53 protein-coding genes (1 of these 53 only partly in view) are annotated in these 56,552 nt (G+C 52.4%); 19 read left to right on the forward strand and 34 right to left on the reverse strand.

Annotated elements, in window-relative coordinates; all coding sequences use genetic code 11:
• From pepB to trmJ, 10 genes are all read right to left on the reverse strand, one after another.
• Positions 1-1,080: the 5' portion of an aminopeptidase PepB gene (gene pepB, locus ACLD4K_RS03765; RefSeq protein WP_000133536.1), read on the reverse strand. It extends 204 nt beyond the left edge of the window; only the first 1,080 of its 1,284 coding nucleotides appear in the window; the start codon lies at positions 1,078-1,080; the stop codon falls past the left edge of the window.
• Positions 1,081-1,133: 53 nt separating this feature from the next.
• Entirely contained in the window at positions 1,134-1,334 is a 201-nt protein-coding gene (gene iscX, locus ACLD4K_RS03770; RefSeq protein WP_000523621.1) for a Fe-S cluster assembly protein IscX, read from the reverse strand.
• An 11-nt stretch (positions 1,335-1,345) separates the two neighbouring features.
• Entirely contained in the window at positions 1,346-1,681 is a 336-nt protein-coding gene (fdx, locus tag ACLD4K_RS03775; RefSeq protein WP_001124466.1) for an ISC system 2Fe-2S type ferredoxin, read from the reverse strand.
• A gap of 1 nt (position 1,682) precedes the next feature.
• Positions 1,683-3,533 carry a Fe-S protein assembly chaperone HscA gene (gene hscA / locus ACLD4K_RS03780; protein ID WP_411011407.1) on the reverse strand — a complete coding sequence of 617 codons (1,851 nt, stop codon included), beginning with the start codon at positions 3,531-3,533 and terminating at the stop codon, positions 1,683-1,685.
• 12 nt (positions 3,534-3,545) lie between these two features.
• Complete coding sequence (hscB, locus tag ACLD4K_RS03785; RefSeq protein ID WP_000384398.1) at positions 3,546-4,061, reverse strand: co-chaperone HscB; 516 nt, start codon at positions 4,059-4,061, stop codon at positions 3,546-3,548.
• Positions 4,062-4,256: 195 nt separating this feature from the next.
• On the reverse strand, positions 4,257-4,580 hold the full coding sequence (iscA, locus tag ACLD4K_RS03790) for an iron-sulfur cluster assembly protein IscA (RefSeq protein WP_000028952.1): 324 nt from the start codon (positions 4,578-4,580) through the stop codon (positions 4,257-4,259).
• 28 nt (positions 4,581-4,608) lie between these two features.
• A complete protein-coding gene (gene iscU / locus ACLD4K_RS03795) occupies positions 4,609-4,995 on the reverse strand; it encodes a Fe-S cluster assembly scaffold IscU (protein WP_000331704.1) in 387 nt (128 codons plus the stop codon).
• Between the two features lie 27 nt (positions 4,996-5,022).
• On the reverse strand, positions 5,023-6,237 hold the full coding sequence (gene iscS / locus ACLD4K_RS03800; protein ID WP_000775263.1) for a cysteine desulfurase: 1,215 nt from the start codon (positions 6,235-6,237) through the stop codon (positions 5,023-5,025).
• 180 nt (positions 6,238-6,417) lie between these two features.
• A complete protein-coding gene (gene iscR, locus ACLD4K_RS03805; protein ID WP_001241346.1) occupies positions 6,418-6,912 on the reverse strand; it encodes a Fe-S cluster assembly transcriptional regulator IscR in 495 nt (164 codons plus the stop codon).
• Positions 6,913-7,071: 159 nt separating this feature from the next.
• On the reverse strand, positions 7,072-7,803 hold the full coding sequence (gene trmJ / locus ACLD4K_RS03810) for a tRNA (cytosine(32)/uridine(32)-2'-O)-methyltransferase TrmJ (RefSeq protein ID WP_000940032.1): 732 nt from the start codon (positions 7,801-7,803) through the stop codon (positions 7,072-7,074).
• A 118-nt stretch (positions 7,804-7,921) separates the two neighbouring features.
• Between trmJ and suhB the strand changes: the two genes are divergently transcribed.
• From suhB to asrC, 5 genes are all read left to right on the forward strand, one after another.
• Positions 7,922-8,725 (forward strand): inositol-1-monophosphatase, encoded by an 804-nt coding sequence (gene suhB / locus ACLD4K_RS03815; RefSeq protein ID WP_023214306.1) that lies wholly within the window; start codon positions 7,922-7,924, stop codon positions 8,723-8,725.
• Between the two features lie 144 nt (positions 8,726-8,869).
• Positions 8,870-9,748, forward strand: a complete 879-nt coding sequence (locus tag ACLD4K_RS03820; RefSeq protein ID WP_183058979.1) for an alpha/beta hydrolase — start codon at positions 8,870-8,872, stop codon at positions 9,746-9,748.
• Positions 9,749-9,929: 181 nt separating this feature from the next.
• Positions 9,930-10,973: an anaerobic sulfite reductase subunit AsrA gene (gene asrA, locus ACLD4K_RS03825; protein WP_411011408.1), complete on the forward strand. Its 1,044-nt coding sequence runs from the start codon at positions 9,930-9,932 to the stop codon at positions 10,971-10,973.
• A 3-nt stretch (positions 10,974-10,976) separates the two neighbouring features.
• On the forward strand, positions 10,977-11,795 hold the full coding sequence (asrB, locus tag ACLD4K_RS03830; protein WP_000017585.1) for an anaerobic sulfite reductase subunit AsrB: 819 nt from the start codon (positions 10,977-10,979) through the stop codon (positions 11,793-11,795).
• A gap of 10 nt (positions 11,796-11,805) precedes the next feature.
• A complete protein-coding gene (gene asrC / locus ACLD4K_RS03835; RefSeq protein ID WP_000020685.1) occupies positions 11,806-12,819 on the forward strand; it encodes a sulfite reductase subunit C in 1,014 nt (337 codons plus the stop codon).
• Here the strand turns inward: asrC and ACLD4K_RS03840 are convergent, their stop codons facing one another.
• Positions 12,820-13,806: a nickel/cobalt transporter gene (locus ACLD4K_RS03840; RefSeq protein WP_411011409.1), complete on the reverse strand. Its 987-nt coding sequence runs from the start codon at positions 13,804-13,806 to the stop codon at positions 12,820-12,822.
• Positions 13,797-14,435 carry a DUF1007 family protein gene (locus tag ACLD4K_RS03845; protein ID WP_183058982.1) on the reverse strand — a complete coding sequence of 213 codons (639 nt, stop codon included), beginning with the start codon at positions 14,433-14,435 and terminating at the stop codon, positions 13,797-13,799. The genes ACLD4K_RS03840 and ACLD4K_RS03845 overlap by 10 nt, the downstream gene beginning before the upstream one ends.
• 125 nt (positions 14,436-14,560) lie before the next feature.
• Between ACLD4K_RS03845 and csiE the strand changes: the two genes are divergently transcribed.
• Positions 14,561-15,838: a stationary phase inducible protein CsiE gene (csiE, locus tag ACLD4K_RS03850; RefSeq protein WP_000982961.1), complete on the forward strand. Its 1,278-nt coding sequence runs from the start codon at positions 14,561-14,563 to the stop codon at positions 15,836-15,838.
• Here csiE and ACLD4K_RS03855 read toward each other — a convergent pair.
• Both ACLD4K_RS03855 and glyA read right to left on the reverse strand, forming a co-directional pair.
• Positions 15,833-16,972: a 3-phenylpropionate MFS transporter gene (locus ACLD4K_RS03855; RefSeq protein ID WP_001173729.1), complete on the reverse strand. Its 1,140-nt coding sequence runs from the start codon at positions 16,970-16,972 to the stop codon at positions 15,833-15,835. The two genes, csiE and ACLD4K_RS03855, sit on opposite strands and share 6 nt — an antisense overlap.
• 195 nt (positions 16,973-17,167) lie before the next feature.
• The gene (glyA, locus tag ACLD4K_RS03860) at positions 17,168-18,421 is read right to left on the reverse strand and encodes a serine hydroxymethyltransferase (protein WP_000919178.1); all 1,254 of its coding nucleotides are present in this window, start codon (positions 18,419-18,421) and stop codon (positions 17,168-17,170) included.
• 324 nt (positions 18,422-18,745) lie between these two features.
• Here glyA and hmpA point away from each other — a divergent pair, with 324 nt between their 5' ends.
• The 5 genes from hmpA (at position 18,746) to dtpD (ending at position 27,094) form a co-directional block, all read left to right on the forward strand.
• Positions 18,746-19,936, forward strand: a complete 1,191-nt coding sequence (hmpA, locus tag ACLD4K_RS03865; RefSeq protein WP_023209431.1) for an NO-inducible flavohemoprotein — start codon at positions 18,746-18,748, stop codon at positions 19,934-19,936.
• A gap of 181 nt (positions 19,937-20,117) precedes the next feature.
• Positions 20,118-21,659 (forward strand): lysine decarboxylation/transport transcriptional activator CadC, encoded by a 1,542-nt coding sequence (gene cadC / locus ACLD4K_RS03870; protein ID WP_411011410.1) that lies wholly within the window; start codon positions 20,118-20,120, stop codon positions 21,657-21,659.
• A 360-nt stretch (positions 21,660-22,019) separates the two neighbouring features.
• Complete coding sequence (cadB, locus tag ACLD4K_RS03875) at positions 22,020-23,351, forward strand: cadaverine/lysine antiporter (RefSeq protein WP_000100008.1); 1,332 nt, start codon at positions 22,020-22,022, stop codon at positions 23,349-23,351.
• 82 nt (positions 23,352-23,433) lie between these two features.
• Positions 23,434-25,578 (forward strand): lysine decarboxylase CadA, encoded by a 2,145-nt coding sequence (gene cadA / locus ACLD4K_RS03880; protein ID WP_001100652.1) that lies wholly within the window; start codon positions 23,434-23,436, stop codon positions 25,576-25,578.
• Between the two features lie 55 nt (positions 25,579-25,633).
• Positions 25,634-27,094, forward strand: a complete 1,461-nt coding sequence (gene dtpD, locus ACLD4K_RS03885; protein WP_411011411.1) for a dipeptide permease DtpD — start codon at positions 25,634-25,636, stop codon at positions 27,092-27,094.
• 48 nt (positions 27,095-27,142) lie between these two features.
• Here the strand turns inward: dtpD and glnB are convergent, their stop codons facing one another.
• The 5 genes from glnB to purL all read right to left on the reverse strand — a co-directional run bounded on the left by glnB (position 27,143) and on the right by purL (position 35,625).
• Positions 27,143-27,481: a nitrogen regulatory protein P-II gene (gene glnB, locus ACLD4K_RS03890; protein ID WP_000717694.1), complete on the reverse strand. Its 339-nt coding sequence runs from the start codon at positions 27,479-27,481 to the stop codon at positions 27,143-27,145.
• A gap of 76 nt (positions 27,482-27,557) precedes the next feature.
• Complete coding sequence (gene glrR / locus ACLD4K_RS03895) at positions 27,558-28,892, reverse strand: two-component system response regulator QseF/GlrR (protein ID WP_411011421.1); 1,335 nt, start codon at positions 28,890-28,892, stop codon at positions 27,558-27,560.
• Complete coding sequence (qseG, locus tag ACLD4K_RS03900; RefSeq protein WP_077909987.1) at positions 28,892-29,656, reverse strand: two-component system QseEF-associated lipoprotein QseG; 765 nt, start codon at positions 29,654-29,656, stop codon at positions 28,892-28,894. Before qseG ends, glrR begins: the two co-directional genes overlap by 1 nt.
• A gap of 1 nt (position 29,657) precedes the next feature.
• A complete protein-coding gene (gene qseE, locus ACLD4K_RS03905) occupies positions 29,658-31,088 on the reverse strand; it encodes a two component system sensor histidine kinase QseE/GlrK (protein ID WP_411011412.1) in 1,431 nt (476 codons plus the stop codon).
• 649 nt (positions 31,089-31,737) lie between these two features.
• The gene (gene purL / locus ACLD4K_RS03910; protein WP_411011413.1) at positions 31,738-35,625 is read right to left on the reverse strand and encodes a phosphoribosylformylglycinamidine synthase; all 3,888 of its coding nucleotides are present in this window, start codon (positions 35,623-35,625) and stop codon (positions 31,738-31,740) included.
• 24 nt (positions 35,626-35,649) lie between these two features.
• Between purL and ACLD4K_RS03915 the strand changes: the two genes are divergently transcribed.
• Positions 35,650-35,880: a hypothetical protein gene (locus ACLD4K_RS03915; RefSeq protein ID WP_001667771.1), complete on the forward strand. Its 231-nt coding sequence runs from the start codon at positions 35,650-35,652 to the stop codon at positions 35,878-35,880.
• Positions 35,881-37,425: a membrane-bound lytic murein transglycosylase MltF gene (mltF, locus tag ACLD4K_RS03920; protein ID WP_000734250.1), complete on the forward strand. Its 1,545-nt coding sequence runs from the start codon at positions 35,881-35,883 to the stop codon at positions 37,423-37,425. It abuts the gene before it with no gap.
• Between the two features lie 50 nt (positions 37,426-37,475).
• On the opposite strand, the gene tadA is transcribed toward mltF, so the two are convergent.
• Genes tadA through murQ form a run of 4 tightly spaced genes read right to left on the reverse strand, consistent with a single transcriptional unit; the run spans position 37,476 to position 40,956 of the window.
• On the reverse strand, positions 37,476-38,027 hold the full coding sequence (gene tadA, locus ACLD4K_RS03925) for a tRNA adenosine(34) deaminase TadA (protein ID WP_001134564.1): 552 nt from the start codon (positions 38,025-38,027) through the stop codon (positions 37,476-37,478).
• 24 nt (positions 38,028-38,051) lie between these two features.
• Positions 38,052-38,687, reverse strand: coding sequence for a phosphatidylglycerophosphatase C (gene yfhb / locus ACLD4K_RS03930; RefSeq protein ID WP_000253558.1), 636 nt, complete (start codon positions 38,685-38,687; stop codon positions 38,052-38,054).
• A gap of 3 nt (positions 38,688-38,690) precedes the next feature.
• Positions 38,691-40,052: a PTS transporter subunit EIIC gene (locus ACLD4K_RS03935; protein WP_411011414.1), complete on the reverse strand. Its 1,362-nt coding sequence runs from the start codon at positions 40,050-40,052 to the stop codon at positions 38,691-38,693.
• A gap of 10 nt (positions 40,053-40,062) precedes the next feature.
• Positions 40,063-40,956 carry an N-acetylmuramic acid 6-phosphate etherase gene (murQ, locus tag ACLD4K_RS03940; RefSeq protein WP_001048535.1) on the reverse strand — a complete coding sequence of 298 codons (894 nt, stop codon included), beginning with the start codon at positions 40,954-40,956 and terminating at the stop codon, positions 40,063-40,065.
• Between the two features lie 115 nt (positions 40,957-41,071).
• Here murQ and ACLD4K_RS03945 point away from each other — a divergent pair, with 115 nt between their 5' ends.
• A complete protein-coding gene (locus ACLD4K_RS03945) occupies positions 41,072-41,920 on the forward strand; it encodes a MurR/RpiR family transcriptional regulator (protein ID WP_000995694.1) in 849 nt (282 codons plus the stop codon).
• A 38-nt stretch (positions 41,921-41,958) separates the two neighbouring features.
• On the opposite strand, the gene ACLD4K_RS03950 is transcribed toward ACLD4K_RS03945, so the two are convergent.
• Together ACLD4K_RS03950 and ACLD4K_RS03955 are read right to left on the reverse strand one after the other, a co-directional pair.
• Complete coding sequence (locus ACLD4K_RS03950) at positions 41,959-42,876, reverse strand: oxidoreductase (protein WP_172497020.1); 918 nt, start codon at positions 42,874-42,876, stop codon at positions 41,959-41,961.
• Positions 42,877-42,897: 21 nt separating this feature from the next.
• Complete coding sequence (locus tag ACLD4K_RS03955) at positions 42,898-44,094, reverse strand: OFA family MFS transporter (RefSeq protein WP_411011415.1); 1,197 nt, start codon at positions 44,092-44,094, stop codon at positions 42,898-42,900.
• Between the two features lie 116 nt (positions 44,095-44,210).
• Between ACLD4K_RS03955 and ACLD4K_RS03960 the strand changes: the two genes are divergently transcribed.
• Together ACLD4K_RS03960 and ACLD4K_RS03965 are read left to right on the forward strand one after the other, a co-directional pair.
• A complete protein-coding gene (locus tag ACLD4K_RS03960) occupies positions 44,211-45,137 on the forward strand; it encodes a LysR family transcriptional regulator (RefSeq protein ID WP_183058990.1) in 927 nt (308 codons plus the stop codon).
• A gap of 37 nt (positions 45,138-45,174) precedes the next feature.
• Complete coding sequence (locus tag ACLD4K_RS03965; RefSeq protein WP_001196291.1) at positions 45,175-45,435, forward strand: YfhL family 4Fe-4S dicluster ferredoxin; 261 nt, start codon at positions 45,175-45,177, stop codon at positions 45,433-45,435.
• A 111-nt stretch (positions 45,436-45,546) separates the two neighbouring features.
• Here the strand turns inward: ACLD4K_RS03965 and acpS are convergent, their stop codons facing one another.
• From acpS to lepA, 7 genes are all read right to left on the reverse strand, one after another.
• A complete protein-coding gene (acpS, locus tag ACLD4K_RS03970) occupies positions 45,547-45,927 on the reverse strand; it encodes a holo-ACP synthase (protein WP_000986043.1) in 381 nt (126 codons plus the stop codon).
• A complete protein-coding gene (gene pdxJ, locus ACLD4K_RS03975; RefSeq protein ID WP_411011416.1) occupies positions 45,927-46,658 on the reverse strand; it encodes a pyridoxine 5'-phosphate synthase in 732 nt (243 codons plus the stop codon). The genes acpS and pdxJ overlap by 1 nt, the downstream gene beginning before the upstream one ends.
• A gap of 11 nt (positions 46,659-46,669) precedes the next feature.
• Positions 46,670-47,398, reverse strand: a complete 729-nt coding sequence (recO, locus tag ACLD4K_RS03980) for a DNA repair protein RecO (protein ID WP_000399380.1) — start codon at positions 47,396-47,398, stop codon at positions 46,670-46,672.
• A gap of 11 nt (positions 47,399-47,409) precedes the next feature.
• Positions 47,410-48,315 (reverse strand): GTPase Era, encoded by a 906-nt coding sequence (gene era / locus ACLD4K_RS03985; protein ID WP_000102230.1) that lies wholly within the window; start codon positions 48,313-48,315, stop codon positions 47,410-47,412.
• On the reverse strand, positions 48,312-48,992 hold the full coding sequence (gene rnc / locus ACLD4K_RS03990) for a ribonuclease III (protein ID WP_001068341.1): 681 nt from the start codon (positions 48,990-48,992) through the stop codon (positions 48,312-48,314). The genes era and rnc overlap by 4 nt, the downstream gene beginning before the upstream one ends.
• Before the next feature lie 273 nt (positions 48,993-49,265).
• The gene (gene lepB / locus ACLD4K_RS03995) at positions 49,266-50,240 is read right to left on the reverse strand and encodes a signal peptidase I (protein WP_000002559.1); all 975 of its coding nucleotides are present in this window, start codon (positions 50,238-50,240) and stop codon (positions 49,266-49,268) included.
• A 16-nt stretch (positions 50,241-50,256) separates the two neighbouring features.
• Positions 50,257-52,056, reverse strand: a complete 1,800-nt coding sequence (lepA, locus tag ACLD4K_RS04000; RefSeq protein ID WP_000790154.1) for a translation elongation factor 4 — start codon at positions 52,054-52,056, stop codon at positions 50,257-50,259.
• Between the two features lie 586 nt (positions 52,057-52,642).
• On the opposite strand from lepA, the gene ACLD4K_RS04005 reads away from it, so the two are divergent.
• From ACLD4K_RS04005 to ACLD4K_RS04015, 3 genes are read left to right on the forward strand one after another with little or no spacing between them, the layout of a single operon-like run.
• Positions 52,643-53,509: a ThiF family adenylyltransferase gene (locus ACLD4K_RS04005; RefSeq protein ID WP_080160134.1), complete on the forward strand. Its 867-nt coding sequence runs from the start codon at positions 52,643-52,645 to the stop codon at positions 53,507-53,509.
• 35 nt (positions 53,510-53,544) lie between these two features.
• A complete protein-coding gene (locus ACLD4K_RS04010; protein WP_411011417.1) occupies positions 53,545-54,294 on the forward strand; it encodes a PEP-CTERM/exosortase system-associated acyltransferase in 750 nt (249 codons plus the stop codon).
• Between the two features lie 21 nt (positions 54,295-54,315).
• The gene (locus tag ACLD4K_RS04015; RefSeq protein ID WP_080160136.1) at positions 54,316-54,978 is read left to right on the forward strand and encodes a class I SAM-dependent methyltransferase; all 663 of its coding nucleotides are present in this window, start codon (positions 54,316-54,318) and stop codon (positions 54,976-54,978) included.
• A 272-nt stretch (positions 54,979-55,250) separates the two neighbouring features.
• On the opposite strand, the gene ACLD4K_RS04020 is transcribed toward ACLD4K_RS04015, so the two are convergent.
• Both ACLD4K_RS04020 and ACLD4K_RS04025 read right to left on the reverse strand, forming a co-directional pair.
• Positions 55,251-55,826 (reverse strand): tail fiber assembly protein, encoded by a 576-nt coding sequence (locus ACLD4K_RS04020; RefSeq protein ID WP_080160137.1) that lies wholly within the window; start codon positions 55,824-55,826, stop codon positions 55,251-55,253.
• Positions 55,826-56,552, reverse strand: a 727-nt coding sequence (locus tag ACLD4K_RS04025) for a phage tail protein (protein WP_411011418.1), incomplete at its 5' end; no start/stop codon positions are given. The genes ACLD4K_RS04025 and ACLD4K_RS04020, both read right to left, overlap by 1 nt.

Genomic DNA, 56,552 nt, shown 5'->3' on the forward strand with positions numbered 1-56,552 from the left:
CGCAAAGTTAGACGGCAGTTGGTTACGGTGGAACTCCGCCAGCGGCAGACGCCAGAACGGTTCATTCTCTTGCGCCGCGCTGGTCAGCAAGCGCCCCGCCAGCGTATCATCAAAACTGAATAGCGCATGATAGTCGTTACCCAGCGCCGTTTTCGCCGCGCCGGTTAACGTCGCCATATCAATGATTAGCTGTGGGTGTTGCGCGCTGGCGTCAATCAGACCATCTGCCAGCACCAGTCGCCCTTCCGCATCGGTATTCATGACTTCGACATTCTTACCATTACGGTAGCGAATAATATCGCCCAGTTTAAACGCATTGCCGCTGATCAGATTATCGGCGCAGCACAGGAACAGTTTTACGCGTTTATTCAACCCACGGGTAATGGCGAACGCCAGCGCGCCCGTTACTGTCGCCGCGCCGCCCATATCGGATTTCATTGAGTCCATAAAAGCGCTTTGTTTGATACTGTAGCCGCCGGAGTCAAAGGTGATACCTTTACCGACCAGGCAGGCATAAACCGGCGCATCTTTGTCTCCCGTCGGGTTGTAATCCAGCGCCAGCAGCACCGGCGGACGCTCAGAACCACGGCCTACGGTATGCAACCCCATATAGTTCTGCTCGCGCAGATCTTCGCCTTTGGTGATACGATAAGTGACGCTATCGCACGCGACGCTGCACAGCAGATCCACTGCGCGCTGCGCCAGTTGCTCCGGCCCAAGCTCTTCCGCCGGAGCATTAATGGTGTCGCGCACCCAGTCAATAATGGTCAGGCGGTTATCCAGTTCCTGACGTTGGGCATCGTCTAAATCCGGCCACATTACGGTACGGACGCCTTTTGGTCCTTTGTAACCCGCCCAGAATGCCCAACAACGCTCGATATCCCATCCTTCGCCTGTCAGCGCGACCTGTTTTATTCCCAGGCCGTCGATTTTACGCGCCGCACGCTGGATCAACCCCAGATCGTCTTTACCGTTAAGATGCAAGGTAATACCGTCGTTATTAATACTGTAAGTGGCTTTATCGCCCCAGCGCGCATCGGCAGGCTGCGTGGAAAGCGTAATTTTCATGGCTTCTGTCATTGTTATTTTCCTTATTAGCAAACGGGCCGCCGTAGGGCAGCCCGTTATTTGACTTACTCTGCTTCATCCAACCAGACTAGCAGAATCGCCTCCAGAATTTTTTCATTGGATGCGTTAGGGTCGTCGTCAAAATCGTCCAGTTCGCAGATCCACTGATGCAGATCGGTGAAACGAACGGTTTTAGGATCGACATCAGGATATGCGTCGTATAACGCTTCGCCGATCTCGCGGCTATCGGTCCACTTGAGTCCCATACTACCCTCTGTTAATGCTCACGCGCATGGTTGATTGTGTAACGTGGAATTTCGATAACCAGATCGTCGTCGGTAACGCGGGCCTGGCAGCTCAGTCGACTTTCCGGCTCCAGCCCCCACGCTTTATCCAGCATATCGTCTTCTTCTTCCGAACTTTCCGGCAAGGAGTCGAAGCCTTCACGTACAATACAGTGACAGGTGGTGCAGGCGCACGATTTCTCACAGGCGTGTTCAATCTCGATGCCGTTGCGCAGCGCAACGTCAAGAATGGTTTCACCGGTCTCAGCTTCCAGAACTGCGCCATCCGGACAAAGATCCTGATGAGGCAGAATAACAATCTTCGGCATGTTAAACCTCGTCTACGGAATGGCCTTTCAACGCGCGACGAACCGACTGGTCCATGCGGCGAGCGGCAAATTCCTGGGTTTGTTTATCTACGTTTTTAATGGCTTGTTCTATGGCGTCAACATCATCGCCTTGTGCGACCGCGCTTAAATGTGCGGCGGCATCATCAATGCATTGACGTTCTGCGGCGCTTAACAGCGCGGCGTCGGCAGTTAGCGCGCCGGTCAAACTTTCCAGCACGCGCGCGGCTTCGACTTTTTGCTCCGCCAGCATACGCGCTTTCACGTCCTGCTCGGCAAAACTCATGGAATCCTTGATCATCGAGGCGATTTCACCATCGGTCAGGCCATAGGAAGGTTTGACCTGAATGGAGGCCTCGACGCCGGTGGATTTTTCCATTGCGGTGACGCTCAACAGGCCATCGGCGTCTACCTGGAAGGTCACGCGAATATGCGCCCCGCCCGCCGGCAGCGGCGGAATCCCGCGCAGCGCAAAGCGCGCCAGCGAGCGGCAGTCCTGCACCAGTTCGCGTTCGCCCTGCATCACATGGATAGACATCGCGGTCTGGCCGTCTTTGAAGGTGGTGAAATCCTGCGCGCGCGCCACCGGGATAGTGGTGTTGCGCGGAATGACTTTTTCCACCAGGCCGCCCATCGTTTCCAGCCCAAGAGAGAGTGGAATCACGTCCAGCAGCAGCATTTCGCTGTCCGGCTTGTTGCCGACCAGAATATCGGCCTGAATCGCCGCGCCGATAGCGACCACTTTATCCGGGTCGATAGCGGTTAACGGCGTGCGGCCAAAAAATTCGCCCACCCGCTCACGCACCAGCGGTACACGGGTCGAACCGCCGACCATGACCACTTCCAGAACGTCCTGGGGATCAACGCCGGCATCTTTCAATGCGCGACGGCAGGCCAATAGCGTGCGCTTAACCAGCGCGGAAATGAGATCGTTAAAGGTTTCACGGGTGATTTCACCCTGCCAGCCCGCAACATTAACACGAACGGTATCGGCATCGCTTAAGGCGATTTTCGCGGTAATCGCGGCATCAAGCAGTTCGCGCTGAACGCGATTGTCGCTACGATCGGCAATTCCCGCCTGCTCACGAATATAGTCCGCCAGCAGATGGTCAAAGTCGTCGCCGCCGAGCGCAGAATCACCGCCCGTCGCCAGCACTTCAAACACCCCGCGGCTCAGGCGTAAAATAGAGATATCGAAGGTACCGCCGCCGAGATCGTAAACAGCAATAACGCCTTCTTTGCCTGAGTCCAGACCGTAGGCAATCGCCGCCGCCGTCGGTTCGTTGAGCAGGCGCAGTACATGCAGGCCTGCCAGCCGCGCGGCGTCTTTCGTCCCCTGACGTTGGGCATCATCGAAATAGGCGGGAACGGTAATCACCACGCCATCCAGCTCGCCGGAGAGCGATTCGCCAGCCCGTGCGGCCAGCGCTTTGAGAATATCAGCCGATACGCGTACCGGATTGAGCAATCCAGCCGCCGTGTCAATCATCGGCAGCCCATTAACGCTTGCCTTAAACCGGTAAGGCAGATGCGGATAGCGCGCCTGGATATCCGCCAGCGAGCGTCCCATCATGCGTTTCACAGAGCTGATAGTGTTGGCCGTATCCTGCGCGGCATTGTCACGCGCAGCGTAACCGACCGTATGGCCCTGCTGCTGATAGTGAACCACTGAAGGCAACAGGTGGCGCCCTTCGTGATCAGGCAGAGTTTCCGCCTGGCCGCTGCGAACCGTCGCAACCAGAGAGTTGGTAGTGCCTAAGTCGATGCCCGCCGCCAGACGACGCTGATGCGGCGCGGCGCTCAGACCAGGCTCACTAATTTGTAATAAGGCCATGTTAGATTCCAGTTAAAAATCGAGCAGCTTTTCTTCGAGTTGTTCTGCGCTGCTTCGCAGTTTATCGAGAAACCGCAGTTTGCGCACCGTATCCGCCGCCGCGTCCCACGCGGCGTTGTCCAACTGTTCCACCATTTGCTGAAGACGGGCATCAAACATCTTTTGTACGCGTTTGATGAAGCTTTCCAGCCGCACGTCGTCTTTTGATTGCTCGATATCGTCCAGCTCTTCGCGAAGCGTGAGTTGTTCCATCAGAAACGCGGTGTCGCGTACCGTATGCTGCTCACTGGCCAGATCGAACCCGTGTAAGGAAAGCAGATACTCCGCGCGCGTCAAAGGATGACGCAGCGTTTGCCAGGCCTGGTTGATCGTGGCGGATTGCTGGACGGCGGCAAGCTGCTGCGCCTGAGTGCCGTTGGCAAATTTGTCAGGGTGATACTGGCGTTGCAGATCCTGAAAACGAAGGCTCAGCGCCTGGGTGTCAATCTGATAACGGGCTGGTAAGCCAAAGAGGGTGAAGTAATCCATAACATTCTCAGGGATAGCCTGTCAGAACAAACCCCACACGCAGGCGACCACGGTGGGGTTATACCTTCTTACTTCGCGCCGCAGATGCGTTGTCTGCGCGGGTTCCCCCAGTCATTTACTTAAATAAGCGCCTGGGGATTCACTCGCTTGCCGCTTTTCTGCAGCACGAATGCTCGGTATAACAGCGGAACACGGTTACACGTGGAAGCTTTCGCCGCAACCACACTCATCTTTCACATTCGGGTTGGAGAATTTAAACCCTTCGTTCAGACCTTCTTTTACGAAGTCCAGCTGTGTACCGTCCAGAAATTGCAGGCTCTTGCCGTCAACCACTACCTTAACGCCTTTGTCTTCAAACACGGTGTCTTCCGCCGTTGGCTCGTCAACAAATTCCAGTACATAAGCCATACCTGAGCAGCCGGAGGTTCTCACGCCCAGACGCAGACCAAACCCTTTACCACGGTTGGCCAGGAAGGTATTAACTCGCGCTGCTGCACTGTCGCTAAGTGTAATCGACATAACAAAACCTCAATGTTAACGTTCTATTTTATTTCGCTTCGCGTTTGCTTTTGTAATCCGCAATAGCGGCTTTAATCGCGTCTTCCGCCAGAATAGAGCAGTGAATTTTCACCGGCGGCAGCTCCAGTTCGTCTGCAATGTCGGTGTTTTTAATCGCCTGCGCTTCGTCCAGGGATTTCCCTTTCACCCACTCCGTTACCAGAGAACTGGAGGCGATAGCGGAACCGCAGCCGTAAGTCTTGAAGCGCGCGTCTTCAATGATACCTTCATCGTTAACTTTAATCTGCAACTTCATGACGTCGCCGCAAGCCGGAGCGCCAACCATGCCGCTTCCCACGTTATCGTCGTTGTTGTCAAACGACCCTACGTTACGCGGGTTCTCATAGTGATCGATTACTTTTTCGCTGTAAGCCATTATAAATTCTCCTGATTCCGATACCGATTAATGATGTGCCCATTCGATGCTGTTCAGATCCACACCCTGCTTGTACATTTCCCACAGTGGAGAAAGGTCACGCAGACGGCCAATGGATTTACGAACCAGATCAATGGTGTAGTCGATCTCTTCTTCAGTGGTAAAACGACCTAAAGAGAAACGGATAGAGCTATGCGCCAGCTCGTCATTCATGCCCAACGCGCGCAGCACGTAGGACGGTTCCAGACTGGCGGAGGTACAGGCGGAACCGGAAGAAACCGCCAGGTCTTTCAGCGCCATAATCAGCGACTCGCCTTCAACGTAGTTAAAGCTCACGTTGAGAATGTTTGGCGCGCCCTGCTCAAGGTCGCCGTTCAGGTAAACTTCTTCAATATCTTTGATGCCGTTCCACAGACGGTTACGCAGACCGCGCAGACGGGCCATTTCGGTCTCCATCTCTTCTTTCGCGATACGGTAAGCTTCGCCCATGCCGACGATCTGGTGGACAGGCAGAGTACCAGAGCGCATACCGCGCTCGTGCCCGCCGCCATGCATCTGCGCTTCAATGCGAATACGCGGCTTACGACGCACATACAGCGCGCCAATGCCTTTCGGACCATAAATTTTATGACCGGAGAAGGACATCAGATCCACTTTCAGTTGGCTCAGGTCGATAGGCAGTTTGCCCACGCTCTGGGTGGCGTCAACGTGGTAGATGATACCGCGCGCGCGGCACATTTCGCCGATGGTCGCGATATCCTGCACCACGCCGATTTCGTTGTTCACGTGCATGATGGAAACCAGAATGGTGTCGTCACGCATCGCTGCTTCGAGCTCGTTGAGATCGATGATGCCGTTGCGCTGGGGCGCAAGGTAGGTCACTTCAAACCCTTCGCGCTCAAGCTGACGGCAGGTGTCCAGCACCGCTTTGTGCTCGGTCTTGCTGGTGATGATGTGCTTGCCTTTTTTCTGATAAAAGTTGGCAGCGCCTTTGATCGCCAGGTTATCAGACTCCGTCGCCCCTGAGGTAAAGACGATTTCACGCGGGTCGGCACCGACCAGCTCAGCAATCTGGTTGCGGGCGATATCGACGGCTTCTTCAGCCTGCCAGCCGAAACGGTGTGAACGAGACGCCGGGTTCCCAAAGGTTCCGTCCAGGGTCAGAAACTGCATCATTTTCTCGGCAACACGCGGGTCCACCGGCGTGGTTGCGGAGTAGTCGAGATAAATCGGTAATTTCATTGCTCTTAAACTCCGTACATCACTCAATGCAAGGAATCAGGCAACCGGCTGGATGTACGACCGTGTTGACGGGACGTCCGCGTCCCGGCCTGATTCTGAATTCTTTTTTACGCTTCATCCTTCAGACGACCGCGGCATTCACCGCATGAGGCCGCCAGAAGAGATGGCGTAATATTTTAATTAAGCGCGTAATTTAACGTCGATAGCGTCCTGCGCACGACCACTGGCGCGCGGCGCGTCATGCGTGTGCTGGCGACCAGACACATCCAGAACTTCCTGGTTATTCACCAGCTCGCCTAAGGTAATATTGTTGAGAAAACCGGTCAGGCGATCGCTTAAATCACGCCACAGCGCATGGGTCAGGCATTTATCGCCGCCCTGGCAGCCGCCTTTGCCCTGGCAACGGGTCGCGTCAACGGATTCATCAACCGCGCTGATCACTTCGCCGACCGCGATACTGCCAGCATCTTTACCCAGCAGATAACCGCCGCCTGGCCCGCGTACGCTGGAAACCAGACCGTTTTTACGTAAACGGGAAAATAGCTGTTCCAGATAAGAAAGGGAAATCCCCTGACGTTCAGAAATATCAGCCAACGGTACCGGGCCCGCTTCGGAGTTGAGCGCAACGTCTAACATTGCGGTCACGGCATAACGCCCTTTAGATGTCAGTCTCATGTCTTACTTAACCTCAAACTCGCCCCTGCCCGGGGTTTTTTATTGTAAAATGGGGGTATTGCATAGCAGGGACAAGTCTGACATTCCCGAGTAATTTGGTCAACTATTTACTTGAGTAAATTAGTCAGGTATTTAGCGTTCCGTGCGGTATTGACGCGGTTACTTGCCTTTATTCTGCTGCTCAATAGACGCCAGAATCCCACGCAGAATATTCAACTCCTGGCTTTCCGGGCGGGCGCGGGTAAACAGACGGCGCAATTTATTCATCACCTGCCCCGGATGGTTTTCGCGAATAAAGCCAGTGGAGAGCAACGTCTGCTCCAGATGGCCGTAGAAACGTTCAAGATCGTCCACCAGCGGATACGGCGTCTCTTCATGATCTGCCGCGTCGCCGTTTTCCTGCGTTGCCAGCCAGGCCATACGGACTTCATACGCGATGACCTGTACCGCCATCGCCAGATTCAACGAGCTATACTCCGGGTTAGCGGCAATCGCGACGTGATAATGGCATTTTTGCAATTCATCGTTAGTCAGCCCGACACGCTCACGACCAAAAACCAGCGCAACCGGCGTATTTGCCGCTTCCGCCACGCTTTTTAAGCCGCACTCGCGCGGATCAAGCATCGGCCACGGCAGAGTGCGGGAGCGGGCGCTGGTGCCGACCACCAGGCTACAGCCAGCCAACGCTTCATCCAGCGTATCGACGATCTGCGCATTACCGATCACATCGCTGGCGCCTGCCGCCAGGGCGATGGCCTGGGAGTCCGGTTTCACCAACGGGTTTACCAGCCACAGGTTGGTTAAGCCCATGGTTTTCATAGCGCGAGCCACAGAGCCCATATTGCCGGTGTGGGAGGTTTCCACCAGCACAATTCGAATGTTTTGCAGCATTGTCTTTCTTCAGCTAAAGATTATTCTGACATCTTACCATAAAACCAAGACAGATTCCGATCTCGCTGCTATACTCTGCGCCGTTTTCCCGTTCTTTAACATCCAGTGAGAGAGACCGATGCATCCGATGCTGACCATCGCCGTGCGCGCAGCGCGCAAGGCGGGTAATGTAATTGCCAAAAACTATGAAACTCCGGACGCTGTAGAAGCGAGCCAAAAAGGCAGTAACGATTTTGTGACCAATGTAGATAAGGCCGCTGAAGCGGTAATTATCGACACCATTCGCAAATCTTACCCGCAACACACTATTATCACCGAAGAAAGCGGTGAGCTCGTTGGCACAGATCAGGATGTTCAATGGGTTATCGATCCGCTGGATGGCACCACCAACTTCATCAAACGTCTGCCACACTTCTCTGTTTCCATTGCTGTACGCATTAAAGGCCGTACTGAAGTGGCTGTCGTTTACGATCCGATGCGTAACGAACTGTTCACCGCCACCCGCGGTCAGGGTGCGCAACTGAACGGCTACCGTCTGCGCGGCAGTACCGCTCGCGATCTGGACGGCACTATCCTCGCTACCGGCTTCCCGTTCAAAGCCAAACAATACGCGACCACCTACATTAATATTATCGGCAAGCTGTTCACCGAATGCGCCGATTTCCGCCGCACCGGTTCCGCCGCGCTGGATCTGGCCTATGTGGCTGCAGGTCGTGTCGATGGTTTCTTTGAAATTGGCCTTCGTCCGTGGGATTTCGCCGCGGGCGAACTGCTGGTTCGTGAAGCGGGCGGTATCGTCAGCGATTTCACCGGCGGTCATAACTACATGATGACCGGTAATATCGTGGCGGGGAATCCGCGCGTCGTTAAAGCCATGCTGGCGAATATGCGCGACGAACTGAGCGATGCGCTGAAGCGCTAAGTCTCTTCGGCGGGTGGGGCCACTCATCCGCCGTGCCTTTTCAAGCGTTTTTCCTAAACACAGCCTCATCGCTTTACTTGCCTGCATGTTTTTGTACGATCGCTCCCTGCTCCGCTATTGGCATAAAGCGGCAAGGAAGCGAACATGACCCTTCAACATACCCGACGCATCGTCAAATCCCTTTTTATTCTGTTTATCATTGTGGTCTGTATTTACCTGCTACCCCGCGTAGCGATCAATGCCTTTTATTACCCGGACAATAAAGTCTATGGGCCAACCCCTGCCGAAGCTGAATCCATTACCTTTACCGCCAAAGATGGCACACATCTGCACGGCTGGTTTATTCCTTCTGCTTTCGGCAGGCCGGAAAACGCCGTCGCGACGGTGATTCATGTCCATGGAAACGCCGGAAATATGTCGGCGCACTGGCCGTTAGTCAGTTGGCTGCCAGAACGCAACGTAAACCTGTTTATGTTTGATTACCGTGGTTTTGGCGAATCGGAGGGCACCCCATCACAAGAGGGGCTACTGGACGATACGAAAAGCGCGATAGATTATGTGCGGCATCGCGACGACATTAACCCCGAGCGCCTGGTACTGCTGGGGCAGAGCCTGGGCGGCAATAATGTACTGGCCGCCGTAGGCCACTGCGTAGGCTGCGCAAATATGCGCTACGCCGACCAGGCGGGCATACGTGCGATTATTCTCGACTCAACGTTTTTATCCTATTCCTCCATCGCCAACCAGATGATCCCGGGCAGCGGCTATTTGCTTGATGACCGCTATAGCGCGGATCGTAATATCGCCAGCGTTAGCCCCATTCCGGTATTGATTCTTCATGGCACGGCAGACCATGTTATTCCCTGGCAGGACAGTGAGAAATTGTATGCCCTCGCCCGGGAGCCCAAACAAAAAATCTTCATTCCTGACGGCGATCACATTGATGCTTTTTCCGGACGTTATGCAAACCTTTACCGTGATGCAATGATTAAATTTATTCAGACCGCGCTATCCGCTAAATAGCGCGACGCTGTATATATGCATATTTTATGATTAAGAATATATTTATTATACCGATAGTAAAAACCATTTTTTCCCGTTAGCGAAGGCGGTGGATTAGCGCTAGCGTAACAGTAATATTCAACTGATTTTTATAACAATTTATTTTCATTTGTTTTTCCTGAATATTACTGTGGAGTATGTGATGGCTATCAAAATTACGCCTGACGAGTTTAGTCTGCTTATCCAGCGATTAAACAAAAAATGGCGCGTGTTTGCCCCGTCCGCAGAGTTTCGCGGCGGACGTTTTTCCGACACTGACAACATTATTTATCAACGGATTAGCGGCTGGCGCGATCTCATCTGGCACGAGAAATCGCACATGTCGCCGAATACCATTATTGCCCCTATCACCGAAACGCTCTTTTATTTCGATAAAGACACCATTCAAATTGCCGAGACAGACACTTCCCCGATAATCATCTTTGCCCGCGCCTGCGACATTAACGCCATGTCGCGGCTGGATTATATGTATTTATCAAATGGGAATAATTCCGATTACAGTTATCAACTGCTACGGGAGCATATTCGTTTCGTCCTTATTGAGTGTGAAGAAAGCTTCGAAAATTGTTTCTGCGTCTCAATGGGTACCAATAAAACTGACTGTTATAGCGCCGCCATGCGTTTTAGCGATGAGGGCGCGCTTGTCAGCATCCGCGATCCCTTTATCGAGGCGGCGATACAAGGGCTGGGGCAGGAGGCTGACTATACCCCCTCTTTCGTCAGCGAAAACCGGGAAACCGTCGTCACGCCGGACAGCGTTTGCCACGATCCGCAAAAAATTCGCGACATTCTCACCCGCCATCCGCTATGGGACGCCTACGACAGCCGCTGCATCAGTTGTGGCCGCTGCACTACCGGGTGCCCAACCTGTACCTGCTATAGCGTCTTTGACGTCGCCTATGATGAAAATCAGCAGCGCGGCGAACGCCGCCGCCAGTGGGCAAGCTGCATGGTGCCGGGCTTTAGCGACATGGCCGGCGGTCATGGTTTTCGCGAAAAACCCGGCGAGCGTCTGCGCTACCGCGCCCTGCATAAGGTCAATGACTACAAAGCGCGCAACGGCATTGAACATATGTGCGTCGGCTGCGGCCGCTGCGACGATCGCTGCCCGCAATACATCAAATTTTCTTTGATTATCAACAAAATGACTGCTGCCGTTCGGCAGGCGCTGGCAGAGGAGGCATAACGCATGTCACATTGTTCCTGTCATGATAAACCGCAGCACAGTTTGCTGCCTGCGGCGTACCGCATCCTCAGTATTACTCGCCACACGCCGCTGGAGTGGAATTTCCGCGTGGCCGTCGATTTTCCCGCGCACTGGGGGCAATTTGTTGAGGTGTCGCTGCCGCGCGTCGGCGAAGCGCCCATCTCCGTTTCCGACTACGGCGACGGCTGGATAGATCTGCTGATTCGTAATGTCGGAAAAGTGACCAGCGCCCTCTTTACGCTGAAAGAAGGCGACAACGTGTGGCTACGCGGCTGCTATGGCAATGGCTATCCGGTCGATACGCTGCGCCATAAACCCTTACTGGTTGTCGCAGGCGGCACGGGCGTCGCGCCGGTGAAAGGCTTAATGCGCTATTTCGTTGAGAATCCCCAGGAAATTGGTCAGCTGGATATGATTCTCGGCTATAAAAATCGCGATTGCGTGCTGTACAAAGAAGAAATGGCGACGTGGCACGGCAAACATAATCTGGTGCTCACGCTGGATGAAGGCGAGGCTGATGACCGTTACCAGATTGGTCGGGTGACCGATCGGCTTGCCGACATGACGCTTAGCGATATCGACACCATGCAGGCCATCGTCGTTGGGCCGCCAATAATGATTACCTTTACCGTAAAAATGCTGCTGCAAAAAGGGCTCAAGCCGGAGCAAATCTGGGTGGACTACGAACGCCGGATGGCCTGCTCCGTAGGGAAGTGCGGCCACTGCCGTATGGGCGAAGTGTATGTCTGCACCGACGGCCCGATATTTAACTACGCCGTCGCGCAACGTTTTGCCGATTAAGGAGAACATCATGAGCATTGATATTGATATCATTAAAGCCCGTGCGAAAAACGAATATCGCCTGTCAAAAGTGCGCGGCGAAGCCATGATCAGCGTCCGCATTCCCGGCGGTATTTTGCCCGCGCATTTGCTAACGGTGGCGCGTGACATCGCCGAAACCTGGGGCAACGGACAAATTCACCTCACTACCCGCCAGAAGCTGGCGATGCCGGGTATCCGTTACGAAGATATCGACAACGTGAACGCTGCACTGGAGCCGTTTCTTCGCGAGATTGAAATAGAACTGTGCGACGTCCAGGTTGAGGATACCAAAGCGGGCTATCTCGCTATTGGCGGGCGAAATATTGTCGCCTGTCAGGGGAACCGCATTTGCCAGAAAGCCAACACTGACACGACCGGTCTGTCCCGTCGTCTTGAAAAACTGGTCTATCCCAGCCCTTATCATCTCAAAACGGTCATCGTTGGCTGCCCGAATGATTGCGCGAAGGCGTCAATGGCCGATCTGGGAATTATTGGCGTGGCGAAAATGCGCTTCACTGCCGATCGCTGTATCGGTTGCGGCGCCTGCGTGAAGGCCTGTAGTCACCACGCGGTAGGCTGCCTGGCGCTGAAGAACGGCAAAGCGGTCAAAGAAGAGTCCGCCTGTATCGGCTGCGGCGAGTGCGTGCTGGCCTGCCCGACGCTGGCCTGGCAACGTAAGCCGGATCAGCTCTGGCAAGTCCGTCTGGGCGGACGCACCAGTAAAAAGACGCCGCGCGTCGGCAAGCTCTTCCTCAACTGGGTGACTGAAGATGTGATAAAGCAGGTGATCGTTAACCTGTATGAATTTGAAAAAGAGATGCTCGGCGGAAAACCGATCTATCTCCATATGGGCCATCTGATCGACAAAGGCGGCTACCTGCGTTTTAAAGAACGGGTACTGCGCGGCGTTCAGCTCAATCCGGAAGCGATGGTCGCCGAACGCATTTACTGGGCCGAAGACGAATCCGTCGCGCGGATGCATCTCAAACCCGCCGGGCACTAATCAACCACGCCATGGCCGCAGCCCGCCCACAGGCTGCGGCACGCTAAACCACATGACCAGCGCCGCGACAAGCAGTATGACCCCTCCGGCCAGCGCCAGCGTTGACCAGCCTACCTGCCGCCATAACGCCGGCGCTTTGTTTCCACTGAGTTTCACCGCCAGAGCACGAAAAGTGTGTACCAGCAGCGCCAGCGAGGTAATCGTTAGCGAGGTTCCCGCCGCCATCGCCAGTACCGACGCCATTCCCCAGCTAAAAACGCCAATCACTTTACTGAATAACAGCACCATTATCGCGCCGGAACAGGGCCGCATCCCCATAGACAGTACGATCATGAGTCGCGCGCGCCAGTCATCGCCGCTATGCAATTGTTCCTGCGTCGGTAGATGCTGATGTCCGCAGCCGCATTTTTCATGGTGAACATGGCGCGGCGTAAAAGCGATAAAGACAGGTTTACGTAGCAGCGCGCGTAACCTTTTTATGGCCCGCCAGCACAGCAAGATGCCCAGCCCGCCAACTAACGCATAGCTCCCCTTTTCCAGCCAGAAGCCGCTCAGATGGAGCTGCCTGGCCGGAAGTTGCAATACGGTCAGCACGCCCACCACCAACCCGATAGCCACAAGCCCCTGTAATAACGCGGCGGCGAGGGTTAACACGATACTTGATTTCAGCTTCGAAGGATGCGTCACCAGCCATGTCGCGATCACCACTTTGCCGTGTCCCGGCCCCAGCGCATGAAGCACGCCATACATAAAACTCAGCAGAAGCAACGATCCGCCCGCCCGCTCAGGATGCGTCGCCACCGCGTTAAGCAGCGCGCTCAACTGCTGATTTACGTCCCGCTGCCAAAGAGCGCTTTTCAACATCACCTGCGGCCAGGCCTGCCATATCCACAGACCGCCAACCAGCATCAGCAGCAGGAATAACGCCAATGGCCACAGCGAGAGCCAGCGCCGCCCCGGAGCGCGTTGAGAAAAAATTACTGACATTGCAAGGTCACCGTTTGGGCAAACTGTTTACCTAAATCCATATCCTCCGGCGGCGCGTCCTCTTTATCCAGCGACTGGGCGAAACGTAGTGTCTCTTCGCCGGGCGCAGGAGTATAAACCTGAATCTGACACTTTTCGCGCAGCGGTTCCGGCATCGTGATATCGCTGTCCTGGTCATAATGCATATCAACATAATAAGAGGGATCAAACGTTGAAAAGGTATAAGTCTGACCGCTTAACGGCTGCGGTTCAGCCAGCGGCAGCGTAAAGGTCAATACCGCCTGATGCGCGTCACGCGTCATACCGTATTCTGTCGGCCTGTTTTTAAACTTCACTTTCGCGCCATTGCGCCACACTTCTGTAAAGTAGTGCTGCCCAAGTACGTTAGCCATCACTTCCGCCGCCAACTTTTTCCATATTTCTGACCCCGGCGCCGCGTTTCCGGCGTCATACAGCAGATCTGCGGACGTCAGCGCGTCCATTGTCCAGCGCATTTTTAACGCCACAAATTGCTCATTTTCACTGACCACCTGCGTTTGCAGACGGATGAAGCTGTGCGGATGCGCCGCCGCCACGAAAGATAAAACGGCGAGAAATAGTGTTAAGGCGCTGCGTTTCACTGACTTCATCTGTTCCTCGCGATAAAAATTCTGTGACGCTCCTCAGCATTCCAGGCCTAAAAGCACGCTTATCACGTTTTTCACACGCAAACTTTAGCTATCCTTACCAGACAAACTAACGGGAGACCTGACAGATGATGCCGACAATTGCCCCACCATCTGTACTTTCCGCTCCCCAGCGCCGCTGTCAGGTATTGCTGACGCTTTTCCAGCCGGAGCCAATTGCCACGGTGGAAATCTTCAGCGCGCTTAATGGCGTTGATGATGATACTGCCCGTGAGGATATCACTGAGACAAGCCTGGAGATCCAGCGCTATCATCGCCTTGCCATCACAACATGCCAGAACGGTTGCTATCGGATCGAAGGTACAGCACTCGATCAGCGCCTTTGCCTTTTACACTGGCTCAGGCGCGGCCTGCGTTTATGCCCGACCTTCGTCACGCAACAGTTTACCCCGGCCTTAAAAAACGCGCTAAAGCAGCGCGGTATCGCGCGTCCGCTGTATGACGATATTAATCTGCACGCGCTCATCAATCTGTGCGCCCGCCGGTTGCAAAAACCATTTGAACATCGCGACGTGCAGTTCCTGCGTCTCTTTTTACAGTATTGTCTGCTACAACACCATGCCGGCATCACCCCGGAATTCAACCCTGTGCAGCAGATTTGGGCGCAGTCGTGCGCGGAATATCCACTCGCCCAGGAAATTGGTCGTCACTGGCAGCGCCACGTGATGCAGGCCGCACCGCTCAATGAAGCGCTGTTTATGGCGTTACTGTTTTCAATGATTCGCCTCCCCGACCCGATTCGCGACACGCATCAACGGGCGCAGCAACTGCGGCTGGAGGTGGCGCGGCTGGTGCTGCGCTTTCGAGAAAAAGGGAACGTACGCTTCAGCGACGAACAAGGGCTTAACGATCAGTTGTATGTCCATCTCGCCCAGGCGCTGAACCGAAGTTTATTCACGATTGGCATCGATAATACGCTTCCGGAAGAGTTCAACCGTCTTTATCCACGTCTGGTTCGCACCACACGTGAGGCGCTCGCCGGGTTTGAAGCCGAATATGGTATCCACTTTTCCGAGGAAGAGACGGGGCTGGTGGCAGTGATTTTCGGCGCCTGGCTAATGCAGGATAACGATTTGCATGAGAGACAGATCGTATTGTTAGCGGATAAAAATGATGCGCTGGAGACGCATATTGAGCAGCAACTGCGTGAACTGACCCTGTTGCCGCTGAATATCAGACGGATATCGCTCCAGGCGTTTCAAAAAGAGGGATGCCCGCGCGGCGTAGCGCTGATTGTTACCCCTTACGCCACGCCGCTACCGCTCTTCTCACCGCCATTAATTCATGCGGATCGCGCCCTCACAGAGCACCAACAGCAGCAGATCCGCAAGATCCTGGAATCATGACGCGGCAACCACTTTGGGCCGAAGGAAGATAGCGGGCAATGCCACCAGCGCCATAATCCAGAACACGCCGCCGCCCAGATGTTGATACAGAAAACCGGCAAATACCGTCATAATCGCGATACTGCCGCCCATCGCCACAGCGGAATAGACGGCCTGCAAACGAATCACCTCGCTTCCCTGACGCGCAGCGATATAGCGCATGGCGGCCAGATGGCAAACGGTAAACGTGCCACAGTGCAGGATTTGTATCACAATCAGCCACGGCAGCGCCGTACTCCAGCCCATCAGTCCCCAGCGTACCACGCCGCACACAGCAGAAAGCAACAGCAAGTCGCGGGCGCTAAACCGGCGGAATAGCTTTTTACTCAGGGCGAAAATGATCACTTCCGCCACCACGCCCAACGACCATAAATAGCCGACCGCCGATGCTGAATAGCCAGCCCCCTGCCAGTAGATGGCGCTAAAACCATAGTAGGCGGCGTGCGCCCCTTGCAGCAAACAGACGCAGGCGAGAAAACGCCAACTTTGTGCCACCAGCGTACGCCAGGCGGGCCAGCCTGCGCTCTCCTGCTGACGGCTTTCCCCTTGCGGCGGCACGCTGGGACGTAACAACATACCCAGCAACATCGAGGCGACGCCGAGCGTCAGTAGCGCCAGAATCGCCTGGTAATCGTATAAACTCACCAGCTTACCGGTCAGCGCCGACCCTATCACGAAGGCGATGGACCCCCACAGCCGCACCCGACCATAGTCCAGGGTAATTTGCTTTTGCCAGGTATTGGCCAGCGCATCGGTCAGCGGCACCAGTGGCGAAAAGAAGAGGTTAAACCCAACCATCACCACCATTAGCCACGCGACATGCGTTCCTGCCCAAAATGCCAGCGCAAATACCAGCGTCAGCAATGCCAGTACGCGCAGCGCGGAGATCAACCGCGAAGGATCGCTTACGCGAGGCGCAATGAGCAGACTACCGAGAAAACGCGCGACCAGACCCACGCCCAGCAGAAGACCGATGGTTTCCGGCGTTAGCCCAAGACCTTTGAGCCAGACGCTCCAGAAGGGCAGAAAAATACCGTAACTAAAGAAGTAGGTGAAATAACTGAGCGCCAGCCAGCGCGTGGAATGCAATGCCATGATTCCCTCCCGTTTGGAGGCGATAGTCTGGCGGTAAACGGTTGCGCTGGCAAGGGTAACATAAGATTAACAAGCGGAGGGAGAAGTTCAAACGGCAACGCCGCCGGATAATGACTTCCGGCGGCGTCACGTTATGGCGCATAAGTAATGCCCGACAGACGCAACGCCATCGGGACATTTACACAACACAAACGCTTACGCGTAAACCGGGAAGCGGGCGCAGATATCCAGTACTTTCGCTTTCACGCGTTCAATGGTGGCTTCATCATTGATGTTGTCCAGCACGTCACACATCCAGCCAGCCAGCTCTTTCACTTCCGCTTCTTTGAAGCCGCGACGAGTAACCGCCGGAGAACCAATACGGATACCGGAAGTCACGAACGGGCTCTTAGGATCGTTCGGCACGCTGTTTTTGTTCACGGTGATGTTAGCACGGCCCAGCGCGGCGTCAGCTTCTTTACCGGTCAGGTTTTTATCCACCAGGTCCAGCAGGAACAGGTGGTTTTCAGTGCCGCCAGACACCACTTTGTAGCCGCGGTTCAGGAACACTTCCACCATCGCTTTGGCGTTTTTCGCCACCTGCTGCTGGTAAACTTTGAATTCCGGCTCCATCGCTTCTTTCAGCGCCACCGCTTTACCCGCGATCACGTGCATCAGCGGGCCGCCCTGTGCGCTTGGGAAGACGGCGGAGTTCAGTTTTTTGTACAGCTCTTCGTCGCCGCCTTTCGCCAGGATCAGGCCGCCGCGCGGACCCGCCAGGGTTTTGTGGGTGGTGGTGGTGACAACGTGAGCGTGCGGAACCGGGTTCGGGTAAACGCCTGCGGCAATCAGGCCCGCCACGTGCGCCATGTCGACAAACAGGTATGCGCCGATGCTGTCAGCGATTTCACGCATTTTTGCCCAGTCAACCACGCCGGAGTAGGCAGAGAAGCCACCGATAATCATCTTCGGCTTGTGCTCTTTGGCCAGCTTCGCCATCTCGTCATAGTCAATTTTACCGGACTCATCGATACCGTAAGGTACGATGTTGTACAGTTTACCGGAGAAGTTAACCGGGGAGCCGTGAGTCAGGTGGCCGCCCTGCGCCAGGTTCATACCCAGAACGGTATCGCCCGGCTGCAGCAGCGCGGTGTAAACAGCGAAGTTAGCCTGAGAACCGGAGTGCGGCTGCACGTTAGCGTAGTCGGCGCCGAACAGTTCTTTCGCGCGGTCGATAGCCAGCTGCTCAACGACATCAACGTATTCGCAACCGCCGTAGTAGCGCTTGCCCGGATATCCTTCAGCGTATTTGTTGGTCAGCTGAGACCCCTGCGCCTGCATCACGCGCGGGCTGGTGTAGTTTTCGGAGGCGATCAGTTCGATGTGCTCTTCCTGACGTACTTTTTCCTGCTCCATAGCCTGCCACAATTCGGCATCATAATCGGCAATGTTCATTTCACGCTTTAACATCCGCATCTCCTGACTCAGCTAACAATAAAATTTGTGCCTGAAAAGGCAGTCCGTGGGACTTCGGCCAACAGTATAACCGAATCATTCTTCGATAACAGGTCTTGACAAAGGTTTTTACGCAAACGATTACCTGTGCGTCAGATAAGGGTTTCCTGAACGAGAGCCTGACGAATTTCAACGGATTTCTTTTCAGCTTTGTGATGCAGATTTTTCACGTTGTTACCTCCATAACGTAAAGCAGAGAAGATCCATTTACAATGCAAGGGTATTTTTATAAGATGCATTTGATATACATCATTAGATTTTCACATAAAGGAAGCACGTATGCTTGACGCACAAACCATCGCTACAGTAAAGGCCACCATTCCCTTGCTGGTTGAAACAGGACCGAAACTGACCGCCCACTTCTACGACCGTATGTTTACGCATAATCCGGAGCTCAAAGAAATCTTCAATATGAGCAACCAGCGTAACGGCGATCAGCGCGAAGCCCTGTTTAATGCTATCGCGGCCTACGCCAGCAATATCGAAAATTTACCGGCGTTGCTGCCGGCGGTAGAAAAAATCGCGCAGAAGCACACCAGCTTCCAGATTAAGCCGGAGCAGTACAACATCGTCGGGACGCATCTGCTGGCGACGCTGGACGAAATGTTCAACCCGGGCCAGGAAGTGCTGGACGCGTGGGGCAAAGCCTATGGCGTACTGGCTAACGTCTTTATTCATCGGGAAGCCGAGATTTATCACGAGAACGCCAGCAAAGACGGCGGCTGGGAAGGCACGCGCCCCTTCCGCATCGTTGCGAAAACCCCGCGTAGCGCACTGATCACCAGCTTTGAGTTTGAACCAGTCGACGGCGGTACGGTGGCGGAATACCGTCCCGGGCAGTATCTGGGTGTCTGGCTGAAGCCGGAAGGTTTTGCGCATCAGGAGATCCGCCAATATTCACTGACCCGTAAACCCGATGGCAAAGGGTACCGTATTGCCGTGAAGCGTGAAGACGGCGGCCAGGTATCAAACTGGTTACACCATCACGCCAGCGTGGGCGATGTGGTGCATCTGGCTGCGCCGGCAGGTGACTTCTTTATGAATGTCGCCGCTGATACCCCCGTTTCGCTGATTTCCGCTGGCGTCGGCCAGACGCCGATGTTGGCGATGCTCGATACGCTGGCGAAAGAACAGCATACCGCGCAGGTGAACTGGTTCCACGCGGCGGAAAACGGCGACGTTCATGCATTTGCCGACGAAGTGAGCGAGCTGGGCCGTACACTGCCGCGTTTCACTGCCCATACCTGGTACCGCGAACCGACCGAGGCCGATCGCGCCCAACGCCTCTTCGACAGCGAAGGGCTGATGGATTTAAGCCAACTGGAAGCCGCAATCAGCGATCCGGCAATGCAGTTCTATCTTTGCGGCCCGGTAGGCTTTATGCAGTTTGCCGCAAAACAACTGGTTTCACTTGGCGTGAATAACGAAAACATTCATTACGAATGCTTCGGCCCGCATAAAGTACTGTAATTGCAAGAAATCCTCTGAAAAAACGGGCGTTATCGTTAAGGCGAACGCCCGTTTTCCTCCCCGTTCCCCTGCTTATTGCGCTGCTTTTTATGCCTTTCTTTTACAAAAAAGGGGAATAAAAAAAGTCTGTGCAAATCGTGTTATTATTAACGTTTGACTTAGCTCGTTAGGGCATCTTTTTATGCAGCAACCTGTTGTACGCATTGGAGAGTGGCTGGTTACACCTTCTGTTAATCAGATCAGTCGTCAGGGACGCCAGATTACTCTTGAACCACGGCTGATCGATCTTCTGATGTATTTTGCGCATCACCCGGATGAAGTGTTAAGCCGGGATAACATTATTGATCATGTCTGGATGCGCACCATCGTGACCAACCATGTTGTCACCCAAAGCATTTCTGAACTACGCAAATCATTAAGAGATGGCGGAGACAGCAATGCTGAATACATCGTTACCGTACCTAAACGCGGCTATAAGCTGACGGCGCCGGTTATCTGGTGCGAAGAAAATAGCGATGAGATCGATAATTCATCAACGTCGCCGCCGCCGATCGCAGCGACGAATGCAGAACCGACAGAGGGGGTTACTGCCGCTACGCCTGTGCCGCCCGCCTCTTTGCAAACGCCGACTAAAAAGGCGAAAAAGCCGCGTATCGCCGCTTTCTGGACGTGGGTGATGTTCCTGCTCTCGCTGGCGACGCTGGTGGTGTTTATCGTGATGTCGGTGGTAGATCATAATGCCGCGGTAACAAAAACGCGGTTATTACTTAACCCACGAGATATAGATGTTCGTTTTGAAGGCGGCAATTCCTGTAATAACTGGGTCTCGCAGGAGTCCTACGCCATCGGTCTGGGCGGCTTAATCACCGACCTGCTGAACACCTACTCGACCTTTATGGTGCACGATAAAACCAATTACCGGGTCAATGAGCCAAGCAGCTCCGGTAAGACGTTAACCATTCAGTTTGTCAATCAGCGCCACTATCGGGCGCAGCAGTGCTTTATGTCTGTAGTGCTCATTGATAACGCCGATGGTTCAACCATGCTGGATAAGCGTTATTTCGTCACCAATACTAACCAGTTGTCCATCCAGGATGATCTGTTTAATAGCCTGTCTTTCGTTTTAACACAGCCCTGGCCTGATCGTATGCGAGAACAACTGGCCCTGTTCAGAACGCCGCAAAATACCGCGCTGATGCGTTTTTATGAGGCGCGCCAGCTTATTCTGAGCGGCGATGCGCAGGCGCTAAGTAAAGCCAGCGATATTCTGAATGGCATTATTAAGGAAACGCCTGATTTCAACTATGCCTATGAATATAAAGTGCTGGTAGATGTATTACGGCAATCACAACAGCCGTTTGATAAAGAACAAGTGGCCGCACTGAACGAAGAGTTTAAAAAAATAGATCAAATTCCGGGCGTTGAGAAAACGTCTGTTTATTATAAAATCAAGACCGTCGATCTTTTAGGCAAAGGTGATATCGATGCAGCGTATGAGGAAATCAATAAAAGCATCGAACTTGAAATGTCGTGGTTTAACTATGTCCTGTTGGGGAAAGTTTACGAAATGAAAGGTGAGAATCGTCTGGCCGCTGATGCCTATCTGACCGCCTTTAATTTACGTCCAGGTGAAAACACGCTGTACTGGATCGAGAACGGCGTATTTCAGACATCCGTTCAGAAAATTGTCCCTTATCTGAATAGTTTTCTGGCAGAAGATTAAATTTAACGCTGAACCATGACAAATAAAAGCGAAAAGATATTAAATTTTTCGCTTTTATTTTGTGAAAAACATGTTGCCAAAAATAACCTATGTTAATTTTGGCAACATATTCACTGCAAAGAAATGTAAATATAACTCTTTGTAATTAAACGATGTTTATCCTTTCATGATATTTTTCATGATATTTATATGTTAATTCAAAAAAATCAATCTATCAGTTTTTTCATGTTTGTGTTTATTTCACTTTTTCTTTAGGACTTATCTCAACCCATTCGTTAATCTTGTCGACAGTTGAACGGGCACGCAGCATATATGAAGCATAAGCCCGGTTCTTAAAAATACAGCTCAGGAGAAATGAACATGAGTTCTGTCAAAAAGATCGGGCTATTTGCCTGTACTGGCGTCGTTGCCGGTAATATGATGGGGAGCGGGATTGCATTATTACCCGCCAACCTTGCCAGTATTGGTGGCATTGCCATCTGGGGCTGGGTAATTTCTATTATTGGGGCAATGTCGCTGGCTTATGTTTATGCGAGGCTGGCAACCAAAAACCCTCAACAGGGTGGCCCTATCGCTTATGCTGGAGAAATATCTCCGGCGTTTGGTTTCCAGACCGGCGTTCTTTATTATCACGCAAACTGGATTGGTAACTTAGCCATCGGTATTACCGCTGTTTCTTATCTTTCTACGTTCTTCCCGGCATTAAATAATCCAATACCGGCAGGTATTGCCTGTATTGCTATCGTCTGGCTGTTCACCTTTATTAATATGCTGGGCGGGGCCTGGGTCAGCCGCTTGACAACGATTGGCCTATTCCTGGTGCTGATCCCGGTAGTCTTGACCGCAGTCGCCGGCTGGCATTGGTTCGATATCGCGACCTATCACGCGAACTGGAACACGTCCACGACAACCGACTCTCACGCCATTGTTAAAAGTATTCTGCTCTGCCTGTGGGCGTTCGTTGGCGTTGAGTCTGCCGCCGTCAGCACCGGCATGGTGAAAAACCCGAAACGCACCGTACCGCTGGCAACCATGCTGGGTACCGCGCTGGCAGGCATCATCTACATCGCCGCGACTCAGGTTATCGCCGGGATGTTCCCAGCTTCCGTTATGGCCTCTTCCGGCGCGCCGTTCGCTATCAGTACCTCCACGATTCTGGGTGGCTGGGCTGCGCCGCTGGTTTCCGCCTTTACCGCTTTCGCCTGCCTGACGTCTCTGGGCTCCTGGATGATGCTGGTCGGCCAGGCTGGGGTTCGCGCCGCCAACGACGGCAACTTCCCGAAAATTTACGGTGAAATGGATAAAAACGGTATTCCGAAAAAAGGTCTGCTGTTGGCTGCGGTGAAAATGACGGCGCTGATGATTCTGATCACCATCATGAACTCCAGCGGCGGTAAAGCGTCCGACCTGTTCGGCGAACTGACCGGGATTGCCGTACTGCTTACCATGCTGCCGTACTTCTACTCCTGTGTTGACCTGATTCGCTTCGAAGGGTTCAACATCCGTAACTCGGTAAGCCTGATTTGTTCTGTACTGGGCTGCGCATTTTGCTTCATCGCACTGATGGGCGCCAGCTCCTTCGAACTCTCCGGCACCTTTATCGTCAGTCTGATCATCCTGATGTTCTACGGTCGCAAAATGCACCAGCGCCAGAACAACGACAGCGACAACAATACGGCTGAAGCGCTTTAACCGCTAACTCCTTTTTCTCAAAGCCCCTTTCGTCACCTGCTATAGCGTAGCGGGAGGGGCCCACTTTACCAGGAACAAGACTATGAACGTTATTGCTATCATGAACCACATGGGCGTCTACTTTAAAGAAGAGCCTATTCGTGAACTGCATCGTGCACTGGAAGGTTTAAATTTCCGTATCGTCTATCCAAACGACCGAGAAGACCTGCTGAAGCTGATTGAAAATAACTCCCGCCTTTGCGGCGTCATTTTCGACTGGGATAAATATAACCTTGAGCTTTGCGAAGAGATTAGCAAGCTGAACGAGTATATGCCGCTGTACGCCTTCGCCAACAGCTACTCTACGCTGGACGTCAGCCTCAACGATCTGAGAATGCAGGTTCGCTTCTTTGAATATGCTTTAGGCGCCGCAGCCGATATCGCGGCGAAAATTCGCCAGAATACCGATGAATACATCGACAATATTCTGCCGCCGCTGACAAAAGCACTGTTCAAATATGTGCGCGAAGGGAAATATACTTTCTGTACGCCTGGCCACATGGGCGGGACCGCTTTCCAGAAAAGCCCCGTCGGCAGCATCTTTTATGATTTCTTCGGCCCGAACACGATGAAATCCGATATTTCGATTTCCGTTTCCGAACTGGGTTCGCTGCTGGACCACTCCGGCCCGCATAAAGAAGCAGAAGAGTATATCGCCCGCGTCTTTAACGCCGAACGTAGCTACATGGTGACGAACGGCACCTCTACGGCGAACAAAATCGTCGGTATGTACTCCGCGCCGGCAGGCAGCACGGTACTGATTGACCGTAACTGCCATAAATCGCTGACCCATCTGATGATGATGAGCGACATTACGCCGATTTATTTCCGCCCAACCCGTAACGCCTACGGTATTCTTGGCGGTATCCCGCAAAGCGAGTTCCAGCACGCCACTATCGCTAAACGGGTAAAAGAGACGCCTAACGCAACCTGGCCGGTCCATGCTGTTATTACTAACTCAACCTATGACGGTTTGTTGTATAACACTGACTACATCAAGAAAACTCTGGATGTGAAGTCCATTCATTTTGACTCCGCCTGGGTGCCTTATACCAATTTCTCCCCTATTTATCAGGGTAAATGCGGTATGAGCGGCGACCGTGTAGAAGGCAAAATCATTTATGAAACCCAGTCCACGCATAAACTGCTGGCGGCGTTTTCACAGGCATCCATGATTCATGTTAAAGGCGACATTAACGAAGAAACCTTTAACGAAGCCTACATGATGCATACCACCACTTCTCCGCACTACGGTATCGTAGCATCTACTGAAACCGCAGCGGCGATGATGAAAGGTAATGCAGGTAAACGCCTGATTAACGGCTCTATTGAACGTGCGATTAAATTCCGTAAAGAAATTAAACGCCTGAAAAGCGAATCCGACGGCTGGTTCTTTGACGTATGGCAGCCGGAACATATCGATGGGGCTGAGTGCTGGCCGCTGCGTTCAGATAGCGCATGGCATGGCTTCAAAAATATCGATAACGAACACATGTACCTCGACCCGATCAAAGTCACTATCCTGACGCCGGGGATGAAGAAAGACGGTACGATGGATGAATTCGGTATTCCGGCAAGTCTGGTCGCCAAATATCTCGATGAACGCGGCATCATCGTAGAAAAAACCGGTCCATACAATCTGCTGTTCCTGTTCAGCATTGGTATCGACAAAACCAAAGCTCTGAGCCTGCTGCGCGCGCTCACTGAATTTAAACGCGCCTTTGACCTGAACCTGCGCGTCAAAAACATTCTGCCGGCACTGTACCGCGAAGCGCCTGAGTTTTATGAAAATATGCGCATCCAGGAACTGGCGCAGAATATTCATAAACTGGTCGAACATCATAATCTGCCGGACTTAATGTACCGTGCGTTTGAAGTGCTGCCAAAAATGGTGATGACGCCGTATACTGCGTTCCAGAAAGAGCTGCATGGCGAAACGGAAGAGGTGTATCTTGAAGAGATGGTTGGTCGCGTCAACGCCAACATGATCCTTCCTTACCCTCCGGGAGTGCCGCTGGTGATGCCTGGTGAAATGATCACCGAGGAAAGCCGTCCGGTACTGGAATTCCTGCAAATGCTGTGCGAAATCGGCGCTCACTATCCGGGCTTCGAAACCGATATCCACGGCGCCTATCGTCAGGCAGACGGACGTTACACCGTTAAGGTGCTGAAAGAAAATACGAAATAAGTACCAAAGGGAAGTGGCAAGCCACTTCCCTTTTTTCACGCAGCAAGGAGACGTTATGAAAACACCCTCACAACCGCGCGCGATTTTTTACATCGTGGCGATTCAAATTTGGGAATACTTCAGCTTTTACGGCATGCGTGCCTTACTCATCCTTTATCTTACCCACCAGCTTGGTTTTAATGACAGCCACGCGATCAACCTCTTCAGCGCCTACGCCTCTTTAGTTTACGTTACCCCTATTCTTGGCGGCTGGCTTGCCGACCGCCTGCTTGGCAACCGCGTGGCGGTTATCACCGGCGCCTTATTGATGACGCTGGGTCATGTGGTATTGGGCTTAGAATCTGATTCAACGCTGAGTTTATATGCGGCGCTGGCCATTATTATCTGCGGCTACGGCTTGTTTAAATCCAATATTAGCTGTCTGCTGGGCGAACTTTACGCCCCTGATGACAACCGCCGCGACGGGGGATTCTCGCTGCTCTACGCCGCCGGAAATATTGGATCGATAGCCGCGCCGATCGCCTGTGGTCTGGCGGCGCAGTGGTATGGCTGGCATGTCGGCTTTGCGCTGGCGGGCGTCGGAATGTTCATCGGCCTGCTCATCTTTTTAAGCGGTCATCGCCACTTTCAGCAGACGCGCGGTGTTAATCGCCCCGCGCTGCGGGCGGTTAAATTCGCCCTTCCAACCTGGGGTTGGCTGGTATTAATGCTGTGTATCGCGCCGGTATTCTTCACTCTCCTGCTGGAAAATAACTGGTCTGGCTATGTGCTGGCCATTGTCTGCGTCTTCGCGGCGCAACTCATCGCCCGTATTATGGTTAAATTTCCCGAACACCGTCGCGCCTTGTGGCAAATCGTTCTGTTAATGATCACCGGCACTCTCTTCTGGGTTCTGGCGCAGCAGGGCGGAAGTTCGATCAGTTTATTCATCGACCGTTTTGTCAACCGCCACTGGCTGAATATGACCATCCCCACCGCATTGTTCCAGTCGGTCAATGCGATTGCGGTGATGGCGGCGGGCGTGGTGCTGGCGTGGCTGAGCAGCCCGAAAGAGAGCGCCCGCTCGGTGCTGCGCGTCTGGCTTAAATTTGCCGTGGGGCTGGTATTAATGGGCGGCGGTTTTATGCTGCTGGCGCTAAACGCGCATCAGGCCCGGTTAGACGGGCAGGCATCAATGGGAATGATGATCGCAGGGCTGGCGCTGATGGGCTTTGCGGAGCTGTTTATTGATCCGGTCGCGATGGCGCAAATTACCCGCCTCAACCTGCCTGGCGTCACGGGCGTACTAACCGGTATTTATATGCTGGCGACCGGCGCGGTCGCTAACTGGCTGGCTGGCGTCGTCGCGCAACAAACCACGGAATCGCAAATTAGTGATACGGCGGTAGCCGCCTACGGACACTTTTTCTCGCAAATGGGCGAGTGGACGCTAAGTTGCGTGGCGCTGATCGTCGCCATTGTCGGCCTGAGATGGATTTGCACCCGGACTACGTCGGCGCTACCGCAGGGCGATTAAACGGTGGTTCGCTGCCCACAAGGAGGAGACGGGCAGCGAATCGGCACATCAGATAGCCGCGTCGTCTTCTTCGCCAGTACGGATACGAATAACGCGGGCGACATCAAAGACAAAGATCTTACCGTCGCCGATTTTCCCCGTCTGCGCGGTACGAATGATGGTGTCAACACAGGTATCCACGATGTCGTCAGGCACAACGATTTCAATTTTTACCTTCGGCAGAAAATCCACCATATATTCCGCGCCGCGATACAGCTCGGTGTGGCCTTTTTGACGGCCAAAGCCTTTGACTTCAGTGACCGTCATGCCGGTAATACCTACCTCGGCCAGCGCTTCACGGACATCGTCCAGCTTGAAGGGTTTAATAATCGCATCAATCTTTTTCATGCTATTCCTTGAAAAGGTCGCCTGTGTTTTGATCGGTTAAACGTAACATATTTCGCGCTACTTTACGGCATGAAAACTACTCTTTGAAATCATTCGCATCCAGTTCGTGACGGGAGAGTAGCTTATAGAATTCCGTGCGGTTGCGCCCCGCCATCCTTGCCGCGTGCGTCACGTTACCTTTGGTAATTTGCAGTAACTTGCGCAGATAGTTCAGTTCAAATTGGTTTCGCGCTTCGGCAAAGGTGGGCAGCGCGGTGTTTTCGCCTTCCAGCGCCTGCTCGACCAACGCATCGCTGATCACCGGCGAAGAGGTTAACGCCACACATTGTTCAATGACGTTGACCAGTTGGCGCACGTTGCCCGGCCAGCTTGCCGTCATCAGCCGTTTCATTGCATCAGTAGAAAAGGCGCGAACAAACGGTTTATGCCGCTGTGCCGACTGTCTGAGCAGATGATTAGCCAACAGCGGAATATCCTCGGTACGCTCCGCCAGCGCCGGAATTTTCAGGCTCACGACATTCAGCCGGTAGTACAAATCTTCACGAAATTCGCTCCGCGCCATCGCCTTCGGCAGATCGCGGTGCGTCGCGGAAATAATTCGCACGTCGATATCAATATCGCGATTGCTGCCCAACGGCCTGACTTTGCGCTCCTGTAACACCCGCAGCAGCTTCACCTGTAACGGCGCGGGCATATCGCCAATTTCATCCAAAAATAGCGTGCCGCCTTCCGCCGCCTGGAACAACCCTTCACGATTGCTCACTGCGCCGGTAAAGGCGCCGCGCGCATGACCGAATAATTCGGACTCCAGCAACTGTTCCGGCAACGCGCCGCAGTTGATGGCGACAAACGGCTTGTTATTGCGCGGGCTGGCATTATGAATCGCCTGTGCGAAAATCTCTTTCCCGGTGCCGCTTTGTCCGTTAATCAATACGCTGACATCCGACTGCGCGACCATGCGCGCCTGTTCAAGCAGTCGCAGCATCAGCGGGCTACGGGTAACGATAGCGTTGCGCCAGCTATCGTCCGTCGCGGGAGCGGACTGCTCCAGCGCTTCATCTATCGCTTTATATAACGCGTCTCTGTCGAGAGGCTTCGTCAAAAAGCTGAATACGCCTTTCTGGGTAGCGGCCACCGCATCCGGAATAGAACCATGCGCCGTCAGAATGATAACCGGCATTCCGGGCTGTACTTTCTGAATTTCTGTGAACAGTTGCATACCATCCATTTCATCCATGCGCAGGTCGCTTATTACCAGATCCACTTTTTCCCGATGCAGTACCCGTAATCCTTCCTGGCCGCTCTCTGCGGTCACGACGCTGTATCCTTCACTGGTCAGGCGCATACCGAGCAATTTCAGTAATCCGGGATCGTCATCGACCAGCAACAGGTGCGCCGGTTTACGGCTTATCATGGCGTTACCTCATCTTGTGACGGCGACGGCGCCGCGCCATCTTCAGACGTCGCGGGTTTGTCATTCGTATGTGGCGTATCGGCGTTGTAATTCCCTGCCGGTTTTCGTGTCGAAAGCTGGCGCTCAATATCGGTTAAACTCTCCAGCTTACGGGTGGTAAGATCGAGCTGCGTTTGCAAAGCCTGTTGCTGCTGGCGCAGCGTATCCAGCTCACTATCTGACGTTTGCTGGAGTTTGCTATAACGCTGACGTTCGGCAGAAAGTGCTAATTGCAGCGCCTGACCGTCATGCCAGATTTGGTAGACGGGCCGTACCTGAGCCGGTATTTGCGCGCTTAACGCCTCCAGACGGGTCACTATGGCGCGCCGCTCCGGCGGCGTAATTTTTGCATCCGCCAGTAAGATCCCGCGCCTGAAGGCATTCTGCCAGTTATCATCCGTCAACGCGCGCGCCTCTGCGCGCGACTGAACCGGCATCAGACGATCGGCGCAGTCAATCGTGCGTAGCCAGTACAGCGGATTCGTCTCCACCGCCTGCCCGCGTAGCGACCAGATATCCGCGCACGCCGTCGGGAGATAATCCGCCAGTTGATAATGGGGGAGCGTGTCCTGCGCTGCGCTACCGGGCAGTTGCTGTGAAGCATGGGGAACACATGCGGTCAGCGCCAGACACGATATGCCCACCGGTATTCCCCACCGCAAAAGGCATCGTTTAATAGTTTGGACGAAAACGTGTGACATACGCACCAGGCTTAAATTCATATTAGTGTTTGTCAGATGCAGGCAGCGGCAGCGAGATGCGAAAACAGACTTCCTGCGCGTTGTCATCCACCAGTTGGATCTCTCCCTGCATTCGACGAATACAATCTCTGGCGATACTCAGCCCTAACCCACTGCCTTTTACCGCCCCTTTTCGCTGGTGGCTTCCCTGGAAAAAAGGCTCAAAAATCATTTCTCTTTCGGTTTGCGGAATCGGTTCGCCGCTATTAACCACATCGATATAAACCGTGGAGCCCTGAGAGCGACTACGGATACAAATGTTACCGGATTCAGCGCCATAGTGCACCGCGTTGGAATAGAGATTATCCAGCACGCTCATCAGCAACATGGGCTCTGCTATGCAGCGTTCGGCCTCCAGGTCGACATCGGTATGCATCATTTTAGCGCGGGCAGGCAAACTGTGGGCGGAAACCACCATATCCACAAGCGGCGCGATATCGACCGCTTCCAGCTCTGTGGCACAGTCTACCAGTTTCCGGTTGTAATCAAGCAATTGCTCAATCAATTTTTGTAAATTACGACTGCTGTCATCCAGAATATCGACCACCTCTTTTTGCTCCGGCGTCAGCGGCCCAACCACCTGATCGGCCAGCAGCTCTGTCCCCTCGCGCATACTGGCCAGCGGGGTTTTCAGCTCATGGGACAGGTGACGTAGAAACTGATGGCGCTGGGATTCCAGCCACGCCAGACGCTCACTCAGCCAGATAATGCGCTGCCCCACCGATCGTAATTCACGCGGACCGGTAAAGGTGACGGTATTCCCCAAAGAACGGCCTTCGCCCAGGCGATTAATCATCCGTTCAATTCCTTTCACTGGCCCGATAATCATGCGGGTAAAAAGTAGCACCATCGCCAGGCTCACCAGAAATAGCACCAGCGCCTGCCAGCCGAAAAATTGTCCGCGCTCGGCGATTTCTTGTTGTAACTGCTGCCCGCGCGAGTAAACCACAGTACGCGTCGCCTGCACCATTTCCGTATTAGCGTTGGCAAAGGCCTCCAGACGCGCGGCCGCTGCCGCTTCCGGGCCGCTATCTTTACACTGCAATTGCGCCAGCGCGTTTAAATCCTGACGTAACGCCTGATACAACTTATCATCCGGCAAGACGCCGGCATGGGCGTCCAGCATATCGCTATAGCGCTTACGCTGGCTTTGATACACTTTTGCCAGCGTCGGATCGTCAAGCACGCAATACTGTCGGTAGCTTCGCTCCATCTCCAGCGCGACGTTGGTCATCGCCTCGCTGCGCCGGGCGTCAATAAGCGTGCTGCGGTTAGTCACCGCAGCCTGATCGCTTAACGCGTTGAGGCTTTGCCACGCCTGCCAGGCCAGAACCAGCAACGGCAGCAGGATCAGCAAAAAGGCCAGCATGACCAATTGTCGTAAAGAACGGGGGAAAACAGACCAGCGCTTCAACGTGTCGCTCACATAAAAGAAGAATAAAAAAGATGCTAACCGAGGGAAGCGCCAGATACAACAAAGCCGGGCTAAACCCGGCTTTGTTATGGAATAAGGCGGTGCCTAACTCGACGTTTCGCCCGGAGGTTGATAAAGCTACGCTATTATCAGAAGTTGGACGGCAGGCACCTTGTTGTGCGTCATTCGAAGTTTATGTAGCGCGTCCCTAAGGGGCTGACATAAGAAGGTGAATGAGCCACTGGTTACCATTATGCAGTAATTGTGCCAACATTCAAAAGACTTTGTTAACACAATGATAGATATGAAAAATATCGTTATTCATGCTAAAAATGGCTCTGCCTGTTTTTTGCCCTTTCTGTCGCCAATCAGCAACACCTGCAACACCTAAAAATAAAACAATTTAAAATCAAATAGTTAAATGTCTCTTTTTGGCGACAACCTATCCCCCACTCATGTCGGGATTTCCCGACACTTTAATCTTGCGGCATAAGCACTAGTTTATTGCCGGATGGCGGCGTAAACGCCTTATCCGGCCTACCGCTTGACGTTCAAGACGGTAGCTACAACCACGCTTCCCCGTGGGCCTGATAAGCGCCGTCTACAAAAAAGCCCCTCGTGAAGAGGGGCTTAATGGCTATCGGGCTAATTAACCAAGCTGCTTACGCGCATTACGGAAGATACGCATCCACGGGCTATCCTCGCCCCAGTTTTCCGGGTGCCAGGAGTTGGCGACGGTGCGGAATACGCGTTCCGGATGCGGCATCATAATCGTCACCCGACCGTTTTCGGTCGTCACCGCCGTGATGCCATTCGGCGAACCGTTCGGGTTAGCCGGATAGGTTTCAGTCACCTGACCAAAGTTATCAACGTAGCGCAGGGCGACCAGGCCTTTGCTCTCAAGCGCGGCAAGATGCGCATCGTCACGCACCTCAACGCGCCCTTCCCCATGGGAAACCGCAATCGGCATCTGTGAGCCTACCATTCCTTGCAGCAGCAGCGATGGGCTTTGCGTCACTTCCACCAGACTGAAGCGGGCTTCGAAGCGGTCAGAATGGTTACGTACAAAACGCGGCCACAGTTCGCTGCCCGGGATCAGCTCGCGCAGATTCGACATCATCTGGCAACCGTTGCACACCCCAAGCGCCAGCGTCTGCGGACGATGGAAGAAGGTTTCGAATTCGTCGCGCACCCGATGGTTAAACAGAATGGATTTCGCCCAGCCTTCGCCCGCCCCCAGCACGTCGCCGTAGGAAAAGCCGCCGCAAGCCACCAGCGCGTGGAAGTTACCCAGACCGATACGACCGCCCAGCAGGTCGCTCATATGGACGTCAATCGCGTCAAAGCCCGCACGATGGAACGCCGCCGCCATCTCCACGTGAGAGTTCACCCCCTGCTCGCGCAGTACAGCGACTTTCGGTCGTGCGCCTGTCGCAATGTACGGCGCGGCGATATCTTCATTAATATCAAACGACAGCTTCACGTTGAGGCCCGGATCGGCATCATTCGCTTTCGCCTCGTGTTCCTGGTCGGCACATTGCGGATTATCGCGCAGACGCTGCATCTGCCAGGTGGTTTCCGCCCACCAGACACGCAGCGTAGTACGGCTTTCGCTGAATACCGTCTGGTCATTAGCGGTAATCACAAAGCGATCGCCAGCCAGGGCCTGACCAAGGTAGTGGACGCAGTCAGCAAGGCCGTACTGCGCCAACAGCGTTTCGACCGCGTCTCTGTCTTCAGCGCGTACCTGAATCACGCCGCCCAGCTCCTCATTGAACAGCGCAGCCAGATGGTCATCGCCCAGCGCAGCGATATCGACCTGCACGCCGCAGTGGCCGGCAAAGGCCATCTCGGCCAGCGTCACCAGCAGACCGCCGTCGGAACGGTCGTGCCAGGCCAGTAATTTACGCGCAGCGACCAGCGCCTGCATGGCGTCATAGAAGCCTTTCAGTTGCGCGACGTCACGCACGTCCGCGGGTTTGTCGCCAAGCTGACGATAGACCTGCGCCAGCGCCGTTGCGCCCAGCGCGTTGTGGCCCTTGCCAAGATCGATCAGCAGCAAGGCGTTATCTTCCGTTGACAGCTGCGGCGTAAGGGTGTGACGCACGTCCTCCACGCGGGCAAACGCGGAAATCACCAGCGACAGCGGCGAGGTCATTTCGCGCTGTTCGTTACCTTCCTGCCAGCGGGTTTTCATCGACATCGAATCTTTGCCCACCGGAATCGTCAGGCCAAGCTGCGGACAGAGTTCCTCTCCCACCGCTTTAACCGCGTCATACAAACCGGCATCTTCGCCAGGATGACCGGCTGCCGCCATCCAGTTAGCGGAAAGCTTAATGCGCTTGATATCGCCAATCTGCGTCGCGGCAATGTTAGTCAACGCTTCACCGACGGCCAGACGGGCGGAAGCGGCAAAGTCCAGCAGCGCCACCGGCGCGCGCTCGCCAATCGACATCGCTTCGCCGTAGTAGCTGTCGAGGCTGGCGGTAGTGACCGCGCAGTCAGCCACCGGAACCTGCCACGGGCCAACCATCTGGTCACGCGCCACCATACCGGTGACGGTACGGTCGCCAATAGTGACAAGGAAGGTTTTTTCCGCCACGGTCGGCAGATGCAGAACACGATTTACCGCGTCGGCAATCGTGATATCCGCGCGGTTCAGCGCATCGCCTTTCGCCTTCAATGTTTGCACATCGCGGGTCATTTTCGGCGTTTTGCCCAGCAGGACATCCAGCGGCAGGTCGATCGGCTGATTGTCGAAATGGTTATCATGCAACGAGAGATGCTGTTCTTCGGTAGCGTCGCCAATGACCGCATACGGCGCGCGTTCGCGCTTACACAGTTCGTCGAACAGCGGCAACTGGTCAGCCGCGACCGCCAGCACATAGCGCTCCTGGGATTCGTTACACCAGATTTCCAGCGGGCTCATGCCTGGCTCGTCGCTAAGAATGTCGCGCAGTTCGAACTTCCCGCCGCGCCCGCCGTCGCTCACCAGCTCCGGCATCGCATTGGAGAGACCGCCCGCGCCCACATCATGGATAAACAAGATTGGGTTGGCGTCGCCCAACTGCCAGCAGCGGTCGATCACCTCCTGGCAGCGGCGTTCCATTTCCGGGTTATCGCGCTGAACAGAGGCAAAATCGAGATCCGCATCAGACTGGCCGGAAGCCATTGAAGAAGCCGCCCCGCCGCCGAGGCCGATATTCATCGCCGGGCCGCCAAGGACGATCAGCTTCGCGCCGACGACGATCTCGCCTTTCTGCACGTGATCGGCGCGAATATTACCGATCCCGCCCGCCAGCATGATCGGCTTATGGTAGCCGCGCAGCTCTTCGCCGTTGTGGCTGTTCACCTTCTCTTCGTAGGTACGGAAGTAACCGGTCAGCGCCGGGCGACCAAATTCGTTGTTAAACGCCGCGCCGCCCAGCGGACCTTCGGTCATGATATCCAGCGCGGTGACAATACGTTCCGGCTTGCCAAAATCCTCTTCCCACGGCTGTTCAAAGCCCGGAATACGCAGGTTGGAAACAGAGAAGCCCACCAACCCGGCTTTTGGTTTCGCGCCACGCCCGGTGGCGCCTTCATCACGAATTTCGCCGCCGGAACCGGTCGCCGCCCCCGGCCACGGAGAGATGGCGGTTGGGTGGTTATGCGTTTCGACCTTCATCAGAATGTGCGCGGGCTCCTGATGAAAATCGTAACGGCCAGTATTGTGGTCGGCGAAGTAGCGCCCCACCGCAGATCCTTCCATCACCGCGGCATTGTCTTTATAGGCAGAGAGCACATAGTCCGGCGTGGTTTCGAAGGTGTTTTTAATCATTTTAAACAGCGACTTCGGCTGCGGTTTACCGTCGATAATCCAGTCGGCGTTAAAAATCTTGTGGCGGCAGTGCTCGGAGTTCGCCTGGGCGAACATGTACAATTCGATATCGTTCGGGTTGCGCCCCAGTTTGGTAAACGCCTCCTGCAAATAGTCGATTTCATCTTCCGCCAGCGCCAGACCAAGACGCAGGTTGGCGTCAATTAACGCCTGACGGCCTTCTCCCAGCAGATCGACACTGGAAACCGGCGCAGGCTGATGGTGGATAAACAGTTTTTCCGCATCGGTTAAAGAAGAGAACACCGTCTCCATCATACGGTCGTGCAGCTCTGCGGCCACTTGTCGCCACTGTTCCGCCGTCAACGTCGAAGCCTCGATATAGTACGCTACGCCGCGCTCCAGCCGATCAACCTGTTGCAGGCCGCAGTTGTGGGCGATATCCGTTGCTTTTGAAGACCAGGGGGAGATGGTACCAGGACGCGGTGTGACCAACAGGAGTTTACCCGCCGGCGTATGGCTGCTAAGCGCCGGGCCGTATTGCAACAGACGGGTAAGCTGCGCCTGCTCGCTATCATTTAACGGGGCGTTCAGGTCAGCAAAATGGACATACTCAGCGTATATATTGTGGACCTGGAGGTTGGCAGCCTGAAAGCGCGCCAGCAGTTTATTGATACGGAATGCAGACAGTGCAGGCGAACCACGCAGAATTTCCATCATAAGTCTCTCGTCTTCTAAGCTTCGGTGTGCGCAAGGGGGGAAACGGCCGTCATTATAAAGAATCTGACGCGCCGACGAAACCGTTTGCGTAGAAATAAAATCACCGCTTTTTCTTGTCATACGGTGCGGCTATCGTTGCGAATAAGTTGCCAACTGGCGCATTGTTACGCAAAATGCCGCTCATTAGTGACTTATCTATTGCAGCAAAACATCTTTTTCAGCCCGAGGCAACGCACGATCCAGAGAATTAACTAATTGAAAAAATTAAAGATTAATTATCTGTTCATCGGCATATTGACGCTGCTGCTGGCAGCAGCCCTTTGGCCCTCAATCCCCTGGTTCGGTAAAACCGAAAACCATATCGCCGCGATTCAAGCCCGGGGGGTACTGCGCGTCAGTACGATCGACTCGCCATTAACCTATTCCGTTATCAACGGTAAAAAATATGGTCTGGACTATGAACTGGCGCAGCAGTTCGCCAACTATCTCGGCGTGAAGCTGAAAGTGACGGTGCGCCAGAATATCAGCCAGTTGTTTGACGATCTGGATAACGGCAATGCCGACCTGCTCGCGGCTGGGCTGGTCTACGACAGCGCACGCGTTAAAAACTATCAGCCTGGCCCCATGTATTATTCAGTTTCGCAACAGCTCGTCTACCGGGTCGGACAATATCGCCCACGTTCGCTGGCGACCGTTAACGAGAATCAGCTTACCATTGCGCCAGGGCACGTCGTGGTCAATGATTTACAGCGTTTAAAAGAGACAAAGTTTCCCGACCTGAGCTGGAAAGTGGATGATAAAAAAGGCTCGACGACGCTGCTGGAAGAGGTCATCAGCGGCAAACTGGATTACACCATTGCCGATTCAGTGGCGATCAGTCTGTTTCAGCGCGTTCATCCCGAGCTGGCCGTGGCGCTGGATGTCACGGATGAACAGCCCGTGACCTGGTTTAGCCGACTGGACGACGATAATACGCTCTCCGCCGCGCTGCTCGATTTTTTCAATTCGATCAATGAAGACGGTTCTCTGGCGCGGATCGAAGAGAAATATCTGGGACATGGCGATGATTTCGACTACGTTGATACCCGCTCTTTCCTGCGAGCGGTGGATAACGTCCTGCCGGAGCTGGAACCGTTATTTAAAAAATATGCCAAACAGATAGACTGGCGCCTGCTGGCGGCGATTTCTTATCAGGAATCGCACTGGGACCCACTGGCGACCTCGCCAACCGGCGTGCGCGGCCTGATGATGCTGACTAAAAATACTGCCCAAAGTCTGGGGCTGACCGACCGTACCGATGCGGAGCAAAGCATCAGCGGCGGCGCTCGCTATCTTGAAGATATGATGGCTAAAGTTCCCGAAACCGTTCCGGAAGACGAGCGTATCTGGTTTGCTTTAGCCGCCTACAATATGGGTTATGCGCACATGCTCGACGCCAGATCGCTGACGGTAAAAACCAAAGGCAATCCGGATAGCTGGACCGATGTGAAGCAGCGTTTGCCGCTATTAAGCCAAAAACCGTATTACAGTAAGCTAACCTACGGTTACGCGCGTGGACATGAGGCTTATGCTTATGTGGAAAATATCCGTAAATACCAGATAAGCTTGGTGGGGTATTTGCAGGAAAAAGAAAAGCAGGAAGCGGAAGCCATGAAACTGGCGCAGGATTACCCGGCGGTGTCGCCGGAGGAGCTGAATAAAGCGCCCTTCCCCCTCCTGTCGTTTTTATCGCAGTCATCAGGCTACCTGACGCATTCGCCGTCTTTACTGTTTACGCCGCAGAAGAAAGAAGAAAAATAGCGCGGTGGTCTTATCGGATGGCGACGCGTAACCTCTTATCCGGCATTGCGCTATACTGTCGGCCCCGCGCCTTCCGCACGGTCGGCTTTCTTCAGGGCTTTAATTTCCTGACGACGCATACGGAAAAAATCACTGAGCAGCGTCGCACATTCATCGCGCAGCACCCCTTCAATAATGTCGACCCGGTGATTCATTCCCGGATGGTGCAGCACATCAATTAGCGATCCGGCCGCGCCGGTTTTTGCATCGCGCGCGCCAAAGACAACGCGTCCAATGCGGCTATGCACCATAGCGCCTGCGCACATCACACAGGGTTCCAGCGTGACATACAGCGTGGTATCCAGTAACCGGTAATTCTGCAATACCAGACCGCCCTGACGCAGCGCCATTATTTCAGCATGCGCAGTAGGATCGTGGCGGCCAATGGGTCGGTTCCAGCCTTCGCCAATGACGCGATGGTTATGCACCAATACCGCGCCAACCGGAACCTCGCGTTCGTCCCAGGCGCGTTTCGCCAGCGTCAGCGCGTGGCGCATCCAGTATTCGTGATCTAATTCGACATCAGACAAAGAGGTAACTCCGGTAATGAAAGCGGGCGGCATTATACACAGACGCTATGCGTTTCACTATTCGAGCTGCTGCAACTCGCCGTGCGGCGTCACCCGCCAGCGATGCTGGCAAAAATAAAGCAGCGGGTTATCCTGTTTGCTGTCGCTGTAGCCGCTATAAAGACGCAGCGGCGTACCGATTTTACGTTCCAGTTGCGCGACTTTTTCATGGCCCAGACAGCGCACGGTTAATACCCAGCCGCCATACCGTCGCGCCATCTGGCTGGCGATGAGGTTAACGCGCGGCAACCACGGCGTATCAAAATAGACTTGCTCTACCAATGATTGCGGAGAACCGGTAATAAGCCAGATATCCGCGTCAGAGCTCAATAGATAGGTGGTCAGACGCTCCTGTACAACCGGAAACGCCGTGACGTTAGCGCGAAACCAACGGACAAAATCCGCCTGATGCGCCTGCAAACGCGTTTCGCTATGGCCAAAAGTACAGCCCCACAATAACAGACTCATCGGCCAGCGGGCCGCACGCCCTTTTACCAGTAAACCGATACCGATAATGGGCAACAACGGCAGTACGAGCAGCGCATTTAGCGGCTGACGGCGCAGCAAATAACGCAGAAAACTGCCGAACATATCCTGTTGATGTAACGTTCCATCCAAATCAAAAAAGACGACACGACGCTCGTGGCTGACCAAACCTTACTCCTCTGGATCATTGAACCCCAGCAGCCAGGTAAAAATAAACCCGGCAATTACCGCTATTAAATAGCCTAACAGATAGAACAGGACTTTTCCGGCAACAATTGTTAATGCCAGCGGCAAACCGGAAATACCAAAGGTAATTACCGTCGCCACTTTCCAGTAGCTGATCAACGCCCCGCCTACCGCGCCGCCGAGGCAAGCGCCAATAAATGGCTTACCCAATGGCAGCGTGACGCCAAAAATCAGCGGCTCGCCAATCCCCAGCAGTCCGACCGGAAGCGCGCCTTTAATCACCTTTTTGAGCCGCACATTGCGGGTTTTCATCAGTACGGCAATGGCCGCGCCTATCTGACCAACGCCCGCCATCGCCAGGATGGGAAACAGCGCGTTATAGCCGTGCGCTTGCACCAGCTCCACATGAATAGGCACCAGCCCCTGATGCAGCCCGGTCAGTACCAACGGCAGGAAGGTTCCGGCTAACACCGCGCCCACCAGAAAACCGCCGCTTACGATTGCCCAGGACGCGCCGTGAGCAATAGCGTCTGAAATCCAGCCGCCAAGCGGTTGCAGAGCGACAATCGCTACCGCGCCGGTGATAACAGTCGTCAATAAAGGGTTAAGAATTAACTCCAGCGACCCCGGCAGCAGCTTACGGAACTGGCGCTCAATCCAGCACATTAACGCCACCACCAGCAGGACGGCGATAACGCCGCCCCGTCCCGGCTGAAGCGCCTCGCCAAAGAGCGTAATCTGCGCCAGTTGCGGGCTGGAAAGGATCCCCGCCATCACGCCGCCTAACGCCTGCGATCCGCCAAAGACTTTCGCGGTATTGACGCCAACCAGAATGTTCATGATAGCGAACACCGCGCTACCAAATATCCCCATCAGGCCCAGCAGGTTAGGATAGTGGACGGCAACATCGCCAACGATATCCGGACGTTTAAGAATGTTGATAATGCCGGTAATCAAGCCGGATGCGATAAAGGCGGGGATAAGCGGAATAAAAACATTCGCCAGCTTACGCAACGCATCGCTCATCGGCGCTTTATACTTCGCTTTCACCTCGGATTTGGTACGCGCCATAGCGTCGTCCGGCTTTACACCACCTGCGGCAATCTGCACGCGCATCGCATCAACCACCTGTGCAGCCTTCCCCGGCCCAACGATCAGTTGATGTTGCTCCCCTTGCTTTACGTATCCACTGACGCCAGGCAACGCTTTTAAGCGCGGAATATCCAGTTGGCTGTCGTCCTGTACTTCCACCCTGACTCGCGTCATACAGTTTTCCAGGCGCAGAATATTTTGCTCTCCGCCGATACCACGTAAAATGTCGCTGGCGAGCGCTGCCGTCTTATCCATACACACCTCTTTAGTGTTCTAACGCCGCCCTTAAAAAGCCTTGATGAGCAGCGAGTTTTTCCCTGGCGGCTGCAGCATCCAGCCCCGTAAGCGCCATCAAAATGGCGGGCTTAACCTCAAAATCGGTCTGTTTCAGCAACGTTTCCGCCTCTTCACGACCTATCCCGGTCGCTTCAACGACCATCCGACACGCGCGATCGACCAGTTTGACGTTGGTGGCTTTCATATCCACCATCAGGTTTTGATAGACCTTGCCGAACTTCACCATCGCGCCGGTAGAAATCATATTGAGCACCATTTTCTGCGCGGTGCCGGATTTCAGCCGCGTGGAGCCGGTAAGCGCTTCCGGCCCGACAACGGGCGAAATAGCGATATTAGCCTCCCGCGCAATAGGCGAATCTGGATTACAGGAGACGGCAACAGTGGTACAACCGGACTGTCGCGCATAGCGCAGGCCGCCAATCACATAGGGTGTACGACCCGACGCCGCGAGCCCCACGACCAGATCCTGTTCTTGCAGATTTAGCGCGACAAGATCGTCTTCGCCTGCCTGTTGGCTGTCTTCCGCGCCTTCGACCGCTTTCAGCAACGCGCCCGGCCCGCCGGCAATCAGTCCGACGACCAGACCGTGCGGAACGCCAAACGTCGGGGGGCATTCTGAGGCATCCAGTACGCCAAGCCGACCACTGGTGCCCGCGCCCATATAGATGATACGTCCGCCAGACTTCAGCGCCGCCGCCGCGGCATCCACCGCACGCGCAACGTCAGGCAGAGTGGCTTTTACTGCTTCCGCTACCCGCGTATCCTGTTCATTAAAACGCTTAACTAATTCAGGGGTAGGCAACGCATCCAGATCCATCGTTTGCGGGTTACGGGTTTCAGACACTAAGGTACCAAGATTCATTTTTGTCCCTCTGGAATTTTTAATTCATAATAAGCGTCCATGATGGAATAGAATATTCCCCCAGGCGAGTGAAATTTCGTTTTGTCGTCGCCATCACGTTTCGCAGGAGCTGCCCATGAACTGTTTGATTCGTATTCGCCAGCGTTATCCGGATCTCGCGCAAAGCGACAGGAAACTGGCGGATTATCTGCTCGCGCAACCGGATACGGCGCGGCATCTGAGCTCGCAGCAACTGGCGGCCGAAGCGGGCGTCAGCCAATCCAGCGTAGTCAAATTCGCGCAAAAACTGGGGTTTAAAGGGTTTCCTGCATTGAAACTGGCTATCAGCGAAGCGTTGGCCAGCAATCCTAATCCGCATTCCGTTCCCGTTCATAACCAGATTCGCGGCGACGATCCGATGCGTCTGGTCGGGGAAAAATTAATTAAAGAGAATGTGGCGGCGATGCACGCCACGCTGGACGTTAACAGTGAAGAAAAGCTGTTAGAAAGCGTCACGATGCTGCGCCACGCCCGCCGTATTGTGATCACCGGGATTGGCGCCTCTGGGCTGGTGGCGCAAAATTTTGCCTGGAAGCTACTGAAGATTGGCATTAACGCGGTGGTTGAGCGCGATATGCACGCCCTGCTGGCGACGGTGCAGGCGCTGGCGCCGGAGGATCTGCTGCTGGCGATCTCTTATTCCGGGGAGCGGCGCGAGCTGAACCTGGCGGCGGACGAAACATTACGCGCAGGCGCGAAGATCCTGGCCATTACCGGTTTTTCTCCCAACGCCTTGCAGCAGCGCGCCACCCGCTGTCTGTATACGATTGCCGAAGAGCAAGCGACGCGTAGCGCCGCTATCTCCTCGACACATGCGCAAATGATGTTGACCGACTTACTGTTTATGGCGCTGGTACAACAGGATTTAGAGCGGGCGCCGGAGCGTATTCGCCATAGCGAGGCGCTGGTAAAAAAACTGGTTTGAAAATGGCTCTTCCGCCTCATGCAGAAGAGCCATCAAGTTTATTGCGCTTCTTTAGCGTGAATCAATTGCGTCAGGAGTGTGTTAACCGGTACGGCAATATTGTTCTGAGCGCCGATTCGCGCAATCGCACCATTTAAATAGTCGATTTCGGTCAGTCGGCCTTTATGTAAATCCTGATGCATAGAAGGATAGTGGTGGCCGCTCTCACGCGGATCGAACACTTTCTTCACCGTATTCATCACCATTTGCTCAGTCAACGGAATATTCTGGCTGGCAGCAACCAATACAAACTCATCAACTACCGCTTGCGCTAAATCTAAAGCACCAGGCCGCTGACCAAATCCGCCGACATTACAATCCAGTAACGCGCAATAGGTGTTCATTACGCTATTAAAGGCTGCTTTCTTCCAGATCGATAATAATACGTCAGGGCTTATTTCAGCATTCAGTCCAGCGCTATTAAGTGTGGCAATGACCTTAGCCTCTTGAGCCGCATCCTGGCTGGCAATCGGCTGCAGTTCAATCGTTCCGGTACCGGTGGCCATAATATGCCCAGCCCCCTCCAGTTCGCTGGACCATAACGTCACACCCGCATAGATTTTCTGCCGATCGACATATTTCTCCAGCGTTTCAATATTTCCCAGACCGTTAGATAAAATCATCACCACTTTCGCGGCTGGCAGTAATGGCTTAATACGCTGTAACATGCTATCCAGCTGCATGGCTTTGGTAAACAGAATAACCAGCTCAAACTCCCCCTGGGATTCATCAGCCAACATAGCAGGGATGGGGTAATACTTCTGAGTCGTTTCCGTTTCGACAAACAACCCCTTGCTACGAATAGCGTCGACATGCTCCTGCCAGCCATCAATAAGCGTCACGTCGTGCCCGGCCTCCAGCAGCATATAGCCAAAACGACATCCCATAGCGCCTGCACCTGCGATTGCAATTTTCATTTTTATTTCCTTATTATCTGATTAATGAATTTTGGCTAAAACCGTTGCGACATATTTCTTCGTTATCAGGGTCAACACGACTCCAATAAGCAATAGCACCGTGGTTAAAATAAATACTGTATTGTAGCTTCCGGTATATTTTGCAATAGCGGATGTGACGTAAGGAGCAATAACCGCACCTACGGCAAAACCAAAATACATAAAGCCGTAGTTTAGTCCCTGGTTACGCATACCAAAATTCTGGCTGGTCAAGCCAGGGAAGATAACTAATATACCGGCATAAGCAAAGCCCACGCCCAGAGCGCTGAAATAGAATACCGAAGTATTACCGTTGAAGAACAACAGCAGCAGCATACAGACGCAGGTAAAAAGATAAACGATAACCAGAGTATTATAGCCGCCTAATTTATCGGTTAACCCTCCCCAGAACAGGCGACCAATTGAGTTAAATATCGATACCAGGCTAACGACTAATGCACCGGACAGTAAACCGTACTGCGTCATACCAATTTGCGCAGAGCTTGAGCTAATTACCATCCCAGAGAACACGCCCAGCGCCAGAATTATAAACAGCAGCCAGAAGCGTAGATCTTTCAGCATGTGCCGATAGTTTTTATCCAGTGGCGACGCTTTAATGCCTCCGCTATCTTTTGCTGGCGCGCTACGAATAAAGAACTGGACGATAAAAATAACCACCAGATAAACAATACCCAGATATAACAACGCCCGACTAACATCGTGAGTTTGCGCCATAAAATATTCGGCCAGGCGGGTGCAAAGTAGCGTCCCGACGCCAACACCCGCCAGTACGATACCGCTGGCCAGACCGCGACGGTCGGGGAAAAATTTCAGAATATTATTAAGATTACCCGTAAAAGCCAGGCCCGATCCCAACCCGGCAATGACGCCGTAGGTTAAAAACAGCATGGGCAAATTATCCACAAACCCGGACAAGATAAAACCTAAAGAAAACAGGATACCGCCGATAACTATCGCCTGCTTTCCTTTACCATTGTCGATCATTCTCCCGCCCCAAATCATCGGTAAAGGAATGATCCCCATGTTGATAGAGAATGCTAACGCCAGCGTAGCCGGATCCCAGTGATATTGCGCCATGAGTGGTGTTTTGAAATAGCTAAATGCGTAGACGCCCCCGAGCACAAAATTGATGCACACGTGAGCGGCAAGCATTCCCCAGCGGTTGATTGATGCCGACATAATTTTCCCTTTTTAAAAATGCACTGATCACAGTTTAAAAAAAGCAAAATAGGCAAACAATTTGGTATTTTTTATAATCGTTATAACAAAACCCAATCGATTGGCATTAAATTTTAATGAATATCAAACAACTACATTCCTTCCTGATATTGTGTGATGAATTACATTATGGTCGGGCAGCCAGTCGCCTGTTTATCACTCAGCCATCATTAAGTCAGCAAATCAAACAACTTGAGTCATCACTTAAAACAATATTATTTAAGCGAAAAGGTAGAGGAATTAAATTAACAAAAGCAGGCATTATTTTGCAACGACACGCTAACAAAATAATGCTGGATTTAAAAAATGCGGAAAATGAACTTCTTCCCTACCAGGATCAACAGCGCGATACGATTTCAATCGGGGTGTCAGGCAGCTACCTGGTCCTGCCCGCTTTTCGCAGCTTTATGGCACACCATCCGGCAATATCCTTAAATGTCAAAGAGTTTTCAACTGAGCAAACCATTAAAAAGCTGACGGATAGCGCCGTTGATATTGGCATTGTTTATCGAACAGCGCTCCCTGCCCAGCTAAGCTCAACCATGCTGTTTGAAGATGAAATTATCGCTGCAATTCCACTTTCTCATCCTCTGGCGACACGCGAACGTCTGCAGCTAAAAGATTTAAACGACCAGCCCATTATCGTGCTTAATGACTCTCTGCTATTAAGAGGGATCATCACCACTGAATTTAATCACCGCAAAGTCGTCCCTAACGTCATCTGCGAACTGGATAACCACTACTCATGCCTTGAGTATGCCGAAGCGCAGATTGGCATCGCATTTATTACCCGCTCGCTAACCCATTTATCGACACCCAAAAATGTTCGCCTGGTTTCACTGGGCATCCCCGCATTCTTTATTCCTGTCATGCTGGTGCATAGTAATGACCTTTCACTGGATAACGCAACCATCTGCCTGCTCCAGCAGATCAAAAATTTTTACACTGTAGATAACAAATCAGCGCCAGAAAAGAGCTGGCCCGAGCAGAAAATAGGCGTATAATGCCCGCCCGATTTGTGTTGTTTCTGAGAATTTCCTGATGGCGCTGTTAATCACCAAAAAATGTATCAATTGCGATATGTGCGAGCCGGAGTGCCCGAATGAGGCGATTTCAATGGGCGACAGCATTTATGAGATTAACAGCGACAAATGCACCGAGTGTGTAGGCCATTACGAAACGCCGACCTGTCAGAAAGTCTGCCCGATCCCCAATACGATTTTGCAGGATCCCGCCCATGTCGAAACCGAAGAACAGTTGTGGGATAAGTTTGTTCTGATGCATCACGCAGATAAACTGTAAGCGGGTTAACACACTTCCAACGCAACAATGCCTGATGACGCTATGCTTATCAGGCCGACAATATATCGGCCTGTAGGTCAGATAACGTGTTTACGCCGCCATCCGGCAAATCTAACTTTCCAGAATGACCGTAGCGCAGGCGTAATGGCGTTCATCGGCCAACGTAACATGCATGTGCGCCACACCGAGTTTTTCCGCCAGCGTTAACGCCTCGCCCCACAGCCGCAAACGTGGTTTTCCCAGCTCATCGTTAAACACTTCGAACTGATTAAATGCCAGACCGTTGCGGATGCCGGTGCCAAAAGCTTTCGCTGCCGCCTCTTTGACCGCAAAACGCTTGGCGAGAAAACGCACCGGCTGCTGATGCGTCTCCCAGATAGCCCACTCGTTGTCACTGAGCACACGCCTTGCCAGACGTTCGCCGGAACGGGAGATTACTGCCTCAATGCGGGCAATCTCTACAATATCCGTTCCCAGGCCGAGAATCGCCATTAGCCGCGCGCTTCCAGCATCAAACGTTTCATTTCAGCCACCGCCTCTTTCAGCCCCGTCATCACTGCCCGACCAATAATGGCATGACCGATATTGAGCTCGTGCATTTCCGGCAGTGCGGCAATAGCTTTGACGTTATGGTAGGTCAGGCCATGACCCGCATTTACTTTTAGCCCCAGACGGGCCGCCAGGGTCGCGGCACTGGCAATACGCGCCAGCTCTTTTGCCTGTTCCGCATCGGTTTCTGCGTTGGCGTAGCAGCCGGTATGGATTTCGATAAACGGCGCGCCGACTTCCGCCGCCGCGTTGATTTGCGCTTCATCGGCATCGATAAAGAGCGAAACCTGGATGCCAGCCGCCGCCAGGCGCGCACAGGCATCACGCATTTTATCGCGCTGTCCGGCCACATCCAGACCGCCTTCGGTGGTGACTTCCTGGCGTTTTTCCGGCACCAGACAACAGAAATGCGGCCTGGTTTCTACGGCGATCGCCAGCATCTCTTCGGTCACCGCCATCTCCAGATTCATACGCGTATGCAGCGTCTGACGCAGAATGCGCACATCGCGATCGGTAATGTGGCGACGATCTTCGCGCAGGTGTACGGTAATGCCGTCCGCGCCTGCCTGTTCAGCAATAAACGCCGCCTGTACCGGATCCGGATAGTCGGTGCCGCGCGCATTACGTAACGTGGCAACGTGGTCAATATTGACGCCTAACAGTAATTCAGCCATGACAATCCTCGTTAATCTTTCTTCGTTTTTACTGTGCGTTTGGGCATAAATTGCCGGAACAGCTCCCGGCTTTTTAACGGTTTTCCCCCAAGATACGGCTTTAATGCCATACGGGTAAAGCGTTTAGCGGCACGCAGGGTATCTACATCCGGAAATTCCCGCGCCTCCAGCGCTTTCAGGTGCCGTCCGGTAAAGGTGTTGTTATCGATGACGACGCTGGCGAAAAAGCCTTTTTCTTCGCGGTAACGGTAGGTCATGGTGTCATCCACCCGTTCGCCGCTGCCTGCACAGTGGGTGAAATTGACGCCATACCCCAGATGTCCCAGCAACGCCAGTTCGAAACGTCGCAACGCTGGTTCAGGCGAGCCGGTGGTTCCCGCCAGCGCCTGAATACAGTTCAGATAATCAAAAAAGAGTTCGGAGAAGCGCGTTTCATATTCCAGTACGCGAGAGAGGAGTTCGTTGATATACAGGCCGCTATAGAGCGTAATACCGCTTAACGGCAGCGCCAGAGAAACTGCCTCGGCGCTGCGCAGGGTTTTCACCTCGCCGCGTCCGCTGTAGCGTAGCAATAACGGCGTAAAAGGCTGTAACGCGCCTTTCAGATTGGAACGTTTAGATCGCGCGCCTTTGGCGACAAGGCGCACACGCCCCGATTCTTCCGTGAAGACGTCCAGCATCAGGCTGGTTTCGCTCCAGGGGCGACTGTGCAGGACAAATGCGCGCTGCCACCCTTCCACGCTGTGTTAACTCACAGATCGTCTACGTAACCGAGACTGCGCAGAGCGCGTTCGTCATCGGCCCAGCCGGATTTCACTTTCACCCACAATTCCAGGTGTACCGGCGCTTCAAACATCTCCTGCATGTCTTTACGCGCTTCAATACCAATGGTTTTGATTTTGGCGCCTTTGTTGCCAATCACCATCTTCTTCTGCCCTTCGCGCTCGACGAGGATCAGCCCGTTGATATCATAGCCGCCGCGTTCGTTGGTAACAAAACGTTCAATCTCAACGGTAACGGAATACGGCAGCTCGGCGCCGAGAAAACGCATCAGCTTTTCACGGATGATTTCAGACGCCATAAAGCGCTGAGAGCGATCGGTGATGTAATCTTCCGGGAAGTGGTGAATAGCTTCCGGTAAATGTTTACGCACGATACCGGCAATGGTATCGACGTTCATACCCGTTTCAGCAGAGATCGGTACGATATCAAGAAAGTTCATCTGGCTTGCCAGGAACTGGAGGTGCGGCAGCAAATCGGCTTTTTCCTGCACGTTATCCACCTTGTTAACGGCGAGAATAACCGGCGCTTTGCCATCGCGCAGTTTGTTCAGGACCATTTCATCGTCCGGCGTCCAACGGGTGCCTTCCACAACGAAAATCACCAGCTCAACGTCGCCAATCGAACTGCTCGCTGCCTTATTCATCAAACGGTTAATGGCGCGCTTTTCTTCCATATGCAGACCCGGGGTATCGACATAGATTGCCTGATACGGGCCTTCTGTATGAATACCGACAATGCGGTGGCGCGTGGTCTGCGCTTTACGGGAAGTGATCGAAATCTTCTGCCCAAGCAGTTTGTTCAGCAAGGTGGATTTGCCAACGTTCGGACGTCCGACGATGGCGATAAATCCGCAGTAAGTTTTGTCGGTGCTCATTCCAACTCCAGTTTTTTCAGCGCCTGTTCGGCGGCAGCCTGCTCCGCCTTACGACGGCTGGAACCCGTGCCAACCACCGGTTCGCTCAGGCCGCTGACCTGGCAGTGGATAGTAAATTCCTGATCGTGCGCCTCGCCGCGTACCTGCACAACCAGGTAAGATGGCAGCGGCAGATGGCGGCCCTGCAAATACTCCTGCAAGCGCGTTTTAGGATCTTTTTGTTTATCGCCCGGACTTATCTCATCCAGACGGGTTTTATACCAGTTAAGGATTAACTGCTCGACGGTCTGGATATTGCTATCGAGAAATACTCCGCCGATTAACGCTTCCACGGTGTCCGCCAGAATGGACTCCCGACGAAAGCCGCCGCTTTTTAATTCGCCCGGCCCTAAACGCAGGCACTCGCCTAAATCAAACTCACGGGCTAATTCCGCCAGCGTATTACCACGTACCAGCGTGGCGCGCATACGGCTCATATCTCCCTCATCCACCCGTGGAAAACGGTGATAAAGCGCGTTAGCGATAACGAAGCTCAGGATTGAATCGCCTAAAAACTCCAGGCGTTCGTTATGTTTGCTGCTGGCGCTGCGGTGAGTTAATGCCTGCTGCAACAGCTCCTGATGATTAAAAGTGTAGCCCAGCTTCCGTTGAAGCCGATTAATTACGATGGGGTTCATGCGATACCAATAAATGAATGCGTCAACAATCCAGCACACGAAACAGACCTGATACACGTCATCTGTCCTGCCGCATCGCTGCAGCGGAAAGAAGGTTGTCTATAACCAACGCTGTTTCGTGTGCCGTGGCGACCAAACGGCGCCAACCTAAAACTTCGGGGGAATATTCTATACACAACGACAGGGGATGTCGTTAGTCTGAGGGAATTTATCCAGGAAATAATTCACGCTGCCGCTAAAAAGACGGCAGCGTGAACGATCATTTCGTCACAGTTAGTGAATACCGCCGATACGACTCAGGCGTACACCTGTCGGCCACTCCCCTTCCTGCTTGTCAAAGCTCATCCAGATAGCGACCGCTTTACCGACCAGATTCGCTTCCGGAACAAATCCCCAGTAACGGCTATCCGCGCTGTTATCGCGGTTGTCGCCCATCATGAAATATTGTCCAGGCGGTACAACCCAGGTCGCCAGCGGTTGTCCTGGCTGTTGGTAATACATGCCCAACTGATCCTGAGCTATCGGCACCATCAGGATGCGGTGGGTCACATCGCCTAACGTCTCTTTACGTTCGGTCAGGCGAATGCCGTTTTCTTTTGTCTCGTTTAGCGGAACCTCAAAGAAACCGCTGGTCGCTTCTCCGCCGTTACGGCGGGCAAAGGTCTGTACAAAATCGCTCGGCTCAACGTTAGAGTAGGTAACCGGCAGCGCATTTTCGCACGCCTGACCGGAGCTACAGCCAGGCTGAATCGTCACCTCTTTCGCAACTGGATCATAAGTGATTTTATCGCCCGGCAAACCGACGGCGCGTTTGATGTAATCTAACTTAGGATCTTCCGGATATTTAAATACCACAATATCCCCGCGCTTTGGATGACCGGTTTCAATCAGGGTTTTCTGGTAGATCGGATCTTTAATGCCGTAGGCAAATTTTTCCACCAGAATAAAATCGCCGATAAGCAGTGTCGGCATCATTGAGCCTGACGGGATCTGAAAGGGTTCATAAAGAAATGAACGAACGATCAGAACGATCGCCAGAACCGGGAAAACCGACGCCCCGGTCTCCAGCCAGCCCGGCTTAGGCGCCACTTTATTGAGCGTAGCGTTATCCAGCGCATCTCCCGACGCCGTTTGCGCGGCAGCCTGGCGCGCCCGACGTTTTGGCGCGAAAACAAACTTATCAACGCACCATAAAATGCCCGTCACCAGTGTGGCTATCACCAGAATCAGGGCAAACATGTTCGCCATGCCAACTCCTTAGGGATTATTTATTGTCTTTACCGACATGCAGAATGGCGAGGAACGCTTCCTGAGGCAGCTCGACGTTACCGATCTGCTTCATGCGTTTCTTACCTTCTTTCTGTTTCTGCAGCAGTTTTTTCTTACGACTGATATCACCGCCGTAGCACTTCGCCAGCACGTTTTTACGTAACTGTTTTACCGTCGAACGGGCAATAATATGCGTACCAATCGCCGCCTGAATCGCGATATCAAACTGCTGGCGTGGGATCAAATCTTTCATCTTCTCCACCAGCTCGCGACCACGGCTTTGCGAGTTATCACGGTGCGTGATCAGCGCCAGCGCATCGACACGCTCGTTGTTGATTAACACATCAACACGCACCATATCGGAAGCCTGGAAGCGCTTGAAGTTATAATCCAGAGACGCATAGCCGCGCGACGTTGATTTCAGACGGTCAAAGAAGTCGAGCACCACTTCCGCCATCGGGATTTCATAGGTCAACGCGACCTGGTTACCGTGATACACCATGTTAGTTTGTACGCCGCGTTTCTCAATACACAGCGTAATAACGTTACCTAAATAGGCTTGTGGTAACAGCATATGACATTCGGCGATAGGCTCGCGCAGTTCATAAATGTTATTCAACGGCGGCAGCTTGGAGGGGCTATCAACATAGATAGTCTCTTTCGCCGTTGTTTCTACTTCATACACCACGGTCGGCGCAGTGGTGATCAGATCCAGATCGTATTCGCGTTCCAGACGCTCCTGAATGATCTCCATGTGCAACAGGCCGAGGAAGCCGCAGCGGAAGCCAAAGCCCAGCGCCGAGGAGCTTTCCGGTTCATAAAACAGTGAGGCATCGTTCAGGCTCAGCTTGCCGAGCGCGTCGCGGAAACTTTCATAATCGTCGGAGCTGACCGGGAACAGACCTGCATAGACCTGCGGTTTCACCTTCTTAAAGCCTGGCAACGCTTTTTCCGCTGGGTTACGCGCTGAGGTTAAGGTATCGCCAACCGGCGCGCCGAGGATATCTTTAATGGCGCAGACCAGCCAGCCTACTTCGCCGCACTTCAGCTCGGTACGATCAACCTGTTTCGGCGTGAAAATCCCCAGGCGGTCAGCGTTGTAGGTCTGCCCGGTGCTCATCACTTTAATTTTGTCGCCTTTACGCATGGTGCCGTTTTTAATACGCACCAGCGATACCACGCCCAGGTAGTTATCGAACCAGGAGTCAATAATCAGCGCCTGCAGCGGGCCGTCCGGATCGCCTTGCGGCGGCGGGATATCGCGCACCAGGCGTTCCAGAACATCCGTCACGCCGACACCCGTTTTGGCGGAGCAGCGTACCGCGTCCGTCGCATCGATGCCGACAATGTCTTCGATTTCTTCCGCCACACGCTCCGGATCGGCAGCCGGCAGGTCAATCTTGTTAAGCACCGGCACCACTTCAAGATCCATTTCCATCGCGGTGTAGCAGTTCGCCAACGTTTGCGCTTCTACGCCCTGGCCGGCATCCACCACCAGCAGCGCGCCCTCGCAGGCGGCTAACGAACGGGAAACTTCATAGGAAAAGTCAACGTGTCCCGGCGTGTCGATAAAGTTCAGTTGATAAGTTTCACCGTCAGACGCTTTAAAATCCAGCGTCACACTCTGGGCTTTAATAGTAATACCGCGCTCACGCTCAAGATCCATCGAATCAAGTACCTGAGCTTCCATTTCACGGTCAGACAGGCCACCGCAGATTTGGATAATACGGTCAGACAGCGTCGATTTACCGTGGTCAATGTGAGCAATGATGGAGAAATTTCTTATGTTCTTCATAAATATGAATTTTTCAACTCGCTATGCTGATAAATTTTTCTTGATGGACACAGCGGTGGACATTCCACAATAACTACCCCATCAACGACTGGCGTGCATATTACACTGTAGCTTTGCAATCGTCAGCATACGATCTGCTGATCAACAACGATGTTACATCACAATAGTGGCCCATACGACCTATAAACACGGTTACAATCAGTCCTGACATAACACATCAGGCAGGCTACCAAAGCACATTCTTGCATGCAACGTGGCAGCGGTAATCCATCCCACCGGATTGTCTTCAAGCCCCCCAGGATGTACCTCACTAATAATATAGGTAATAACTCCGAATACTGACGGTATGATTAACTACTGGTAGCTTTTTTCATTTACACGTTATCCATAAAAAACATAATAAATTCAACCAAAAATTTAATTATGTTAAGCAATGTTGATACATTTTGGTAAACAAATTATAAATACCTCTCTTTTTTCTATTGACGAAATACATTCCTGTTTTAGGATACGATAAATATCCTAAAATCAAGTGTAACACAGCTATTTATTTAATTTACCCCTACTCAAAATGAATGAGGTAAAAATGACAAGTTATACATTTTCATATGACGAAGCTTTTAGTAGGAATATAGGATGGATAACAAAAGATGAGCAGGAGTCATTACGTTATTCAAAAATAGCAATAGCTGGTATGGGCGGAGTCGGTGGATCATATCTTATAACACTGACAAGGCTAGGTGTTGGCTCTTTTCATATTGCAGATTTTGATCTTTTTGAACTTCCAAATTTCAATCGGCAAATCGGGGCAAGAGTTTCATCATTAGGTCAAACAAAAATTAGCACACTAGCTTCTATGGCTTATGATATTAATCCAGAGCTCGAATTAATCAGTTTTACAGAGGGAGTACAAGTTAGAAACTTAGATGAATTTCTTGAAGGAGTTGACATTTATATTGATGGTTTAGATTTTTTTGCCCTTGATATTCGCCGTAAAATATTTATGCGATGCAAAGAAAAGAAAATCCCAGCAATTACAATCGCCCCGATTGGAATGGGGGCTGCCTTTCTTATCTTTAGCCCTGAAGGGATGAGTTTTGAAGATTATTTCCGAATGGAAAACCAGCCACCCAAGTCTCAAATAATCCGCTTTCTACTTGGTCTAGCACCGGCAGGTTTGCATAGACCATATTTTATAGATAAAACATCCTTTAATATCGCTCACCAACGAGTCCCATCCACAGGATTATCTTGCGAACTATGTGCTGGCATTGCAACAGCGCAAGTAATCAAACTACTTCTTAACAGAGGCCCTGTATATTCTGCCCCATGGTATCAACATTTTGATGCGTATACGTGTCGCTTTGTTAGGGGAAAACTTCGTTTTGGTAACAATGGTCTTTTTCAGCGTATCAGAATAGCTCTCGCTGAAAATAAATATTTATTAGATTGAAAACTTAACAAGCATGATAGTTACCTGGAGGAGAAATGAAAAGTAGAAAAGAATTAACTTTAACATCACATAATACCAATAGACAATTACGCTTACTTACGGAACTAAGTGAAAAATTTACTCATTTAATCGCAGATACAGATACTTTACGACAGGAGTGCTTCAAATTACGATATAAAGTATATTGTGAAGAAAATGACTGGCTACAGAAAGAAAATTCATATGGTTTATTAAAAATAGAAAAAGACATATATGATAACCATTCAGCTCACGGATTGCTCATTCATAAACAAACGGGACTGTTTGCGGGTACAGTCCGTATAATATTAAATAAGACTACGACATCAAGTAATATGTTGCCAATTTATCTACTATGTCAAAGAAATAAACTCATCATGCCAGATTTAGTCCCCATTGAGAATATAGGTGAAGTTTCAAGGTTTTGCATCCCAAAAAGTTATAGAAATATCATTTTAAGGTATGAAAATCAGACCACAAAAAATTACAGCCATGTTTCACACTCTATTTCAGATATAATGACAATAAATTTAATTAAGTTATTATTAAATTTAGCAAAAGAAAACAACATCCTACAGTGGGTTGCAGAGATGACACCCAGCCTAATCATACACCTCGAAAAGCTTGGTATATATTTTGATAAAGTTGGCCACTTGATAAATTACTATGGCATGCGGCAAATTTGTTATAAAAAACTCGATGAGTTGATTATAAAAATTAACATTGAGCGCCCAGACATTTGGAATCTAATCTCTAAAAATAGCTGATAAAAAATAGAGGATATCATAATGAGTACTCCCTTAGACAAAATTAAAAAAGCTTACAACTCTCCTCCTTGGTGGTACGATATTCGCGGTTTTTTCATTTTAATTTTCTCTTATCGAAGTAGCCTGAGAGAACAGATACGCTTTTTTGGAGTAAATATGGGTAATAAACATTTAGAAGTTGCTATTGGATCTGGCACCCTAACTTGTTTAGAACTCTTCTGGCGAAGAATTAATAAGTTACCGAATGTTGAGATCATTGGTGTTGATTATGCTATACCTATGCTAAATGGGGCAATAAAACGGTTTCGTAAAAACCCTAACGTAAAGCTTTATCACACAGATGTGGCAAAAATGCCTTTCAAAGATAATGAATTCAATACAGTGAATGTAGCCAACGCAATGCACTGTTTTCCTGATATTGATATGGCTTTACTTGAGATATGGAGAGTAACCCAACCAAGAGGTACATTAGCAGCCAATATTTTATTATACCCAAGCACCGGTTCGTATACTTTAAAGAAGCTGGCGGAATTTATTAACACTTGGGGTATGCGTAAGGGTATTCTATACTCTCCCTATAAAAAGCAAGATATACGTCAGCGAATAATTCAAGCTGGATGGTTTATAGAGTATGAGAGGGTAAAAGGAAATACATATAATGTACTTGCCCGAAAAATAAAATAATCCAATATGTAAACCTTACACAGCTAAAATCACAATACTGATGATTAGCCATAAACAAGTTTCTCACTCACTATAAACACTTATCAAATTTAATATCTAGCGGTGATCAAACCATAAACCGATACGGTTATCGATAGTCTATCAGTGAAATAATGAATCATAGCAACTGAGGCTATTCTTTTCCAGCGCTAATGATACTACTATAGACTGAAAACTGGTTATCCAGGCTAGCAAATTTTATTAGCGCCAACCTGATTTTTCACAACCTCATATTACTGGTTTACAGGCACTTCCGGCCAATCAGGATTTGTGGTATCCACCCGGTTTACCAATACCCTGTATTTTTTCCACTCGCCGAGCTGCGATTTCTCTTCATCTGTTGCTACTCCCAGATCAACTGCATCCTGCAACGGCGCGATTTTTTCAGATGCTATTTGCAGGAGCCTGCTCTTGGTTTCTTCCGCCTGACGAAGCTGCGCTGCTGTTTCAGCCGCTTCATCTTTTACCCACGCCTTGCCATCCCATTTCTGGTATTCACCATCTGGTGAAACTAATGTGACATTTTCGGGCAACGGGCCTGGTTCTGAAATATAAATCGGGTTGCCGGTTTGCGTGTCGTACACTGTTTCGCCGCGATGGTCCTCATGCAGATTCCACATTTCGGTTTCAGCGTCAAATATCGCAATATGACTGGCGGGAATATCCGGGGGCGCAATATCCGTACAGTTTGCCGGTAATCCCGTGTGTGGCGGTATATACGCATCACCTGCCCCAATAAATTCATTCGTATCTGAACGCAAATTATAAATTTTAATAGTCTGTGCTTTATCACTCATCTTAAAATCCATTATGCTAACCTCACAATATAATTAAAAGCAATGTTCTTCACCGTAGTTTCTGCATTACCGTCTGCGTCTACAATCACGACGTGTCCGTGTGGACCGATGTATACAGTATGGTCATGCGGGCCAATCCATGTGGTATGTGCGTGATCGCCATTCCAGCTTGTTAACTGGTCATTGCCATCACGCTGAACGCGAGCTTTTCCACCGATTGAATCACCACCGTATGTGCCGCCCGCTGAATGGTTATGACCGCCTGTTGTATTAGAACTCTTCGTTCCGTAATCAAATGACGACGTACCTTTCGTTCCCAGATCGGTATCCTGCGCTCTGGCGCTGTGACTGTGCGATTTGTTGCCATCTAGCTCCTGAGAGAGCACAGCGCGCCCGTTCGCGGGCTTGCCTTTGATTGTCCAGCCGCGCATGTCCGGAATAGTGCCGGATGGATATGCTATTGCCAGTAAGGGATATACGTTCTTATCAAATGCTTGCCCCTGCATCAGGGCGTAACCGGCTGGAGTAGTATCAGAAGGCCATGCAATCGCCGCCCCTACTGGATGCGAATCCGGAGGTGGCATCAGGCTGTTATATAGCGTATATGTCTGACCGTTCGTAGAGCTGGCAGGCTTTGTTTCTGAATATTCAGGTGTACTGTACAGCGTGACATTTGCATTACTGGTGTAATCATATTGCGCAATTAACCAGTACGCATACTGGCCGATATTAATATAA

Source organism: Salmonella sp. 741265055_HSA, assembly GCF_046569525.1.
Lineage (GTDB): Bacteria > Pseudomonadota > Gammaproteobacteria > Enterobacterales > Enterobacteriaceae > Salmonella > Salmonella enterica.

Excerpts from the sequence above, each read along its gene's own strand:
- asrA (WP_411011408.1), top strand. The coding sequence starts at position 9,930 with ATGGCTATCAAAATTACGCCTGACGAGTTTAGTCTGCTTATCCAGCGA.
- cadB (WP_000100008.1), top strand. The coding sequence starts at position 22,020 with ATGAGTTCTGTCAAAAAGATCGGGCTATTTGCCTGTACTGGCGTCGTT.
- ACLD4K_RS03960 (WP_183058990.1), top strand. The coding sequence starts at position 44,211 with ATGAATATCAAACAACTACATTCCTTCCTGATATTGTGTGATGAATTA.
- purL (WP_411011413.1), bottom strand. The coding sequence starts at position 35,625 with ATGATGGAAATTCTGCGTGGTTCGCCTGCACTGTCTGCATTCCGTATC.
- dtpD (WP_411011411.1), top strand. The coding sequence starts at position 25,634 with ATGAAAACACCCTCACAACCGCGCGCGATTTTTTACATCGTGGCGATT.
- qseG (WP_077909987.1), bottom strand. The coding sequence starts at position 29,656 with ATGAATTTAAGCCTGGTGCGTATGTCACACGTTTTCGTCCAAACTATT.
- csiE (WP_000982961.1), top strand. The coding sequence starts at position 14,561 with ATGATGCCGACAATTGCCCCACCATCTGTACTTTCCGCTCCCCAGCGC.
- fdx (WP_001124466.1), bottom strand. The coding sequence starts at position 1,681 with ATGCCGAAGATTGTTATTCTGCCTCATCAGGATCTTTGTCCGGATGGC.
- lepB (WP_000002559.1), bottom strand. The coding sequence starts at position 50,240 with ATGGCGAACATGTTTGCCCTGATTCTGGTGATAGCCACACTGGTGACG.
- iscU (WP_000331704.1), bottom strand. The coding sequence starts at position 4,995 with ATGGCTTACAGCGAAAAAGTAATCGATCACTATGAGAACCCGCGTAAC.
- era (WP_000102230.1), bottom strand. The coding sequence starts at position 48,315 with ATGAGCACCGACAAAACTTACTGCGGATTTATCGCCATCGTCGGACGT.
- ACLD4K_RS03935 (WP_411011414.1), bottom strand. The coding sequence starts at position 40,052 with ATGGATAAGACGGCAGCGCTCGCCAGCGACATTTTACGTGGTATCGGC.
- lepA (WP_000790154.1), bottom strand. The coding sequence starts at position 52,056 with ATGAAGAACATAAGAAATTTCTCCATCATTGCTCACATTGACCACGGT.
- rnc (WP_001068341.1), bottom strand. The coding sequence starts at position 48,992 with ATGAACCCCATCGTAATTAATCGGCTTCAACGGAAGCTGGGCTACACT.
- cadC (WP_411011410.1), top strand. The coding sequence starts at position 20,118 with ATGCAGCAACCTGTTGTACGCATTGGAGAGTGGCTGGTTACACCTTCT.
- ACLD4K_RS04015 (WP_080160136.1), top strand. The coding sequence starts at position 54,316 with ATGAGTACTCCCTTAGACAAAATTAAAAAAGCTTACAACTCTCCTCCT.
- acpS (WP_000986043.1), bottom strand. The coding sequence starts at position 45,927 with ATGGCGATTCTCGGCCTGGGAACGGATATTGTAGAGATTGCCCGCATT.
- hscB (WP_000384398.1), bottom strand. The coding sequence starts at position 4,061 with ATGGATTACTTCACCCTCTTTGGCTTACCAGCCCGTTATCAGATTGAC.
- ACLD4K_RS04005 (WP_080160134.1), top strand. The coding sequence starts at position 52,643 with ATGACAAGTTATACATTTTCATATGACGAAGCTTTTAGTAGGAATATA.
- pdxJ (WP_411011416.1), bottom strand. The coding sequence starts at position 46,658 with ATGGCTGAATTACTGTTAGGCGTCAATATTGACCACGTTGCCACGTTA.
- ACLD4K_RS03965 (WP_001196291.1), top strand. The coding sequence starts at position 45,175 with ATGGCGCTGTTAATCACCAAAAAATGTATCAATTGCGATATGTGCGAG.
- asrB (WP_000017585.1), top strand. The coding sequence starts at position 10,977 with ATGTCACATTGTTCCTGTCATGATAAACCGCAGCACAGTTTGCTGCCT.
- suhB (WP_023214306.1), top strand. The coding sequence starts at position 7,922 with ATGCATCCGATGCTGACCATCGCCGTGCGCGCAGCGCGCAAGGCGGGT.
- iscS (WP_000775263.1), bottom strand. The coding sequence starts at position 6,237 with ATGAAATTACCGATTTATCTCGACTACTCCGCAACCACGCCGGTGGAC.
- hmpA (WP_023209431.1), top strand. The coding sequence starts at position 18,746 with ATGCTTGACGCACAAACCATCGCTACAGTAAAGGCCACCATTCCCTTG.
- cadA (WP_001100652.1), top strand. The coding sequence starts at position 23,434 with ATGAACGTTATTGCTATCATGAACCACATGGGCGTCTACTTTAAAGAA.
- tadA (WP_001134564.1), bottom strand. The coding sequence starts at position 38,027 with ATGCCGCCCGCTTTCATTACCGGAGTTACCTCTTTGTCTGATGTCGAA.
- hscA (WP_411011407.1), bottom strand. The coding sequence starts at position 3,533 with ATGGCCTTATTACAAATTAGTGAGCCTGGTCTGAGCGCCGCGCCGCAT.
- ACLD4K_RS04020 (WP_080160137.1), bottom strand. The coding sequence starts at position 55,826 with ATGGATTTTAAGATGAGTGATAAAGCACAGACTATTAAAATTTATAAT.
- ACLD4K_RS04010 (WP_411011417.1), top strand. The coding sequence starts at position 53,545 with ATGAAAAGTAGAAAAGAATTAACTTTAACATCACATAATACCAATAGA.
- ACLD4K_RS03945 (WP_000995694.1), top strand. The coding sequence starts at position 41,072 with ATGAACTGTTTGATTCGTATTCGCCAGCGTTATCCGGATCTCGCGCAA.
- iscA (WP_000028952.1), bottom strand. The coding sequence starts at position 4,580 with ATGTCGATTACACTTAGCGACAGTGCAGCAGCGCGAGTTAATACCTTC.
- ACLD4K_RS03855 (WP_001173729.1), bottom strand. The coding sequence starts at position 16,972 with ATGGCATTGCATTCCACGCGCTGGCTGGCGCTCAGTTATTTCACCTAC.
- glyA (WP_000919178.1), bottom strand. The coding sequence starts at position 18,421 with ATGTTAAAGCGTGAAATGAACATTGCCGATTATGATGCCGAATTGTGG.
- murQ (WP_001048535.1), bottom strand. The coding sequence starts at position 40,956 with ATGAATCTTGGTACCTTAGTGTCTGAAACCCGTAACCCGCAAACGATG.
- ACLD4K_RS03950 (WP_172497020.1), bottom strand. The coding sequence starts at position 42,876 with ATGAAAATTGCAATCGCAGGTGCAGGCGCTATGGGATGTCGTTTTGGC.
- trmJ (WP_000940032.1), bottom strand. The coding sequence starts at position 7,803 with ATGCTGCAAAACATTCGAATTGTGCTGGTGGAAACCTCCCACACCGGC.
- iscR (WP_001241346.1), bottom strand. The coding sequence starts at position 6,912 with ATGAGACTGACATCTAAAGGGCGTTATGCCGTGACCGCAATGTTAGAC.
- asrC (WP_000020685.1), top strand. The coding sequence starts at position 11,806 with ATGAGCATTGATATTGATATCATTAAAGCCCGTGCGAAAAACGAATAT.
- ACLD4K_RS03820 (WP_183058979.1), top strand. The coding sequence starts at position 8,870 with ATGACCCTTCAACATACCCGACGCATCGTCAAATCCCTTTTTATTCTG.
- ACLD4K_RS03840 (WP_411011409.1), bottom strand. The coding sequence starts at position 13,806 with ATGTCAGTAATTTTTTCTCAACGCGCTCCGGGGCGGCGCTGGCTCTCG.
- glnB (WP_000717694.1), bottom strand. The coding sequence starts at position 27,481 with ATGAAAAAGATTGATGCGATTATTAAACCCTTCAAGCTGGACGATGTC.
- ACLD4K_RS03955 (WP_411011415.1), bottom strand. The coding sequence starts at position 44,094 with ATGTCGGCATCAATCAACCGCTGGGGAATGCTTGCCGCTCACGTGTGC.
- ACLD4K_RS03845 (WP_183058982.1), bottom strand. The coding sequence starts at position 14,435 with ATGAAGTCAGTGAAACGCAGCGCCTTAACACTATTTCTCGCCGTTTTA.
- iscX (WP_000523621.1), bottom strand. The coding sequence starts at position 1,334 with ATGGGACTCAAGTGGACCGATAGCCGCGAGATCGGCGAAGCGTTATAC.